The organism is Amycolatopsis sp. NPDC001319 (genome assembly GCF_042896185.1).
GTDB lineage: Bacteria > Actinomycetota > Actinomycetes > Mycobacteriales > Pseudonocardiaceae > Amycolatopsis.
On record NZ_JBIAWY010000001.1, the window covers coordinates 54,532 to 109,956 of the forward strand.

A 55,425-nucleotide genomic window follows, 5' to 3' on the forward strand; every position below is an offset into this window, starting at 1 on the left:
ACCATCGACTCCCGCAGCGTCTCGAGCTGCGCTTCCTGCGCGGCGATGTGCGGGATGATGCGGTCGAGCTCGGCGCGCGTCCAGAGCAGGTCGCCCCGGGCGTGCTCGAGGCTCGACTCCGCCGCGTCGAGCCGGCGCCGGTGGTCGGCGGTCGCGTGCTCGAGGTCGTTCACGCGGTGGTTCAGGTCGCGGACCGTGTCGCGCATGCGCTCTTCGATGCGGAAGTCGATGAGCCGGGCGATCCGGTTGATGAAGCCGGAACGGAGTTTCTGGACTGCCATGGGGACGGTTCCTTCGGGATTCGGAAAAACTGGGTCAGCGCAGCAGAACGATGTCGCCGGACCGGGTCCACGAGTCCAGCAGCCTGCCCTCGGCCGCGATCTGGTGCTCGGGACCCACGATGCAGGAATCGCCGGCGGCGTGCTCCCACGACGTCTGGTTCGGGTTGTCGATGAACGAGAACCCGGTGAGGACCAGCTGCGCATCCGGGAACGACGTGCGCGCGATCCACGCCGCGAGCGTGCCGGTGGTCGACCACGTCGACTCCGTGCGCGTCGGCAGGCCGAGCGCGTCGGACAGCGGCAGCACGACCTCGCGGTTGGGCACCGGCACGAACCCCAGGTCGGCGGGCCACCAGCCCGGCAGCGCCTCCGGTTCCCAGTGCAGCCGGCCCGGCTCCACCAGCAGGTACAGCCTGCTGCGGTAGTCACGGAAAACGTGGCGAGTGGCCCGCACGGCGCGGTTTAAGACCACCGCGTGGACCTTGCGCCCGGTCACGTCCGGACCTTCCGGCTCGTCGACGACGAAACCGTTGACGCGGATCACGAGATCGCAGTCGTCCACGGCCTTGGCCCGAGCCGGGTCCGGGCCCAATGGCTGGTTGCCGACGACCGCGACCGATTTGGGGTCGGGACGATCGGCGTACGCCGCGAGGAGATCGACCATCAAGCTCGCCGCACCGAGAGCAGCAGTCATGGGGCAAGAAACTACCAGGACACACCGTGTGTCCGGTGCGGCCTCGACAGGTCGGGCGCCCGCGTGGGCCGGGGCGTCCCGAGGACGAGACCTCCGATCGGTACCCTCGTCCACGTGCATGCCACCAGCACGGTTCACGTAGCCGAACCCGAGGTCTCGATGCCGATGCCCCCTGCGTCGGACCGCAAGACGTTCTCCAGGGCGATCACCGACATCAAGGAGGGTCTCGCAGCCCGCGAGCTGTGGACCCACCTTGGCTGGCAGGACATCAAGCAGCGGTACCGCAGGTCCGTGATCGGTCCGTTCTGGATCACGATCAGCCAGGGCGTGATCGCGCTCGGGCTGGGCTTGCTGTATTCGCAGCTGTTCAACACGCCGATCCAGGTGTTCCTGCCGTACCTGTCGACGGGTTTCATCATCTGGGGCTTCATCCAGGGCTGCCTGAGTGAAGGCATGGAGACGTTCATCGCGAACGAGGGGATGATCAAGCAGCTCCCCGCGCCGCTGAGCGTCTACGTGCTCCGCACCGTCTGGCGCCAGACCCTGATGCTCGCGCACAACATGGTCGTGTACGTCGTACTGCTGATCATCTTCTTCGGTGCGCTGAACCAGCCGTACTCACTGGGTACCGAGCCGGGCTACCCCGAGGGAGCGTGCGCGCCGGATCTGTACTGCCACCCCGGCCTGAGCTGGAACATCTTCCTCGCCATCCCGGGCTTCGTGCTGCTCGGGCTCACCGCGTGCTGGGCCGCGCTGCTGCTGGGCATCATCTCGACGCGTTTCCGCGACATCCCGCAGGTGATCAACTCCCTGATCCAGCTGCTGTTCTACGGCACGCCGATCGTCTGGCCGGTCGACCAGCTCCTCGCGGGCGGCTCGCGCGACAGCGTTTCCTGGGCGCTGCCGTTCATCAAGGCCAACCCGCTCTACCACTACATGCAGGTGGTGCGCGCGCCGCTGATCGGGCAGACCGTGGGATGGACCAGCTGGGTCGTGGTGGGTGCCATCACGATCGTCGGCTGGGGACTCGCGCTCGTGGTCATGCGCAACTACCGCTCTCGCGTCTCGTATTGGGTGTGACACATGGTCAGCATTGACGTCCACAACGCGTTCGTCGACTTCCCGATCTTCGACGCCAAGACGCGGTCGATGAAGAAGCGCGTGCTCGGCAAGGTCGGCGGCAGGATCGGCACCGAGCAGAAGGTGCCGATCATCGAGGCGCTGCACGACGTGACGCTGCAGCTGCGCGAAGGCGACCGCGTGGGCCTGGTCGGCCACAACGGCGCCGGCAAGTCCACGCTGCTGCGCCTTCTGGCGGGCATCTACGAGCCCACCCGCGGCTCAGCCCGGATCGCCGGCAAGATCGCCCCGGTCTTCGACCTCGGCATCGGCATGGACCCGGAGATCTCCGGCGAGGAAAACATCATCATCCGCGGCCTCTTCCTCGGCATGACCGCCAAGGAGATGGAGAAGCGGGTCGACGACATCGCGGAGTTCACCGAGCTCGGCGACTACCTGCAGATGCCGCTGCGCACGTACTCGACGGGTATGCGCGTGCGGCTGGCGCTGGGTGTCGTCACCTCGATCGACCCCGAGATCCTGATCCTCGACGAGGGCATCGGCGCGGTCGACGCGGCGTTCCTCAACAAGGCCCGCGACCGCCTCAAGGACCTGGTGAAGCGCTCCGGCATCCTGGTTTTCGCGAGCCACTCCGACGAGTTCCTCTTCGAGCTGTGCGACTCCGCGATCTGGATGGACGAGGGCCACCTCAAGCAGCAGGGTTCGCTGCGCGAGGTCCTCACCGGCTACAAGGGCCGCGACCCGTTCGAGAACATGAGCCAGGAAGGCCTGGAGCGGCTCGGCATCGAGCCCGTGGGCACGAAGAACGGCGGGGAATGATGACCAGCGAGACCCAGCAGCTGCCCGAGGGCGCCGTCGTCGGCGTGGTGGTGACGCGCCACCGTCGTGAGCTGCTCGCGGACTCGCTGAAGATCATCGCGGCGCAGACGCGGCCGGTCGACCACCTCGTGGTGGTCGACAACGGCCCGGACCAGTCGGCGCGGGACGTCGTCGAGGCGTACCCGCTGCCGTACACGTACCTGCCGTCGCACCGGAACCTCGGTGGCGCCGGCGGGTTCGCGCTCGGCATGCTCCACGCGCTCGCCCTCGGTGCCGAGTGGGTCTGGCTCGCCGACGACGACGGCCGTCCCGCCGACGAGCACGTGCTGCAGATCCTGTTGGAGGAAGCCGAAAAGCGCGGCCTCGCGGAGATCTCGCCGGTGGTGGCGAACATCAACGCGCCGGCCAAGCTCGCGTTCCCGTTGCGGCGCGGACTGACGTGGAAGCGCTCGTCTGCGGAGCTGGGCACGGACTTCCTGCCGGGCATCGCGTCGCTCATGAACGGCGCGTTGTTCCGTTCGTCCACTTTGGACGTCACAGGCGTGCCGGACCTGCGCCTGTTCTTCCGCGGCGACGAGGTGGAGCTGCACCGCAGGCTCGTGCGCTCGGGCCTGCCGTTCGGCACGTCGCTGCGCACGACCTACCTGCACCCCGACGGCTCGGACGAGTTCAAGCCCATGCTGGGCGGGAAGTTCCACGCGCAGGACCCGGAGAACGAGGTCAAGCGCTACTACACCTACCGCAACCGTGGTTACCTGCTCTCGCAGCCGGGCATGCGCAAGATCGGTGCCCTGGAAGTGATCCGCTTCGGCTTGTACTTCGTGGGCGTGAAGCGCGACCCGAAGGCGTTCCTGCAGTGGCTGAAGCTGGTGCGCCAGGGCCGGGCGGAGAAGTTCTACCGGTACTGACGAACTCACGAAAACGGGCCCTCGACCAGTTCGAGGGCCCGTTTTTCGTAGGTCTACTCCCCGATCACGGGCGGAGCGGCACGAAGGTCGGCGCCGTACTCGTCGTCTTCGTCCACATGGGAGAAGAAGCGCGAGCCGTCCGCTTCGTCCTCTTCGTAGCGAGCGGCCCCGCCGCCCATCCCCATGCCCATGCCGGCCCGTGCGGGCGCGCCGCTGAGGCCACCCGCGGCAGCCGGTGCGGCGCCTTCTCCCGGGCCGAAGCTGCCGCCACGGCTGAACTTGGACTGGTACTCCTCGTCGGCGCCGAAGCCGCCGCCGGCGGCACCCATACCGCCGCCCATCGGCATCGCACCCATGGGCATGCCGCCGGCGCCCGAAGCGCCCGCGGCACCGGCCTGCTGCTGGCCCGCCGCGGGCTCGAAGCTCGACGCCGTGGTGGCCGTGTTGGGGGCGGGCGGCATGTGGCCGGAGCCCGTGATCTGGCTCGGCGCCGCCGAAACCTGGCCGCCGGAGTCGGAGCCACCGCCGCCGTGGTGGTCCGTGGAGGTCGCGGCGGGGAGGACGGCCGAAGCCGTGGACACGCTGCCCGCGCCGAACTTCGGCGGGTCCGCGAACACCGGCTGCTTCGACGCGGCCGCGTACAGCGAGTGGTCGTAGTCCGACATCGTCTGCGCGGCCTGCTCGTGCGCCGACTGGCTGGCCTGCTGCTTCTTCAGCGACTGGTCGACGGTGTCGCCGAGGTCGAACGGCCCGGCCGAGGTCCAGTGCGCCATCTCGTCGGTCCAGTCGAACGGGATCGGCTCGGTCATCGCGTTGCGCGCGTGCTGCGCGGCCGTGCCCTGGTCGTCGACGGTCTGCGCGGCGAGCTTCGCGTTCTGCGCCGTGGCGTCGGCCCACGAGCCGAGCGTGGCGAAGTAGGCCTGCGCGCTCTCGGCCGCGGTGCCCTCCCACGAGCCCTTGGACTTGTTCACGGCCTCGGTCAGCTGCGTCGCGAAGTCGTCGAAAGCCTTGGTGACCTCGGTGTAAGCCGCGGAGACGTCGGCGACCTGCTTCGGGTCGAGGTTCATGGTCACGAACTGCTGGAGCTGCTCGTGGGTGTGGCCGAGGTAGTCGGCGTCGGACGGCTCGAGCCCCGGCTGCGGCGCGGTCATGCGAGGTCCCCCGTCTTGTGGGCGGCGTGCGCGTCGACGGCGCTGTCCTCACCGGTGCGGTAGACGCCGCCGGCACGGGCGAGGGCCTCGTCGGCCTGCGTCAGCACGTCACGGAACTGCCCCAGGACCGACCGGACGGACCCGGTGTCCTGCGAGGCGGCCTTGAGGTCGTGGGCCGCGACCGCGTGCCCGTACGGGTGGCTCCCGAGCTGCGGGGCCTGGTCCAGCGCGGCCGTGGAACCGGTCAGCCGGTCCACGCGCGTCACCATGTCGGACAGCGCCTGGCGCAGCCCCTCGAGCGCTTCACCGGAGATGCTGAAGCTGCCCGACTTCGCGGCGTTCACGAGTTTCGTCGTCTCGGCCGCGGCAGCAGCGACGGCCTTCGGGTCCAGGCCGGCGACCTGTCCCGGCTCCACCAAGGTCATGACCCGAAGTCTACTGACGACACCGGCCGCGGTCAGGCGTTTGCGGAATACGCCTCCAGCTGCGTGAACAGCTGCTGGGCGAGGCGGTTGTTGTCGGCGGGCGCGTAGGTGAGCCAGCGCTGCCCGTCGTCGGCGACGCGGGTGCTGAGCAGGTAGCGGCCCAGCTCCGTGTCGAACCAGACGAGCGGCGGCTGCGCGCCGATCGTGAACTGCCCGACCCGAAGCCGGGGCTTCTCGAAGATCCGCTCGACGGACCTGAGCTGCGGGTTTCGCGGGGCGCTCGACGCGGCGAACGGGTCGTACCCGTCGCGACGGGGCTGCTTCGCCGGGCGCGTGATCGTCACGGACTGGCCGGGCGCGGCGGCGCCGGGCGGCAGAAGGTCGACCAGCGCCGGCACGAGACCGGTCGGGCGGATCTGCTCGAAGACGAACATGCCGTCGTCCTGCTTCACCAGCACGGCCTGGTCGCCGGTGGACGCGACGCGGGCGAAGAGCTGCCCCGCGCCCTGTTGCCGACCGTCGAGCTGCGCCGTCGCGGTGACGGCGAGCCGGCCGCGGGCGAACGTGGTGAGCGCCAGCTCCAGGTCGTCGTCGAGGTAACCGCGGTGCACCAGCCCCCGGTTGTCGAGGTCGCGCAGCACGGCGTCGCGCACGCCCGCGCGTTCCTGGCCGGTGATGCCGATGTGCGCCACCGAAAACGGGGCCGGCGTGCGGCCGAGACCCTGCCGCTCCAGCAGCAGGTCCACCGCCGCGGGTGACAACGTGAACGAGTACGGCATCGTCCGTCCCTAGGTCGGGTTTCCGCCACGAAACGCTAGCCGACGCCGCGCGGGCGCCGCACCCGGACCGGTGAAGTGCTCTGCTGTGCGCGAACCCGCTTGCCGCCGGTGATCGCGCGCTGGTGGCATGGAGTCATGGCTGATCCGAAACCCGCGCTCGTCCTGCACCTCTCCTCCGGTGGCGAACCGCTGATCTTCCCCATCACCACCGACGAATCCGCCGGCGTGGAGGAGAAGATCCCCGACCTGCTCAAGCACGGCGGGGTCCACTCCGTGCGGACGCGCGACGGCAACACCGTGTCGGTGAACTTCGTCCATGTGGCCGCCGCGTACGTCGACGATCTGAGCCGGAAGGGGAAGTTCGGGCTCTCGGTCTAGCCCGCCGTTCTGGGGGAGGTGCCACATCCAGGTCAGGGTCGAAACGGCCCTGACCTGTGCTTTTTCCACGTGAGCGCACTTGAGTGCCACCCTTGGCACAAATCTGAGCCACTTTGGCATTGCGGTGGTGCCACCCGTGTGCCATAGTTGTGCCATGGACTTGACCACGTACGTCAGCAACCTCGGGCGAGAGTTCGCCACGCTGGCCGAAGCCGGCGGCGAGGAATCGCGTGAGCTGGTCGAGCGGCTGACCGGGTCGCTCGAGTCGGCGATCCGGATGACGCTGCTGGACGCGCTGTCGGCCGCCGCCGACGAGATCACCCGCGACCTGGCTCCGGGATCCGTGGAGCTGCGCTTGCGTGGCCGCGATCCGCAGTTCGTCGTGACCACGCCGCCGGCCGAGCCGCTCGAGCTCGCGGCCGAAGACACGACCGCGGCCGCCACTGGGGAGAGCGAACTGCTCATCTCCGAAGACGGTCCCGCCGCACGCATCAACGTGCGCCTGCCCGAACAGCTCAAGGCCGCCGTCGAGGAGGCCGCGGGCAAGGAGGGGCGCTCCGTCAACGCCTGGCTGGTCCGGGCGGCCGCCACGGCCTTGCAGCGCACCGACCGCGACCAGCGCGTCGAGCCGCCGAGCAGCGGCAAGCGGACGAAGCAGAGCTTCACCGGCTGGGTCCGCTAACACCTTTCCGCATCACTTCACCTCACGTCCCTGACCTGCGGGGACGGTTCACCGACACAAGTTCTGGAGACAGCCATGCCCAAATTCGAAACCCCCGACCCGATCTCCGTCACCGTCGACCTCAGCGTCGGCGACGTGCAGATCTCCGCGAGCGACCGGCTCGACACCGTCGTCCACGTCCGCCCGAGCGACGAGAACGACGAGTCCGACGTGAAGGCCGCGCAGCAGGTCCGCGTCGACTACAGCAACGGCACGCTCACGGTCACCGGCCCGAAGCGCACGTTCGACTTCTCCCGCAAGACCCGCGCGGTCGACGTGACCATCGAGCTGCCCACCGGGTCCGCGGTGAACGCCGAACTGCAGGCGGGCGACTTCCGCAGCGCCGGCGTCCTCGGCGAGAGCCGGTTCAAGACCTCCGCCGGCAACGCGCGGATCGACCGCACCGGCCCGCTGCACCTGTCCACTTCGGCCGGTCACGTGACCGTCGACGGCGTGGCGGGCAACGCCGAGATCTCCACCGGCACCGGCAAGATCCGGATCGGCGAGATCGAGGGCACCGCGGTGGTCAAGAACTCCAACGGCGAGACCACGATCGGCTCCGTCGGCGGCGACGCGCGGGTGCGCTCGGCCAACGGCGACATCACCGTCGAGCGCGCGGGCGCCGGCGTCGACGCGAAGACGTCGGCCGGGCTCATCCGCCTCGGCGAGATCGTGCGCGGCGCGGTGACGCTCGAAACCTCCATGGGGGACCTGGAAATCGGGGTCGCCGAGGGCACCGCGGCCTGGCTTTCCGTGACGACCGGCTTCGGCCACGTGCGCAACCTGATGGAAAACGCCACCCGCCCCGAGGAAGCCGACGAGACCGTCGAGGTGCGCGGCCGCACCTCCTACGGCGACGTGATCATCCGCCGCGCCTGACTTTTTCTTTCCAGCGAAGGGGAAACCATGACCAGCAACCACGCCATCTCCGCCACGGGGCTGCGCAAGTCCTACGGCGACCACGTCGTGCTCGACGGCCTCGACCTCACTGTTCCGGAAGGCACCGTGTTCTCGTTGCTCGGCGCGAACGGCGCCGGCAAGACCACCGCCGTGAAGATCCTGTCCACGCTGATCAACGCCGACGCGGGCGACGTGCGGGTGGCCGGGCACGACCTCGTCCGCGAACCCGACGCGGTGCGCGCCGCGATCGGTGTCACCGGCCAGTTCTCCGCTGTGGACAACCTGCTCACGGGTGAGGAGAACCTGCTGCTGATGGCGGATCTCAACCACCTCGGCCGGGCCGACCGGCGCCGCCGCACCGCGCAGCTGCTGGAGCAGTTCGACCTCACCGAGGCGGGCAAGAAGCCGGCGTCGACGTACTCCGGCGGCATGCGGCGGCGGCTCGACCTGGCGATGACGCTGGTCGGCAGCCCGCGGCTGATCTTCCTGGACGAGCCGACCACCGGTCTGGACCCGCGCAGCCGTCGCAACATGTGGCAGATCGTCCGCGGCTTGGTGGCGGACGGCGTCACGATCTTCCTGACGACGCAGTACCTCGACGAGGCCGACGAGCTGGCCGACCGCATCGCGGTGCTCGACCATGGCCGGATCGTCGCCGAGGGCACCGCGGACGAGCTCAAGCGCCGCATCCCCGGCGGGCACGTCCGGCTGCGCTTCGCCGACCCGCGCGGCCTCGACGCGGCCGTGATCACGCTCGACGACGCGTCGCGCGACAACGACTCGCTCACCCTGCGCGTGCCCAGCGACGGCAGCCTGCGCTCGCTCAAGGCCCTCATCGGCCGGCTCGACGACCAGGCCATCGAGGTCGACGAGCTGTCCGTGCACACCCCCGATCTCGACGACGTTTTCCTCGCCCTCACCGGCAACCCCGCGAACGAGAAGGTGACGACCCGATGACTACCCTCACGGCCCCCGGCCTGAAGTTCCAGCCGCTGCGCGACTCGGCGACGATGCTGCGCCGCAACCTCAAGCACATGCTGCGCTACCCGTCGATGACGCTGATGCTCGTCGGGATGCCCGTGGTCTTCCTGCTGCTGTTCGTCTACGTCTTCGGCGGCACCATGGGCGCCGGAATCGGCGGCGGCCGCGAGACCTACGTGAACTACGTGGCGCCGGCGATCATCCTGATGACCGTGACGGCCACCGTCCAGGGCACGGCGATCTCGGTCGCGATGGACATGACCGAAGGCGTGATCGCCCGGTTCCGGACCATGCACATCGCCCGCGTCTCGGTGCTGACCGGACACGTGCTCGGCAGCGTGATCCAGGCGGCGTTCACCCTCGCCATCGTGATCGGCGTGGCCTTGCTCGTCGGCTTCCGCCCCACCGCCGGCCTCGGCGGCTGGCTGGCGACGGGCGGATTCCTGCTGGTGGTGACGTTTGCGCTCGTGTGGCTCTCGGTCGCGCTCGGCCAGGTCAGCAAGAGCGTCGAGACGGCCAGCAACCTGCCGATGCCGCTGATCCTGCTGCCCTTCCTCGGAAGCGGCTTCGTCCCCACCGACTCCATGCCCGCCGGCCTGCGCTGGTTCGCCGAGTACCAGCCGTTCACGCCGATCATCGAGACCCTGCGCGGCCTGCTGATGGACAAGCCGGTCGGCGACAACGCGTGGTTCGCACTGGGGTGGTGCGCGGTGATCGCGCTGGGCGGTTACTTGTGGTCGAAGCGGTTGTTCAACCGCGAATACGCCCACTGAGCCGGAAGGGACCCGAGATGACGCACCTGTCCGAACTGCCGACCGACCGTCCCGCCGGCTGTCCCTTCGACCCGCCCGCGGAGCTGGGCCCGATCCGCGAGCGGCACCCGGTGGTCCGCCTGACCTACCCCGACGGCCACGAGGGCTGGCTCGTCACCGGCTACGCGCAGGTCCGTGCGGTGCTGGCCGACCAGCGCTTCAGCTCCCGCTACGAACTGGCGCACTACCCGATGCCCGGTCTGGAGGGCATCGAGGTGCCACCCGCGACGCCTGGCGACCTGACCGGCGTCGACGACCCGGAGCACTCCCGCTACCGCAAGCTCCTGACCGGCCGGTTCACCGTCCGGCGGATGCGGCAGCTGACCGAACGCGTCGAGCAGGTCACCGCCGAGCACCTGGACGCGATGGCCCGGCAGGGGCCCGTGGTGGACCTGGTCCAGGCCTTCGCCCACCCTGTGCCCGCTGTGATGATCTGCGAGCTGCTGGGGGTGCCCTACGCCGACCGCGAGTCGTTCCAGGGCCACGCCGCCGCGGTGTCCGATGTGGACGCCGCTCCCGAAGAACGCTTCGCCGCGTACGGCAAGCTGCAGGAGTACGTCGCCCGGCTGGTCCCGGCCAAACGCGCCGAGCCGACCGACGACATCCTCAGCGAGCTGACCACCAGCGACCTCACCGACGAGGAGCTGGCCGGCCTCGCCACCTTCCTGCTGGGTGCCGGCCTCGACACGACCGCCAACATGCTGGCGCTGGGCACCTTCGCCCTGCTCCAGCACCCCGAGCAGCTCGCCGCGCTGCGCGCCGACCCGGACCTCGCCGACAAGGCCGTCGAGGAGCTGCTGCGGTACCTGAGCATCACGCACACCGGCGTGCGGGCGGCGCTGGAGGACGTCGAGCTCGACGGGCAGCTGATCAAGGCGGGCGAGTCGGTCACGCTGTCCGTGCAGGCCGGCAACCGCGACCCGCGGCGGTTCGCCGACCCCGACGCGCTCGACCTCAGCCGGGGCGGCCCCGGGCACCTGACGTTCGGCCACGGCATCCACCAGTGCCTCGGCCAGCAGCTGGCCCGCGTCGAGCTCCGCGTCGCATTGCCGGCGCTGGCCAGGCGCTTCCCGTCGCTGCGGCTGGCCGTCGCACCCGAGGACGTGCGGCTGCGGCCGGGGCACCAGAACATCTACGGCGTGCAGCGGCTGCCGGTCACCTGGGACCAGGGCTAGCGCCGGGCCAGGGCCAGCAGGCCGTCGCGGATTTCCGGGCGGCTGGCGGCCACCAGGAGGAACGTGGCCTCGCGCACCAGCCGGCCCGCGTGCTCGCCGGTGAGCACGGAGCGGCTGCCCGTGGCGGCCACGAGGGCGCCCGCGCTGCGGTAGGCCAGCTCGGCGCCGGCTGCGCGGGCGGCGGGGAGCGAGGCGGGGTCGGTGAGGCCCGAGTCCAGGCGGATGCGGATCTGCGACTGGTCGGCGCGCAGGGCGGCCGCCGTCTCGGTCCGGCCCAGGTCGGAGAGCAGGCGGGCACAGCGTTCGGACAGGCCGAGCGGGGCGCAGCCGTTGAGCCGCGACGCGAAGGTGTTCCCCGCGACGAAGTCGGCGTGCGAGACCTCGGCGAGCACGCGTTCGGCGGGTACGTAGTAGTCGTCCAGTCCGATTCGGACGGTCGAGGTCCCTTGTGCGGCAATCAGGCGTAGCGGACTGGCGTGAAGTCCGTGGCCCGCCACCGGCGCCACCACGGTCGTGACGACCGTGTCCTCGGGGGTCCGGCCCGAGAGCATCAGCAGATCGATCCCGCCCCACCCGCTCACGAACGGGGCCTCCCCGTCGAAGCGGAAGCCGTCGCTGACCCGCCGGGCCCGGGTTCGCGGCGGCGTCGGGATCACGCCGGCGTACGCGACGCCCGCCCGGACGGTGCCCTTGACCAGGTCGGCGAGGTACTGCGACCGCAGTGCGTCGTTGGCCGAACCGGACAGGGCGGCGACGAGGCCGTGGTGCTGGACCCAGGTGAACGTGGTGCTCAGGCACCCGCCGGCCAGCGTCTCGATCACGGCGACGAGCTCGGCCAGGCCCGCGCCGGGGCCGCCGACCTCGGGGGGCGCGGCGAGGCCGTAGAGCCCGGCCTCGGCCAGCGCGTCGAAGTGCGACCGCGGCACCTCGCCGCGCAGGTCGACCTGTGCGGCGGCGGGGAACAGCACGTCATCGGCGAGGGCCCGCGCTCGGGCGACGAGGTTCGACACAGAAATTAGGGTAACCTAACTTCGACGAAACGCCAGATACGACGAAGGCCACCACAGATCAGTGGTGGCCTTCGTCGTGAAAAGAATCAGAGCTCGTACAGCCGCTTCCAGTTCTCCCGCGACGTCAGCTCCGGCATCGCGCGCTTGTACTGCTCCTGCACGCCCGCGCCTTCCTTGCGCAGCCGCTGGATCACGCGAGCGCCACGGCGGGCGAGGTCGAACATCTTCACCTTGTCGTACGTGCGCACGCGCACGCCTTCCTGCGAAGCGTCCGTGACCACGGCCGTGTCGAACAGCGCGATGTGCCACCAGTGCGCCTCGTCGATCGGCACCGCGCCGAGGCCGAAGCGGCTGCGGCCGAGCACGCGGTCGACCACGCGCTTGATCAGCACCAGGCGCTGCATGCTGGGCCGCGGCGCGCTGTTGATGATGCCGATGTCGTTGGACGCGATGCCCGGGACGTCGGTGGCCTTGTGGCGCTTGGTCTCCGGGTACGCCTCGCGGATCCGGCGGATCTCCTTCATCGCCGCGACACCGCCGTCACGCAGGACCTCCGGCCCCTCGAGGAAGTCCTCGACAGCCTTGATCAGCGTGGCCGACAGGCCGTACTGCATGCCCAGCAGGTAGCGCACCAGCTGCGCGAGCAGCACGCGCGAAAGCAGGTTCAGGTTGAACGGCGAGTGCAGCGCGGCGGTGATGATCGAGTTGCGCAGGTTGAAGTACCGGTGCCACTCGTCCCAGTCCTTCCAGTGGAAGTCCGCGTGCCACACGCCGGCGCCCGGCAGGGTCACCGTCGGGAAGCCGTACTCGCGGGCGCGGTAGGAGTACTCCGCGTCGTCCCACTGGAAGAAGAACGGCATCGGGTAACCGATGGCCTTCACGACCTCGTAGGGGATCAGGCACGACCACCAGCCGTTGTACCCGGCGTCGAGGCGGCGCTCCTGGCGGTTGGGCTTGAGGGTCTCCTCGTCGACGCCCAGCAGGTCGGCCGTGGACAGCGAGTGCGTGACCGGCTGGCCCGGCTCCAGCGTGTTCAGGCGCGCGTACTCGGCGCCGACGTGCAGCTGGTTCGGGTGCAGCAGGTTGAGCATCTGGCCGCCGACGATGATCGGGTTGGCCGAGCGGTTGGAGAACGCCGTCATGCGCACGACGAGGTCCGGCTCCAGGAGCACGTCGTCGTCCATGAACAGCACGTTGGCGTGCTCGGTGGCGGTGTGGCCGGCCACCTCGTACAGGCCGCGGGTGAAGCCGCCGGCGCCGCCGAGGTTGGGCTGCTTGATGTAGTGCAGCTTGTCGCCGAGGTCCTTCGCGACCTGCTCGAAGCCGTCCCGCGACTCGACGAGGTCGGTGCCCTGGTCGGCGACGTAGATGGCATCGAGCGTGTGCAGCGACGACACGTCGGCGGCGAGCGCCTGCAGGTTCTTGAGGCAGTCGTCCGCGCGGTTCATCGTGCAGATGGTCACCGCGGTCGGGCGGATCTTCTCCGGTGCGTCGACCGTCCAGCGGACCTGCTCGACGCGCAGCGTCTGGCCGCCCTCGGTCTCGAGGTCGAGCCACAGCGCGCCGCCGTCGTAGAACTTGTCGAGGCTCGCGGCCATCGTGACCTTGCGGGCCTTGGCGCCGGAGACCTGCTCGGCGTTGACCACGCGGGCGTCGCCCTGGAGGTCGGACGCGCCGACCGAGAGCAGGCCGTCGCCGCTGACCACGGCTTCCACGGTGACCGAGGTGACCGTGGTCCAGCGCTGCCAGTAGCTGGCCGGGAAGCGGCCGAAGTAGGTGTTGCCGGTGACCTTCGACGACGGTTCGACGGTGAGCGCGTCGCGGTCACGCACCGCGGAGCCCCATTCGAGCTCGGCGTAGAGGTCCTTGCTGACGATCGGCGCCGGGCCGGCGTACAGCCCGCGCTGGGCCGTCAGCCTCCCTTCGGGCGCGTGCTCCGCGAACCGGGTCTCGCCTTCAGGGGCCGCCTCCGCGACCGGGGCTGCTTTACCGGGCATCGAACTCAGTTCTCCTTTACCGGCCGCTCACGAAACACGACCCACTTGAGCATGACGAAATTGATCACGGTCGCCGTCGCCTGTGACACGACCCAGCCGAACGTGGCCTTCCACGTCGACTCCGGGAGCAGGTGCAGCATCCACTGGTTCACGCCGACCGCCACGAGGAACGTGACGGCGTACAGCAGGATGAAGCTGCCGATCTGCGTGCCGCCATCGCGACGGCCGCCGGCGAACGTGAACCGGCGATTCAGGAAGAACGCCGTGGTCGTGCCCACGACGAAGCTGATCGCGCGAGCGATGTCGACCCACGGCACCGCGTCCATGCCGACGGCCCTGAGCAGCGAGTACGTACCCAGGTCCAGCAGCGCGCAGAACCCGCCGATCAGCCCGAAGCGGATGAGCTGGCCGAGCAGACCGGGGCCCGTCGGTGTTGTCACCGTCGTCTCACTCTGCGGTTCAGTAGCCACCACTGGAATACCTTCTCGGCTCGATGCGTCGTCGTCTCGGGAAGCCCTGTCCGTGTCGACTTTGACGCGCGGACGCTTGTGCCTTGATGCGCAAAGTGTAGAAGCGGTCACTTGCACGCCACGTTCCGGGCGGTGTTCGGCGTGGCTATACGCTGGTCGGGTGACCCAGACACCCGACACACAGCGACGCACGCTCACCGGCTGGGGCCGCACCGCCGGGACCGTCGCCGACGTCCTGAGCACGCCTGATGTCGAGACCATCGCCGCCGCCGTCGCGTCGGCCGGCCCCCGCGGGGTCATCGCGCGCGGCCTCGGCCGCTCCTACGGCGACCCGGCGCAGAACGCCGGCGGGCTCGTGGTCGACATGACCGTGCTCGACCGCATCCACTCGATCGACCCCGGCTCCGGGCTGGTCGACCTCGACGCCGGCGTGAGCCTCGACAAGCTGATGCGCGAGGCGCTCCCCCACGGCCTGTGGGTGCCGGTGCTGCCGGGCACGCGCCAGGTGACGATCGGCGGCGCGATCGCCAACGACATCCACGGCAAGAACCACCACTCGGCCGGCAGCTTCGGCAACCACGTGGTGTCGATGGATCTGCTCACGGCCGACGGCAAGGTCCGCACGCTCACTCCGGAGGGCGACGAGGCGGAGCTGTTCTGGGCGACCGTGGCCGGCATCGGCCTCACCGGCATCATCACGCGCGCCACGATCCGGATGAAAAAGACGGAGTCGGCGTATTTCTACGTGGACGCCGACCGCACGTCGAGCCTCGACGAGACGCTCGCGCTGTTCACCGACGGTTCGGACCTCAACTACGACTACTCGATGTCGGTCCCGGACCTGATCTCGTCCGACTCACGCCTGGGCCGGGCCACGTTCTCGCGCGGCTCGCTCGCCACGCTGGACCAGCTGCCCGCGAAGCTGCGCAGCGAGCCGCTGAAGTTCGACGCGCCGAAGCTCGCGACACTGCCCGACGTGTTCCCCAACGGCCTGGGCAACAAGCTCACCTTCGGCCTGATCAACGAGCTGTGGCAGAAGACCGTGCCCAAGAAGGGCGTGCGCGGCAAGGTCCAGAACCTGACGCAGTTCTACCACCCGCTGGACATGATCTCGGAGTGGAACCGCGCGTACGGCTCCAAGGGCTTCCTGCAGTACCAGTTCTCGGTGCCGTTCGGCGCTGAAGACCAGCTCAAGGCCATCTGCCGCCGGATCGCGACGTCGGGGCACTACTCGTTCCTCAACGTGTTCAAGCGCATGGGCGACGCCAACCCGGCGCCGATGTCGTGGCCCTCGCCCGGCTGGATGCTGAGCGTGGACTTCCCGATCAAGGCCGGCCTGAGCCGGTTCTGCCTCGAGCTCGACGACGAGGTGCTCGCCGCGGGCGGCCGCCTGTACACCGCGAAGGACTCGCGGACCACGGCGGAGACGTTCGCGAAGATGTACCCGCGGCTCGAAGAGTGGCGCAAGGTCCGCGCCGCCGTTGACCCCGAAGGCGTTTTCGCCTCTGACATGAGCCGGAGGCTCGCACTGTGATCGACGCCGTTGGCAACCCCCAGTCCCTGCTGCTGCTCGGCGGCACGTCCGACATCGCGCTGGCCATCGCGGAGAAGTACCTCGCGGAGAAGCCGCTGCGGGTCGTGCTGGCCGCGCGTCCGTCGCCCCGGCTCGACGCCGCGGCGCAGCGCCTGAAGGACCGCGGCGCCGAGGTGTCCACTATGGACTTCGACGCGAAGGACACTGCCGCGCACCCGGCCGTGCTCGACCGCGCGTTCGCCGGCGGCGACATCGACGTGGCCGTGGTCGCGTTCGGCCTGCTCGGCGACCCCGAGGAGGTCTGGCAGGACCACGCCAAGGCCGTGGAGCTGGCGACGGTGAACTACGCGGCCGCCGTGTCGGTGGGTGTGGCGCTGTCGGAGAAGCTCAAGGCGCAGGGCCACGGCACGATCATCGCGCTGTCGTCGGTGGCCGGTGAGCGCGTGCGGCGCTCGAACTTCGTCTACGGCTCCACCAAGGCCGGGTTCGACGGCTTCTACCTGGGCCTCGGCGAGGCGCTCGCCGACCACGGCGTGCAGGTCACCGTCGTCCGCCCAGGGCACGTGAAGACGAAGATGACGGCCGGGCTGAAGGACGCCCCGCTGGCGCAGACGGCCGAGCAGGTGGCCGACATCGCCGTGACCGCCGCGCGCACCGGCAAGGACCTGGTGTGGGCGCCGGCGCAGTTCCGGCTGGTCATGTCGGTGCTGCGGCACGTGCCGCGCCCGATTTTCCGGAAACTGCCGATCTGACCGGGAACTCCCGAGGCGGGACCTTCGTCGCATATGGTGGACGAAGGTCTTTCACCTTTCTGGGGGTTCCACCATGCCGGACCAGGCAGCGCGGCTCGACGCCGTGCTCCAGCGGTTCCAGGAGCAGGCGGCCCGCGCCGCCGAACTCAAGGACCAGATCGCGAACCTGCGCGGGCACGCCCGCAACGCCGACGGCTCGGTGACGGTCACCGTCGCCCCGTCGGGTGCCGTGCTCGGACTGCAGCTGAGCCCGCAGGCCATGCGCCGCTCGCACACCGCGTTGCAGCAGGAGATCCTCGGCGCCATCCGCTCGGCGACACAGCAGGCCGCGGCGGCGCTGAACCAGACCGTGGAGCCGGTGCTGGGTGAGCGGGCCGGGCAGTTCCGAGAGGCGTTCAACGCGCACGTCGAGCCGCTCGGGCCGAGTGCGCCGCCGCCGGCGCGCTCGCTGGCCGCGCCGGGGCAGCCCGCGTCACCGCCGCAAATGCCGCAACCGCCGCAGAACACTCGGAACCGGACGAACCCGCGAGCCGTCGAAGACGACGACTTCGGGGGTCCCATTCTTCGGCGGGAGTGATCGTGACCAGTGGGTTCAAGATCGAGCCGGCGGCGCTGAACGCGCACGCGAGCGGCTCGAAGGAAGCGGCCGGGCACTTCGGCAGCCTCGCCCAGCTGCTGCAGCAGGCGCGGGTGAGCGACGACTGCTTCGGCCCGCTCGGCGAGCTGATGGCGTACAAGTACTTCGACTCACTGCAGGAGTGCCAGGACCTCGCCGACCAGGCGAAAACGTTCCTGGACGCCATCGCGGACAAGACCACGCTGGCCGCGCAGGCCTACCAGGGCCACGAGGACGCGACCACCGACGCCGTGACCGGGCTCGGCAAGGAGCTTGCCGACGGCGGCAGCGGCGCGGGGTCGCTGTCGGACGTGAACCACGCGGGCGACGCGGGCCGCAAGAGCTACTTGGAGCAGAACGGCGGCTACGGCAGCTCGTGGCTGTCCACGTCGACCGAGGTGTCGCAGGCGAGCAGCCCGCCGGACGTCGCGATCGCGGCCGTGCACACGCGCATGGAGCAGATCCAGCTGGTGACGAGTCCCGGGCAGTCGTTGCTGGACAACGGGCTCGGGTTCCTCATCGGCATCGTGATCAGCCCGCTCGTGGAGTTCGTGCTGGAGCCGGCGATCGGCGACCCCGAGCAGATGCGCAGCACCGCGCAGGGCTGGGCGCAGGTGGCGCAGTGGCTCGACGGCGTCGGGGAGCACGAGCGCAAGCGCGCGGACCTCACGAAGGAGCCGTGGGAAGGCTCCGGCGGCGACGCGTTCCGCAAGCAGATGGGCGAGTTCTCCGAGGGTGCTTCGGCGTTCGCGGACGAGGTGCGCGGGCTGCAGCAGATCCTGGAGCTGGCCGCGGACCTGTTCGACGCGTTCGTGGAGATCGTGATCGACATCCTGCAAGAGCTGGTGATGGGCCTGATCATCGAGTGGCTCGCGGCGCTGGCGGCGTCGTGGATCACGGCAGGCGCGTCGGTGGGGGCCGCGGGGGCGGCGACCACGGGCGAGGTCGCGGTGACCGGCGGGCGGCTCGGGATGAAGGTGAAGCAGCTGCTGGGCAAGCTGAAGCCGCTCATCGAGGAGCTGGAGAAGATCCTGCAGAAGCTGCGCACGGGGCCGTTGAAGAAGGTCGTGGAACGCGTGGAAGGCCTGCGCAACGGCAACTTCCTCGAAAAGCGCGTGGCCGACATGATCGACAAGAACCCGATCGCGAAGATCCTCACCAAGGCCGACGCGGCCACCGGGGCTTCGCGGACGGGCAACCGGTTCGCCAACGCGCTGGGCGTCGGAGGCAACGGCGCCGATGCGTTGACCACCAACCTCACGGAGACAGGCCTGCGGCTGGCGGGGATGAGCGGGACGTCGAGCGTGGGCAAGGCGGCGTGGCGGGGCAGCGCGGGGAACATCGCCGAGCAGGGCATCGAGCAGGGCGTGAAGTACGGTTACAACCAGTCTCAGACCGACGGTGAAGACGAGCGCCGCGAGGCGACCGACCGAGGATTCTCACTCGAAGAATGAATCTCGCCGATCCCCTGGGTGCCGCCACGCAGGCGCGGCCACACCTGCGTGCTGACGAGCGGTTGTTGTGGGCTGCCTTCGGTGGTGTCACCGGGTACGACGTCCGTGGTCTCGACGAGTTCGGCAATCCCGCGAAGAGCCTCATGCGCAAGGTCGGCTCGGGGCTGGCGGATTTCGCCGGCGGCGTGGTCGACGCGGCGTTGTCCGGTGACGAGGACAGCGGCAGCGGGGGGACCGGCCCCAACCCGAAACCCGCCGTGGTCGTTTTCGGTGACCGGTCCGGGCTGCTCGCCGAGCAACTGGTGCGGGGCGCGCGGCCCGCGTTGTGGGTGCTGACCACCTCGCGACTGCTGCTGCTACGGGTCGTCGTACCGGAAGAGCCGGCCGTAGAACCGGAGAAGTCGTTGCTGGGCAAGGCGATGGGCTTCGGGCGGGGGATGGCGAAGTTCGGCAAGGACGTGGCGGAGATCGTCACGGACCGGCGCAAGACGTACGGCGAGAACCGCGAGGGCGAGCCGGTGGCTCCCCGGGAGTTCGAGGAGGCGGCGGCGCTGCCGCGTGAGCAGATCGCCGGGTTCGCCGTGGCCCGGAGTGGGTTGCGGATGTCCCTTGTGGACGGTTCCGGCTTCGAGCTGCGGTTCGGCGCCGAGGAGCCCGAGGCGTTCGAGTGGCTGCTGGCCCGCACGAACGGGGTCGCGTGATGCGTGCGGTCGAGCTGAAGCAGGCCGGCGAGGTCGACGAGATCATCGAGCGCGACTACGCGAAGGTGTGGTTGCGGCGTAAGGAAAAGCTGCTGCTGGGCTGCCCGCCCGCGCACGGCCACGTCGTCGCGTGGGTCGGCGGCGCGCGGCACCTGCCGTACGCGCCGGCGCGCGAGCCGGTGAAGGTCACGACGGCGCCGGGCCGCTGGCCGACGCCCGCCGGGCTGCCCGACGAGGACTGGACCGACGACCCGTCGCTGGCCTACCGCGTCGAAGCTGCAACGCCCGCAGCCCTTGCCGTGCGGATCGCCGACCACCTCGCGTTCTCCGCCGGCGCCGCGCGTCTGACCTGGACCGATCGGCGGCTCGCGCTCGTGTACCCCACGAAGTTCGTGGCCGAACCGGACACGAAGGACTTCTTCGTGACGGCCGAGGAGTTCCCGGTCGACGTCGTGGCGCGGCTCGACGCCGTGACGCCCGGCCGCAGCTTCCCCCCCGAGCCGGGGATCCGGTTCACCTTCGCCGACGGCTCCACGCTGACCCAGCGTGACCTGCTGGCACCGATGAAGGTGCGAAGGGCCCTCTCGCGCCGCTGACGGGCATCAACCGATCGGTGGATGCCGGGTGGCCGGACCGACGATGGTTCCGCGCTGCGTTCCCCCGAACACTCGGACGTATGGGTAAAGACTTCCGTTCGTCCGCGTTCGCCCTGGTCATCGACATCGGCGCACCTGTCGGGGGCTACTACCTGCTGCGCGCGTTCGGCGTGGTGCCCGTGTGGGCGCTGCTGCTGAGCGGCCTGCCGCCGGCGTTGCGCGTGCTCTACACGGCCGTCACGCGGCGGCGCGTGGACGGGATGGGCTTGTTCGTGCTGGCGATCGTCGCCGTGAGCGTGGTGACGACGCTGCTCACCGGCGACGCGCGGCTGCTGCTGGTGCGCAACGCGTGGTTCAGCTCGCTCGCCGGTGTCTGGCTGCTGGCGAGCCTGGTCATCGGCCGCCGGCCGGTCACCTACGAGGCCGCCCGCGCGCTCCTTCCGGGCAAGGGCACGCAGCTCGACGACGCGTGGGAGCAGCGACCGTCGTTCCGGCGCCTGTGGCGGGTGCTCACCGTGGTCTGGGGCGTCGGCGGCCTCGTGCACAGCGGCGTGAGCGTCGCCATGGCGTACACGCTGCCCGTCGACGACGTCCCCGCGCTGGACACGGTGGTGTCGATCGTGTTCTTCGTGCTCCTGCAGGTCGTGACCCAGGTGCTGCTCGTGCGCGAGGGCTCGATGCGCACCGTGGTCGGGCGCCCCGCGGCCGTGCGCTGAGGAGTCCCGCCGTGCTGCACTGAACAAGATCGCGTTCCGCTTCAACACTCCGGCTCCGGCACGCGTATCCCCTCGCGGCACAACGGAACGGGGTGGGCGGTGCGGCTGAAACGGTCGGCGGACACCGAGGCGATGCGCAGCGAAGGCGACGTGCAGGCCGCGTACACGCGCTACGGCGGCGAGCTGTTCGGCTTCGCCCTCAACGCGCTGGCCGACCGGCACCTGGCCGAGGACGTGGTGCAGGAGACGTTCGTGCGGGCGTGGCGCGCCGGCCGCCGCTTCGACCCGGCGCGTGGCAGCCTGCGGACCTGGCTCTTCGGCATCCTGCGCAACCTCGTCGTCGACGCCACACGCCGCCGTGCGACCCGGCCGGCGCCGGCACCCGCCCTCGGCGAACCGGACCGGGCCGACGACCCGTTCGACCGGCTGCTCGTGAGCATCCAGCTCGACGAGGCCATGCGCCGGCTCAGCGACGAGCACCGCGACGTGGTCCACGCCGTCCACGTGGAGGGCCGCACCTGCGCGGACTACGCGGCCGAGCTGGGGATCTCCGCGTCGACCGCGCGCAGCCGGCTCTACTACGGCATCCGCGCGCTGCGGCTGATCCTGGACGAGAGCGGAGGGCTCGTGCGATGACCGACGACTGCGTGCGGGTCCGCGGCGAGGTCGCCGAGGCCCTGATGCTGGGCCGCTCCCTGCCCGAGCCTCTCGCGCGCCACGTGGCGACGTGTGCCGGCTGCGCCCGTGACACCGCCGAGCTCCGCGAGGTCGCGGCCACGTTCGCCTACACCGAGGGCGGGCCGCGGGTGCCCACGCCGCCGGAGCTGGGGCCGCGCATCGGCGCCCGCGTGCGCGCGGCGGACGGGGCGCGCCGCACGCGACGGCTCGTGCTCGCCGCCGCGGCGGTCGTGGTGGCGGCGGTCGTCACGGGGACCGTGGTGCTGTCGTCCGGCGAGCCACCGCAGCCGGTCGCGCTGGAGCGCGACGGCCTGATGGTTCCACACCCGTGGGGCACCGAGGTGCCGATCACGCTCAGCGGCCTGCGCGACGGCGAGACCTACCAGCTGGTCACGGTCGGGTCGGGTGGGCGGAGCCTGCCCGCGGGCAGCGTCCGCGCCGACGGGACCGGGCCCGTGCGCACTCGCATGGTCACGGCGATGAGCCGCGACACCATCGTCGCGCTGCTCGTGCGCGACGACGCCGGCCGCAGCGTCGCGCAGCTCGCGGTCGCTCCTCGGTAGAAGTCCCTACGGAAAGGCAAACCATGCCCTGGAAACGCCGGATCTCCTTCGCGCTCGCGATCGTCGCCGCGGCGGGTGGGGCCGTGGCGGTGGCGAGCAGTGCCGCGTCGGCGACCGACGACGGGTTCAGTGCCGTTCCGCCGCCCGCGCCGGTCCCCGTCACCTCGCACGACCGCGTCTACACCGCCGACCAGACGTCGAACACGGTGACCGTGATCGACCCCTCGGCGAACAAGGTCCTGGGGACGATCGCGCTCGGCGCGCAGCGGCTGTCGAACACGCTGAACCCGCAGTACCTCGACGACGAGAACGTGCACGGCCTCGCCTACTCCCCGAACCGGCAGCGCCTCGGCGTGGTGAGCATCGGCAGCAACACCGTGGACATCATCGACACCACCACGAACAAGGTGCTCAGCCACACCGACGTCGGGCGCGCTTCGCACGAGGGCTCGTTCACGCGCGACGGCCGCGAGTTCTGGGTCGCCGATCGCGGCCGCGACACGGTGACGATCGTCGACGCCTTGCACGGCGGGGTGATCGAGAACCTGCCGGTGGGCACTGGACCGTCCAAAGTGGTCATGAGCCCCGACGGGCGCACCGCCTACGTGAACCACATCGCGCTGCCCGAGATCACCGTGGTCGACGTGGCCTCGCGGCGCATCACCGGGCACATCACGGGCCTGGGCGACGTGTTCTCGTCCGACCTGGCGATCTCCCCGGACGGCCGCGAGCTGTGGGTGCCGCACAAGCGCGCCGGCAAGACCAGCGTGGTCGACCTGGTGCACCACCGCGTGCAGGCCGTGCTGACCACCGGGCCGGACACCAACCACCCGAACTTCGCGGGCGACTTCGCGTACCTCACCGTGGGTGGCCTCGACGAGACGCTCGTGTACCGCCGCTCCCCCGGCACTCCCAAGCTGGTCGCGACCGTCCACGACACCGGTCACGCTCCGCACGGGATCTGGCCCAGTGGTGACGGTTCGCGCATGTACGTGGGCATGGAGAAGTCCGACAGCGTGGACGTGATCGACACGCGCACGCAGCGGGTGGTCAGCTCGTTCGGTGTCGGGCAGGAACCGCAGGCCCTGGTGTACGTGCCGAACGCGGCACCGGGCGGCGGCGCGCCGAACCTCGGCACACAGGGCTTGGGCCAGCAGGGCCACGACGTCGCCGCGACACTTCCGGACGGTTCGGACGGCACCACGCTCGACCCGGCCACGGGTCGCCGGCTGGAGGTCACCGTGCGGCCGATCGCCGGCCTCGACAGCATCGGCCTGCAGGCCCGCGGGCTGGCCCCGAACACGACCTACACGGCGTCCAGTGTGGATAGTCACGGCGCACGGACGACGCTGGTCAGCTTCCGCACCGACGCGATGGGCAACGCGCCACAAGTGCTGGCCTTCGCTGTGTTCACCGGCCGGAGCGTGGCGCTGAGCACCGGCGCGACGGGCGCGGTGCAGGCGGCGATGGACGACACCGGCGGGTGTTGCTGCTGCTAGCGCGCCGGCGCCAGGTAGAGGTGCTGGGTGCCGGCGCGCGGTGAGTCGATGGTCCAGGTCGCCAGGGCCGTCGGGGGCGGCGCGTGCGTCGTCGTTTCGAGCACGAGGTCCGGCGGCGTGGGTGCGACGCCGTGGTCGAAGTGGTGGAAGTTGGCTTCGATGAGGGCGCGGCCGAGCTCGTTGCTGCGCAGCTTCGTCTCGGTGATGGCCGGGTCGACGGCACCGCGGTCGGAGAACTCGCCGACGAGGTGGCAGTCGCACGCGTACGCGAGCGCGCCCGCTTCGCCGGGACTCTCCACGGCGCGGCCCTTCGCCAGCGTGGCGAGCTGCGTGCCGATCTCGCGGTACTCGTCCGTCGCGGCGAGGTTGCCGGTGATGGGCGCGAAGCGCCGGGGCACGCCGGGAGCCACGTAGACGCCGACGGCGGCGGCTAGTACCAGCCCGGCTGCCGCCATCACCGGGATGCGGTGGGGCGTCAGGCAAATCCACGCGGCGAGGAACACCGTCGCCCCGACAATCGCGGGTGCGTACGACCAGGGGTTGGGCGACGCGACGACCACCGCGTGCACAATGCCGGCGCCCGCGAGCACGGCGAACGGCCGGGTGGCTTCGTCGCGGCGTACCAGCGCCACGATCACCGCGAGCGGCACCGGCAGGAACGCGATCAGCGCGGCCGCGGGAAAGTCGAGCCACGGCACCGTCGGCTGCTGGAACACCACGGTGTCCGGCACCGCCGACCCCAGCACGAACCAGCTGAACGCGAACCACGGCACCGCCGCGACGAAGGCGGCGAACGTCGTCTGCCAGATGCCCTCCCAAAACCTCGGCCGCACCACGAACACCACGAGCGCGACCAGCACCAGGTCGACGCGCACCAGCACGAGCGCGCCGGCGGCGAACCCGAGCGCAGCCGGCCGCCGCTCCACCGCGAACACCAACACCCACACGGCACCGGCCGCCGCGGGTACCACTTCGAGGCCCACCGCCGACACGAGCAGCGGATTCACCAGCAACCCCGCGAAGGCGAGGGGCACGAAACGGCGAGGGATCCCGGTGCGTTCGGCCAGCCGCTTGAGCCCCATCGCCAGCACCACCTGGCACACCACGAACACCACACCGGCCCCCACCAGCGCGTCCCGGACGACAACCGTCACGGCGGCGATGGCGAACACGTGCAGGGGTGAGGTGGCCGTGTTGGCCGTACCTTGCTCGACGAGGCCCCAATGGCCGTGCAGGGCCAGGTTGCGGGCGTAAGACAGCGTGACGTAGGCGTCGTCGACCAAATGCCGGCCGGCCAGCAGGAACACCACGGCCGACACGCCCGCGACACCGAACGGCAGCCACCTGTCGATGGCCGGCCGGACAACGGTGTCGCTTCGCATCACGCGACACCGTACACAACGGCCGTGATCTTCCTGTTACCTACTCCGAAGACTTGTGCCCCGTCAGCCGCGCACGAACCAGCCCGGGGCCGAGCGATCAGATCCCGTAACCAGTCCCGGTTCCGCTGCTGGTCCCCGTCCCACCGGGACCACCAGGACCACCGGGACCGCCCTGGCCGAACCCAGGTCCGCCACGGAATTCGCGATACCCGCCGCCACCACCGTCACGGAAGTGCGACATCCCCGGCCGCCCGTCGTGCTGAGTCGCGGCCATGACACCGCCCACGACGCCGCCACCGACGAGCAGCCCCAGCACACCGACACCGACCAGCTGGGTCACGCGATTGCCGACGAAGCGGCGGAACCCGCCCGGCTGACGAACCGGCTGCGGCCCGCCCCACACCCCAGGCGGAGGACCGTACGGTTGCTGCGGCATTCCAGGCTGCTGCACGCCGGGCTGTGGCTGCCCCGGCGGGACCTGCTGGGCACCCGGCTGCTGCACACCCGGCTGCGGAGCCTCGGCCTGCGGCTGCCCCGGTTGTCCCGGCGCAGCTTGCTGCGCCCCCGGCGCCTGCTGCTGTCCCGGCGGGACCTGCTGCTGGTTCTCCGCAGCACCCCGCGCGTCTTCCCCAGAACCACCAACACCAGGCTGCGAGCTCTCGACGGTCGCGTCCTGCGGCGAACCGCCTTCGCCGGACTGCTCCGGCGGGACCTGGTCACTCATCTTCGGCTCCTCCGGCTGAAGTGGGAACGGGCGGCCTGCCCGCTCCCACCTCCGAGGATGACCGGTATTTCTGTGCGCAGCCTGATACTCAGCTGTCTAAATTCCAGCGCGATTCACAGGTAGAACGACAGGAACAACGTCACGACCCAAGTCAGCCCGAGCACCTGCAGCACCCGGTCCCGCAACGCGATCTCGTCCGGCGCCCCGGCGTTGCCGCCGTCGACGTCCACCGCGTACCGCAGCACGGCGATCACGAACGGCACCATCGACACGACCGCCCACAGCGAGTCGTGTTCCGCCTGCCGGATCTCGAACGCCCACAGGCAGTACGACATGATCAGAATCGCCGCCGACGTCGCCCACACGAAGCGCAGGTAGCTCGCCGAGTACTTCTTCAGCGACGACCGGATCTTCGCGCCCGTGCGTTCGAACAGCATGATCTCCGCGTAGCGCTTGCCCGCCACCATGAACAGCGAGCCGAACGCCGTGACCAGCAGGAACCACTGCGACATGGCGATCCCGCCGGCGACACCACCGGCGATCGAGCGCATCAGGAAGCCGGAGCCGACGATCGCGAGGTCCACCACCGGCTGGTGCTTCAGCCCGAAGCAGTACCCGAGCTGCACAGCCTCGTACACGCCGAGCACCACGGCCAGCTCCCAGCTCGCGGTGAACGACACCGCGAGACCGGCCAGGAAGAACACCACCGCGGCCGCGTAGGCCACCGGAACCGGCACGATCCCGGCCGCGATGGGCCGGTTGCGCTTGGTCGGGTGGGCGCGGTCGGCTTCGACGTCGACGGCGTCGTTGATGAGGTAGACCGACGAGGCCGTCAACGAGAAGGCGACGAACGCGATCAGCGCGTCGATGACCAGCTCGGTGCGGTTGGTCGCCTTCGAGAACGCGAAGAACGGTGCGGCGAACACCAGCACGTTCTTCACCCACTGCTTCGGGCGCGCGGTCTTGATCACGCCCAGCAGCAGCGCCACGGGGTTCGTGCCGGCCGAAGCGGCAGCCGGGATCGCCGGCTCCGAAACGGCAGCGGAGGATGCGGCCGCGTCGGCGGCAGCCTCCTCGGTCTCGACCTTCACGGCTTCGTCCGTCTTCGCGGATTCAGCCGGGTCGGTCGAGTTCTCGGCACGCTCGTCGGTCGTTTCGCTCATCGTCTCTTCAGCTTCCGTCGGATCAGACCACCGACGAGGCCTCCCAGGGCCGCACCGGCCAGTACGTCGGTCGGATAGTGGACGCCGAGCAACAGCCGCGAGGCCAGCATCGGCGGTACGAGGGCGGGGACCAGGTTACGCCCGGTGAGTCCCGAGTAGAGCACCGCCGCCGCCGTCGTGGACGTCGCGTGCGAAGACGGGAAGCTCAGCTTGCTCGGCGTGCCGACCAGGACCTCGACGCTCGGGTGGTCCGGACGACGTCGCCTGACCACGCGTTTCACCGCGATCGAGGCGGCGTGCGCACCGACGACGCCGGCGGACGCGACGAGCCAGTCCTTGCGCCGCGGCTTGTCCACCGCGGCGCCGATCAGGCCGAGCGCGAACCAGCCCGCGCTGTGCTCACCGAACAGCGACATCCCGCGCGCGACCTGCACCGTGCCCGGCTTCTTCAGGAAGCGCTGGGCCTGGGACAACACGGCGACCTCACCGGTCGCCGGGCCCGCGGGCGCAGTCACGGGAGTGCCGGCGTCAACCGGCGCCGCGGTCTGCTCAAGCATCGATCGACCCGTCGAGCGGCGCACCGTCGGTGAGGTGCGGCGCGATCTTGTTGTCGAACATCGACAGCGCCGAGCCGATCGCCATGTGCATGTCGAGGTACTTGTACGTGCCGAGACGGCCGCCGAACAGCACGTTCTTCTCGCGCGCCTCGGCCTTGGCCAGTTCGCGGTAGCTCTCGAGCTTCTCGCGGTTCTCCGGCGTGTTGATCGGGTAGTACGGCTCGTCGTCTTCCGTCGCGAAGCGCGAGAACTCCCGGAAGATGACCGTCTTGTCCTTCGGGTAGTTCCGCTCCGGGTGGAAGTGGCGGAACTCGATGATGCGGGTGTAGGGCACTTCCTGGTCGTTGTAGTTCACGACCGGGGCGCCCTGGAAGTCACCCGTCGGGGCGACCTCGGACTCGAAGTCGACGGTGCGCCAGGTGAACCGGCCCGCCGAGTAGTCGAAGTAGCGGTCCAGCGGCCCGGTGTAGACGGTCGGGGTGCCCGCGGGGATCTGGTCGCGCACGTCGAAGTAGTCGACGTTCAGCCGGATCTCGATGTTCTCGTGTTCGGCCATCTTCTCGAGCCACGCGGTGTACCCGTTGACGGGCAGGCCCTCGTAGGTGTCGTTGAAATACCGGTTGTCGAACGTGTAGCGGACCGGCAGGCGCGTGATGATGTTCGCGCCCAGGTTCTTGGGGTCGTTCTCCCACTGCTTCGCGGTGTACCCGCGGATGAACGCCTCGTACAGCGGACGGCCGACCAGCGAGATGGCCTTTTCCTCGAGGTTCTCGGCGGCGTCGGTCTGGAACTCCGACGCCTGCTTGGCGATGAGCTCGCGGGCCTCGTCCGGGGTGTGCGACTTGCCGAAGAACTGGTTGATCAGGCCCAGGTTCATCGGGAACGAGTAGACCTGGTCCTTGACCTTGGCGAACACCCGGTGCTGGTAGCCGGTGAACTCGGTGAAGCGGTTGACGTACTCCCACACGCGCTTGTTCGAGGTGTGGAACAGGTGCGCACCGTACTTGTGCACCTCGATGCCGGTCTCGGGCTCGGCCTCGGAGTAGGCGTTGCCGCCGAGGTGGCTCCGGCGCTCGAGCACCAGAACCTTCTTGCCGAGCTCGGCCGCGGCCCGCTCGGCGACGGTCAGCCCGAAGAAACCGGACCCGACGACGACGAGGTCGTAGCCGGCGAACTCGTGTTCAGTAATCTTGGCGGGGTTCGTGTGCTCGCTCACGGGCGCCCAGGGTACGCAGTCCTGACACCGTGGCCCGAACCGACCTCGGCATACCGCCGGCCGTACCGCACCGACACACGTGAGAAGCATGCCTGCACCGGACACCTTGGGGAGCTACTTGGTAGCGGTCGTCACCTACCTGGCCGTGCTGGCGATACCCGGCGGCCTGGTGGGCTGGGCCGCCGGCGTGCGCGGCTGGGCACTGGCCGGCCTCGCGCCGCTGCTCAGCTACGCCGTGACGGGTCTGGCCGGCCCGTGGCTCGCCGACGCCGGGCTCCCGTACAACGTACTTTCCGCCGCCCTGTGCAGCGTGGGCCTGGCGGCTCTCGCGTACGGCGTCCGGCGGCTGCTGATGGCCCGCGGCCGGCTCCGGCCCGGTGCGGAGGAGCCGCCGATCGAGTGGAGCAACCGCGCGCACTGGGCCGTGGCCGGGTGCCTGGTCGTGGCCGTGGGCCTGTCGATCGCCGTGGTGCTCTCGGCGCGCGGTGGCACGACGGCCGTCTTCCAGCGCTGGGACACCGTGTTCCACGCGAACGGCATCCGCTACATCGCCGACACCGGCGACGGCTCGCTCACCGGCATGTCCACCATCAACTGGTACCCCGACGGCTCGTTCTACCCGAACGCGTATCACCTGGTCGGCGCGCTGGTTTACCAGATCTCGGGCACGAGCGTGCCGGTGACGCTCAACGGCATCACCATGCCGGTCGCGGGCCTGTTCGCGCTGTCGATGGTGGCGCTCATCCGCCAGCTCGGCGGCCGTGCGGTCTACGCGGGGTGCACGGCGCTGGTCGCGGCGGCCGCCACGACGGGCGCGTACGAGTCCGTGTCGAGCGGGCTGCTGCCGTACGCACTGGGCATCGTGCTCACGCCGCTGGCCGTGGTGGCGCTGCAGCGGTTCTTGGTGCGCCCCGGCGTCGACACGGGCCTGATCGTGGCACTGGTGGCCGACGGGCTGCTGGCGGCGCACTCGAGCGCGCTGTTCGGCGCGGTGCTGTTCGCGTTGCCGCTTGTGGTGCAGCGCTGGTACCGGTCGCTGCGGCGCAAGCGGGTGGACGGCGTGGCCGATGGTGTGCCGGCGTGGCGCGTGATCCTGGGCGACGTGCTGCGGATGCTGCCGGTGCTGGTGGTCAGCGGCGTGCTGGCGGCGCCGCAGATCCTGGGCGCGATCGGGTTCACCTCCGGCGCGTACCCGTACTACTCGTGGAACTCGAACCTGCCGATCCCGCTGGCGCTGAAGCTGCTCGTGACGTTCCAGCAGGTGCTCAGCCGGCCCCAGATCTGGCTGACGGTGCTGCTCGCACTGGGCACGCTCACGTTTTTCACACTGCGGCGGATGCGCTGGGTGCTGCTCTCGGCGATCGGGCTTTCGGGGTTCTTCGTGCTGGTCACCTGCTACGGCTACCTGCCGTGGGTGGTGTCGCTTTCACGGCCGTGGTGGAACGACCGCTACCGGCTGATGGCGCTGGCCGCGATCCCGCTGTGCCTGCTCGCGGGCCACGGCATGGCGGAGCTGCAGCGGTGGATCGCGCGCCTGGCCCGCAGCGGCTCGTGGGTGCGCTCGCGGCCCCAGGTGCTGGCGCGGCTCGGGCTGGTGGCGGCCGTGGTCGTGGTGGCCGCGATGGCCGTGCTGACCGGCGGGTTCTACCGCAACGCGAACGCGACGGCCGTCTCGTACCTGTACTACAACGGGCCCGAGGGCGAGGTGACACCGCCGGTCAGCGCCGACGAGATCACCGCCATGGAACACCTCGGCACCATGGGGATCCCCGCGCAGGAGAAGGTGCTCAACGACCGCATGGACGGCACCGCGTGGATGTACGCGATCGCCGGCGTGCACCCCGTGGCCGGCCACTACGACGGCGGCGGTCGCGTGTCGCCCGACGCCGTGTACCTGGCCCTGCACTTCCGCGACTACGACACGGACCCGCGCGTGCGCGACGCCGTGCGGCGGCTCGACGTGCACCACGTGCTGGTGGGCAGCGGCACGATCCGGAAGGACACGCCCATCGCGCCCGGGCTGCAGGGCCTGGACGGGCGCGATTTCCTGCGGGTCGACTACCGGAATCCCGGTGCGGTGATCTACACGATCGTGAAGTGAGTTTTGTGGCGGTTTTTTGGAGCCTCGTGACCGCGGCTGCCCCGGCCGCGGTCACGAGGACCTCCCATTCCCCAGCACCCCCGGGGTGCTCACAGGTGAGAAGAGCGGCCCGGTGAAGGGCCGTCTCCCCCTCTTCTCACCTGCTTGACGCCCGGGTCGGGAAATCGGTTTCCCGGCGGGGGTGAAGTCACCTGATCGGCCTAGTTGTCCTTGAGCGTGGGCAGCACGTTCTCCACGACCTGCTCCAGTACGGACTCGTGGCCCTCGTACGGGCCGCTCGATCGCGGCCAGTGCGCGATGACGTCGGTGAAGCCCAGCTCGCGCGAGCGGTCGACGGCTTCGCGGAACGCGTCGACGCTGCTCAGCGAGAACACCGGCGCCGCGTCGAGGCTCAGGTAGCGGTGCACGGAGTCGCGTTCGCGGCCGGCGGCGTCGAGCCGCTCGTCGAACACGCGGCCGAGCTCGGCGATGCCCTGCCACCACTCGTCGGTGGTCGCGCCGCCGCGGCCGGTGGTGGCCCAGCCGGCGCCGAAGCGGGCGGCCAGCGTCATCGTGCGCGGCCCGTTGGCCGCGACGACGAACGGCAGCCTCGGGCGCTGCACGGTGCCGGGGAGGTTGCGGGCGCCGTGGGCCTGGTAGTACTCGCCCTCGAAGTCGAAGCGGTCGGTCATCAGCAGGCCGTCGAGCGATTCGACGAACTCCGTGAAGCGGTCCGCGCGCTGCTTCGGCGTGTACTCGGGCGCGCCGAGCACCTGCACGTCGTAGTTCTTCGCGTCCACGCCCGCGCCGACGCCCAGCACGAAGCGGCCGTCGGACACGTCGTCGAGGGTGATCAGCTCACGCGCGAACGGCACCGGGTGCCGCGCCACGGGCGAGGCGACGAACGTGCCCAGCCGGATGGTGGACGTGACCATGGCGGCGGCCGTGAGCGTGGGCACCGCGGAGAACCACGGGCCGTCGACCAGGGATCTCCAGCCCAGGTGGTCGTAGGTCCACGCGTGGTCGAAGCCGTACTCCTCGGCGGCCCGCCACTTGGGCTCGGCCGCCCACCAACGATCTTCCGGAAGGATCACGATGCCTGCTCGCACGAGGGTGGACGGTATCGGCATCCACCGACATTCGCTCGAACGGGCGGTGCCCGTGCCCGGTTCGGGGACAATGGGGCCGTGGAGAAACCCCGCTTGATCGCGTCCGACGTCGACGGCACCCTGCTCGGCCCCACCGAGGTCGTTTCCGCTCGAACCATCGAGGTCGTGCAGCGCGTGCGCGCCGATGGCGTCCCGTTCGTCCTGTGCACCGGCCGGCCGCCGCGCTGGATCCCGCCGATCGCAGAACCGCTGGGGCTGACGGGGTACGCGGTGTGCGCCAATGGCGCGGTGCTGCTGGACATCGCCACTTCGTCGGTGGTGGCCGTGCACGGGTTGCTTTCGCCGGTGCTGCTGAACGATCTGGCTTCCGCGCTGGACAAGGCCTTGCCGGGCTGCCGGCTCGCGGCGGAGCGCATCAGCACGGACGTCCGCAGCTTCGTGATCGAGCCCGAGTACCGCAACCCGTGGGGTGACGGCGAGGGCCGGACCGCGCCGCGCGCCGAGGTCTTGGGGCATGCGGCGATCAAGCTGCTCATCAGCCACCGGGGCCTCGGTTCGGAGGAGATGGCCGCGGCGGCGCGGGCGGTGCTGGACGGGGCCGTGGACATCACGTACTCGTCGTCGGGCGGGTTGATCGAACTGTCGGCACACGGCGTCACGAAGGCGACTGGGCTCGCGGATGTCGCCGAGCGGTTTTCGGTGCCGGCCGAGCGGGTGATCGCTTTCGGCGACATGCCGAACGACGTGGAGATGCTCCAGTGGGCCGGCCACGGGGTGGCCATGGCGAACGGCCACCGCGCGGTACTGGAAGTGGCGGACGAGGTGACTGGGCCAGCCGCGGAGGACGGGGTGGCGCAGGTTTTGGAGCGGTGGTTTTAGGCGGGCTTGCCAGTGGGGTTGGCATCTTGCCGCTGGCTTCGGCACTTACCGTTGGTGGCGGCTTCTTGCCACCCGGCGACCTGACTTGCCAACCGACAGGCCGACTTGCCAACTTGCCGACGCACTTGCCATCCTTCGCGCCGGCTTGCCATTCAGCGCTCGCACTTGCCATCAGCCAGCGAGCTTGCCCTTCGCTTGCTGGGGATGCCGGCCTGCCGAAAGGGCCGTAGCTTGCCATTCGCGGATGCGGGTTGCCATTCATCGGTCTGGCTTGCCGCAAGTTGGTGAAGCGTGCCGGGCCGAGTGGACGCTTGCCATTCGTTGGGCAAAGGTCCACCTCAAGTGGCAAGTTGCCGGGCATCAGGATCGCCAATCGAGCGGCGGATTGCTTTTGGATCGGCGACTTGCCAGCCGACGGGCCGACTTGCCAATCACTGGCGCGCTTGCCGCGGCACGGAGCTAGCCACCCGGCCCGACTTGCCACTCACCTGCGCACTCGCCGCGGCACGAAGCCAGCCAACCGAGCCCGCCTTGCCATTTCAGCGGCAACTTGCCGATTGGGCGACCGCTTGCCAATCGACATGGCGACTTTGCCAGCCGAAGTGGCAACTCAGTCCCGGGTGGCGGGGCGGGTGTCCAGGGCGGCGGCGGCTTCCGGGGTGGGGGCAGTGCCGCCGAGGTGGGCGGGGAGCCACCAGCGTTCGGAGGGGGCCGGGGATTCCGGGTACTCCGCCTGGGCGCGGTCGAGGAGTTCCGACAGGCGGGAGCGGAGTTCGGCGGTGCCCGTCTCGCAGTCGTCGCCAAGACCTGGGTGCAGCGGGGCGCCCAGCAGGATCGAGATCGGCACGTGGCGCCGCGTGAGGTTTTTGGGGTGCCCCTTGGTCCACAGGCGCTGCGTGCCCCACAGCGCCATCGGCACGATGGGCACCCCCGCCTCCGCGGCCATCCGTACGGCGCCCGTCTTCAAGGCTTTCACTGTGAAAGAACGGCTGATCGTCGCTTCAGGAAACACGCCCACCACCTCCCCCGCGCGCAGCCGGGCGACGGCCTCGTCGTACGAGGCCTGGCCGGCTGAGCGGTCGACGGGAATGTGGTGCATCCCCCGCATCAACGGTCCCGCGACGCGGTTCGCGAAGATCTCGTGCTTGGCCATGAACCGCACCAGGCGCTTGGCCGGCCGGGCGCCCAGGCCGCAGTAGATGAAATCCAGGTAGCTGACGTGCGTGCACGCGATCACCGCCCCGCCGCGCGCCGGTACGTGGTGCGCGCCGTCGATGCGGATGCGGTTGTCCAGCACCCGGAACATCGTCCGCGCGGCGACCAGCACGGGCGGGTACACGAAGTCAGCCATACCGCGAGGCTACGGGACCGTAGGTTTCTCCCGGCTACTCAAAGTGATCGTCGGCACGAAACCCGTCATTCGGGAACTTTCGCCACCGCCGGGCAGCAGCCGAGGACCACCGCCACCAGCAGGCAGAACAACGCCACGACCTGGTGCTTCACATTCTCGATCCCATCACCCAGCGCAGCCAGGACGAACTGGCCCACCGAAGTCGTCAGCAGGAGCGCGAGGACCACGCCCAGCGCGGCCCGCCGGTGTCGCCACGCGCGCCAGCCGATCAAGAGCCACAGCGGCAGCAAGGCGAACGAGCCCAGCGGTGCCAGCAGCCCGCTCAACCCGGACCACACAGGCACCCGGTACTCCTGCGCCCCCGCCGGCAGGCCGGCCGAAGCGTCGAAGGAGGCCAGGTACGGAGGGCGCGCCGTGAGCAAGTCGCCGGCCGCGCGGTGGAGGATGCCCAGGGTGCGGTCCGGGTGGGCGGCGAACCACTTCACGACGTTGCGCCGGCTCAAGCGGTCGCGGTACTGCGCGTACTGCGGATCCAGCGTCACGGGATGCGGGTGCCACCAGCCGTTGCCCGCGTACTGGCCGAACGATGCCGGCAGGCCGAGCGACGCCAGGTCGGCGGCGGTGTCGTGGTGGCCGTCGATGATGTTCAGGAACACCGTGTTCACCACGTTGATCTCGCGCGAGTCGTCACCGGGGCGCGCGGACGCCGTGCCGTCGGGAGCGACGGCCGGGGTGACCTCGGACTGGGCCCACCAAGTCCCGCCGGCCAGCGCGAGAACCACGAGAATCCCCGGCAGCCAACGAGAACGCGTCACCAGCAGCACCGCGATGACCAGCAACGGCAAGATCATCAACGTCTGCACCTTGGCGTTCACCGCCATCAACCCGCCGACGACGGTCACCACCGCGCCGGCCGCGAGCCACCGCCGCCCCATCAGCAGCAGGCCGCCGACGGCGAGCAAAATGCCGAGAAACGCCGTCCCCTCGCCCAAAGTCGACGAGAAATAGCCGAAGAACGCCGAATCCGCCACCACCAGCAACAGCCCCACGGCCACCGGCAACCGCACGCGCAAGCCGTACGGCAACCCGACCACCACCAGGGCCACCGCGGCCGCGGCGAGAACCGAGGAAATCACGCCGAGCACCACGAGGCTCAGCTCCGAGTGCGAACCGAACGCCACCGCCAGGCGGGCGAGCCAGCTCTGGCTCAGCTGATACGTCGGATCGCAGCCGCCGGGTGTCGCCGCGTACACCAGGTGGACGTACTTTTCCGGCTTGCTGATCCACTTGATCCCGGCACCGCACAGCACACGGAAGCCGTCGCCGTTGTCGGACATGGACACCGGGCGCGGCACGAGGAACCGCACCAGCAACACGGCCAAGGACACGCCGAAGACCCCGAGCCCGAGGGCCGTGGACCGGCGCGTCACCGTCATCCCGGGCACGATACGTACTGGAAGTCCGGCGCTCGATCGAGGTAGTCGATGAGCAGGCTCGCTTCGTCGGCGCGCGGGTACACGGAGATCCAGAACGGGGTGCCGATGCGGCGGAACGTCGCGACGCGGTACCAGGCCCGGGTGTCGTCGGCGCAGTGCTGGCTCTTGGCGTAACCGGATTCCTCGGGCACGGCGAGCGTCGCGCGCATCAGGTCGGTGCCCACCAGCAGCCGCGAGCCCGCGCGGCTCGCGATGGCGCCCGGCGCGGCGGCGCTCACCACGGAGCCCGGCGGCAGGTACGAAGCCAGCCAGTCGCCGACTTCGGCGAGCTGCGCGCTGTCCGTGTGCCACGCCCGCACGCTCTTGAGCACGTCCGGGCTCACCACCGAAACGAGTACCGCGAATCCGGTCAGCACGGCCGCCACCACCGGCACCAGCAGCGACACCGTGCGCGGCTTCGGCGACGGGTTCGCGGCCGTCAGCACGCCGTACGCGCCCACCGAAGCCACCGCCAGCAGCGGCGGAACGGGCACCAGCAACCGCCACGACGGGCCGGTGTCACCGTCGAGCACGACCACGAAAACCGTGAAGCACAAAGCCAACGCGAACAGCAGCCACAGCGCCGAGCGTGGTTCTTCCGCATGTTCAGGCGTGCGGAACGCGAGCAACCCCACCACAGCGGCGCCGGCGAGCACCAGAAAACCCAGGTGCGCCAAGGAAAATCCCGCGAGGTAGTGCCAGTCGGGGCCGAGCACGCGCACGGCGGAGTCGGGCAGGAAATGGTGGTAGTACGTGGCGCGCCAGGCCGTCCAGGGCACGAGGAACACCAGCGCGCCCAGCACGTACCCGGCCGGCGTCCACCAGTTGTGCCGGCCGCGCGCGGCGGCCAGCGCCAGCCACACCCCGGCGATGACGGCGAGCACCAAGCCTTCCGGTCGCGTCATCACCGCGGCCGCCACGAGCACACCCGCCACCACGGACCGGCGGGCGACCAGCGCATTGGCCACGGCCAGCACCAGCAGCACGAACATCGGCAGTTCGGTGCCCGACGGCCCGTACACGGCGAGGCCGCTCGCGCCGGCCGTCAGCACGGCGGCGGCGACCCCGATCGCGGGCTGCACCTGGGCGCCTTCCGGCAGCGCCAGGCGCACGATGCGATTGGTGAGGAAGTACGCGAGGAGAACACATCCCAACGTCGCGGCGACACCCAGCACAACGGCCGCCGTCGCGATATCCGCACCGAATGCCGCGCGCGGCAACGCGATCACCACGAGCCACAGGAAATTCGCGTAACCCTCGTTCCGGTCACCGGGATTGAACACGGGCCCGTTGCCGTCGGCGATGTTCTGGGCATAACGGAAGGTGACGAGCGCGTCTTCGGTCACGGTGGCGAACAACAGCTGGTGCAGCAGCGAAAACGCGAGCACGAGCACCACCACGAACGCCCGCCACCCGGCGTCGGTGGCGATCCGGCGCCAGGTCAAGACGACCAGCGCGCCCAGCACCAGCCAGCCCCCCACGACCGCGTAGACCACGCGACCCCCCGCCTCCAGCCCCCGGCCGGTCCCCACCGGCCGCCACCCCGCTGCCCACCTGCGGCCACGGTGAATCCCCGCGGTGAAACCCCGCTTTCGGGTGAGCGATTGACCGGAATTCACCGCGTTGTCGGGCGGTTCCGGTCGTCACTTCACACAGTCCAGTCAATCGCTTCACTACGCTTCCCGGACATAAGCCGTTCGGGTGTATATCGGGCCCGCTAATCTGTGACTCCGATTCCGATCCGCCACCCGGGGGTACCGAGCGGATCCGTCACAGCCGAGGAAGTCTGTTGCCGAGCGAACCCACGCTGTTGTCCGATGTGGCGAGTCTTGCCGTCCTGCTGCTCGTGCTCGGCGTGCCGGGGGTGCTGACCGGCCTCGCTGCGGGGCTGCGCGGCTGGGTGCTGGTCGGGCTGACGCCGCTGCTGAGCTACGCGATCGCCGGCCTCGCGGGGCCGTGGACCGCGGCGATGGGGCTGCCGTTCAACACGCTCACGTTCTGCTTGACCACTGTGGTTTTCGTGGCTGTCGCGTTCGGACTGAGGCGGCTGACGGTGCGGCGGTGGCCGCCGGTGGCGGAACCGCGGGTGTGGTCCGCGCGCGGGCAGTGGGGCGTGATCGCGTGCCTGCTGCTGGCGACCGGGCTCGGGTTCTACGCCGCGGTGCGCGGCATGGGTCACCTCGGCGCGATCGCGCAGGGCGGTGACGCGCCGTACGCGGCCAACGGCGTGCGCTACATCGCCACCACCGGCGACGGCAGCCTCTTCGGCATGGGCACGCTCAACTGGTACGGCGACGGCAAGCCGCCCTTCTACCCCAACGCCTACCACCTGCTCGCAGCCCTCCAGTACACGCTCAGCGGCGGATCGATCCCGCAGACGCTCGACGTGAACACCGTGCTGCTGCCGGGACTTCTGGCCCTGTCGCTGGTCGTGCTGGTACGCGAATTCCGCGGCCGCGCGGTGCTGGCCGGCGCGGCGGCGCTCGCGTCGGCGGCGCCGGTGATGAGCACGTACGAGTCGATGAGCCGCGGGCCGCTGTACCCGTTCCTGCTGGGACTGGCCCTCACGCCGCTCGCGGCGGTGGTGCTTCGGCGCTACCTCGATCGCGTCGCGCCGGACACGGGTTTCCTGCTGCTCGTGTCGGCCGTCGGGCTGTTGTGCATCCACTCGTCGACGTTGTTCGGCGCGGTTCTGTTCGCCGGCCCGCTGCTGCTCCAGCGCTGGGTTTCGCCGGGCGAGCGCTGGCGGCGATTCGGCCACGACCTGCTCGCGCTGCTGCCGATCGCGGTGTTGTCCGTGCTGGTGGCGTGGCTGCAGCTGTTCGGCGCCCTCGGCCTGGCCAACGGCGGCGTGCCCTACCTCGGCTGGCCGAGCGAGTGGCGCGCGACCAACGCGATCGGCGCGCTGCTCGGGTTCCAGCACTGGGAGCCGCACCCGCAGCTGTGGCTCTCGGCCGCGCTGCTGCTGGGCTTCATCTTCTTCCGCCGCCTCGGTGACCTGCGCTGGGTCGGGGTGACCGCGCTGATCAGCGGCCTCGCGTACGCGGCCGTCTCGTCGTCGAACGCGCCGCTGGTGATGGCGCTGGCCCGGCCGTGGTGGGACGACCCGTACCGGTTCATCTCCATGGCGATCGTGCCGTTGGCGTTCATCGCGGGCCACGGTGTCGCGTCGCTGCAGGCCTGGATCAGCGAGCACCTGCCCCCGCGCGTACCCGCGGTGATTCTGGCGGTTCTGGTGCTGCTGGGCTTCGTGGGCGTCACGAAGGGCCTGTACGCGACGACCAACGGCGATCGCCTCGCGTCCGGCTACCGCTCGCCCGACCCCCACAACCAGAACATCACGCCGGACGAGGAAGCCGCGATGGTCGAGCTCGGCCACCTCGTGCCGGCGGGTCAATGGGTCATGAACGACCGGCTCGACGGCTCGGTCTGGACCTACGCGCTCTCGGGTGTCCGCACGGTCGCCGCCCACGACGACGGCACCGCGCCTCCGTCGGACGCCTTGCTGCTGGCCCGGCACTTCAAGGAGTACGAGACGAACCCGCAGGTCCGCGCCGCCGTGGCCCGGCTGAACATCCACTGGGTGTTCCTGGGCAGGCCCGCGGCGCCGCCGGACCCGCCGTACACGTCGCCTGGCCTCGTGGGAATCGCCGAGCTGCCGTTCCTGCAGCAGGTGTACCGGAACTCGGACGCGGTGATCTACCGGATCAAGAGCTGACGCCTCAGCCGGCGACGACCTTCAGGCGGCGGCTCGACAGCCAGGCGGCACCCGCGGTGCCGCCCGCCGTGAGGAGGTCCGCGACGGTGAACATGACCCGCGAGGCCACGGCGAAGGCGGTGGCCTGGCCGACCGTGAGGCCGCTGGCCGTGAGGACGGCGACCTGGGCCACCTCGCGGACGCCGATGCCGCTGGGCAGGATGAAGGCGAAGGTCCCCACGGTCATCGCGACGGCCATCGCGCCGACGCACAGCACGAGACCGTTGAAGCCCGGCGCGCCGACGGAGTTGGCCAGCAGCCACAGGTGGACGCCCTGCAGGACCCAGGCCAGCGTCGAAGCGCCGAAGGTCTTGAGCACAACACCCCAGGTCAGGGGGCGTTCGAGGGGCGGGCGGCGGAGCACGCGAAGCACCAGCGAGGTGCCCCAGGTCAGCACGCGCGGGTGCAGCAGCGCCAACCCGACGGGAATCAGCACGAACAGCCACATCGCGCGCGGGCTGTTGCTGAACACCGCCGGCGCGGCCAGCAGCGACACGACCAGCGCCGACACGACGCCGACGCCCAGCTGGATCAGCGAGCCGGTGAAAATCCGGGCGCGGGCGAGCCCGGCTTTCCTGCCGAGCTCCATCTGCAGCAGGTACGCCCACACCGAACCCGGCACGTACTTGCCGAGGGAGCCGACCAGGCAGATCTGCGCGCCGCGGATGTAGCCGAAGGGTTTGCCGAGGTCGTCGACCAGGACCTGCCAGCCCCAGGTCGACACCATGATCGCCAGTACCAGCGCGACGAGGCTGAGCACCGACGACTGCCAGGCCACATCGGACAGCGTGTGCCAGAACTCGGTCCAGTTGTCCGTGAGCGCCTTGGCCGCGAAGACCACCACGAGCACGATCGCGAGCCACCGCACCACGTCGAGGATCTTGGCCTTGGTCGACTTCGCCGCCTTCTTCGGCTGCGAAGGAGCCGGCGAGTCCTCCTCAGGCGTTCGAACGGTCGTCACTGACCAGTCTCCTCACAGCGCAACACTGACTCGTCACCGCTGGTCAGGCCTGTACCGTGACCAGACGGCTGAACTCGGCAAGGAGATCGTAACCGTCCCAGACGCCCGCGAACGTCAAGGCCGAGCCGAACGGCACCACCCGATCGACCCCGCGTCCGGCCAGCTCCGTCACGAACTCCACCAGCTCGTCGCGGGTGAAACCGAACTGGGCCACGGTCTGGTCCTTGCGCAGAACCAGTGGCACGAGTTCACCCAACGAGGCGAGGTGCGCGTTGGCGAAAGTGCCCGCGCCGAGCCACTCGCGCGGCATCACGGTGGCGTCGGTGAGCTCCAGCGTCGCCAGGGAGTTGCCGTCGAACGAGATCGCGGACACGAGCCCGTCGACGGCCGCGCCGTAGGCCGACACGCGCTTCTGCACGGCCATCGCCGGCTCGGTCACGTGCTGCTTGGCCTCGAGCACCGACGCCAGCAGCGTCCGGAACTCCTCGCCCGCGGCCTTCGCGCCGGCCGCGTCGCCGACCCAGAACACCGCCCGCGGCGACGAGCACGCGGCCTGGTCGAACCAGTACGAGTCGTTGTAGAAGCCCTCGGCCGCGCCCCGCCGCTGCTCGGGCGTGGCCTCCTGCCAGCCGCGCACCGACGCGACGGCGAACGACGAGCGGTCCGGGAACGTGAGGTCACGCGCGTGCGGCGCCAGCGGGTACTTGCGCAGCGCGGCGACGGAACCGTCGCCACCCCAGACCACGCGCAGGTCGGCGGCCAGCGACAACGCGCCGCTGACCTCGTCGCTGCGGTCGTAGGTGACCATGCGCTGGGTCGCGCGGATGATCGCCGCCGACTCCGGGGAGACGTCGTCGAGCGCCGCGTTCAGCGCTTCCAGCACGGCCTCGGCCGCCCCGGCCGAGCGCGACGACACACGCACGACGTTCGAGTTCCCCGCGAGCGCCGAAAGGGCCCACGAGTACACGAAGATCGTGTCCACATTGGCCGGCGGCACGTGGAACACGAGCCCGCGCGGGAACCGCAGCGAGTCGCCCGCGGTTTCCAAAGTGGACAGTGCCTTCGCGAGTTCTCCCTTGCGCAGGAAGAAACCCAGCGAGGCCAGCTCCGGGTAACGGCGGGCAAGGGCGGGCGCGAGAAGCTTGCGCGCGAACTTCGTGACGAACTCGACCACGCGCGGGTCACCGACGGTCAGCCGGCCGCCCTCAGGCTCGAGACGCACCTCGTCCAGCAGCGCACCGACCTCGACCGGCTCCGCGATCGGGAACCGCTGCTCCAGCGAAGTCATGCGGCAGCCCCCGAGAACGTGTCCGAACAACCCCGTGCCTCGGCCTTCGGGAGCCGTCCCAGTACGGAGAAGTGCTTGCCGGGCCAGTCGCCGTCGTCGATGCCGTTGTACACACCGAGGTCCTCGGTCAGCAGCACGTGCCCGGGGTAGGACCGCGGCAGCGTCGAGACGACCTCGATCACGCCCGGCTTGCCCACCGGCTGCTCCCGCCACGTCTCCGGGTCTCGGATCACGACGTCGGCGAAATCCGGGCAGTACAGGGAGTTCCCCGACGGTCCTTCGAGGAACACGGTGCCGATCTGCTCGATCATCCCGTAGTAGTTGTGGATCCGAGTCAGGCCGGTGTCCTCTTTGAACCGACGGCGGAACTCGGTGTTGTCCACGGCGCGGTCGATGAGCTTCTTCCAGCCACCGGAGTGGATGAGGATGCCGTTCGACAGGTCCAGCCCGTGGTCGCGCGCCACCTCGTAGAGGTAGAGCCACACCATGAACGTGAACCCGAAGATCAGGAACGGCTTGTCCCCGTACTCGGCGAGGAACTTCTTCACCGCCTCGACGTCGGGCTGGTCGTTCTCGTCGAGCACGTACGTGTGCTTGCGGCCGAAGTTGGCCATGCCCAGCACTCCGGCGCCGCGCGCGGAGAACGAGCGGCGGTTCTTGATGATGCCGATGGTGTCGACCATCAGCATCGGCAGCCGCTCGCCACCCAGGACCTCCTGCAGCGTCGCGCCGAGCTGCTTGGTCTGCGCGCCCGCCGCGTCCTTGTCCAGGTAGATGCGCGACGCGCCGGCTCCGGTGGTGCCCGAAGACGTGAGCGTCTTGAACACCTCATCGTCCGGAATGGACTTGAGGTCGTGGGTCTTGAACATGCGCACCGGCAGCCACGGCAGATCCGCGATCGTGGCGAACGGCGCGTTGGGCGCGATTCCGAGCGACGTCAGGATCCGGTCGTAGCCCTCGGAGCGCGCGCGGTGGTGCGCGGTCAGCTCCGCGAGCTCGGGAAGCAGCAGCGCCTCCCGCTCGGCCTGCGAGCGCGTGAACACACTCATACCCGTCCTTCCAACGACCGGTAGTCGATCTTCCCGCTGGCCAGCAGCGGCACCGTGTCGATCGGCCGCACGTCGAACCCGCTGGTGTGCAGGTGCAGCCGCTCCGACAACGCGCGCGACGCGTCCTTGCAGATCGCCTTCGCGCCGTCGCCTTCGGGCAGCTCGGCCCACAACACGACCTTGTCACCGGCCGGCACGGCCGCCACCACGTCGATGCCCACCGCGGCCTGGCGCACGGCCTGCTCCAGGTCGTCGAGGCTCACGCGGTTGCCGAACACCTTGCCGATGCGCTTGAGCCGCCCGGTGATGAACAGGTACCCCTCTTCGTCGAGGTACCCGAGGTCGCCGGTGGCGAGCAGCCCGCCGCACTCGTCGTCCGCGGCCAGCCCGGCCTCGTCGTCGGCGTACCCCATCATCACGTTGGGGCCACGGTAGACGACCTCACCGACGATCTTGGGGTGTGTGGTCTCGACCCCGTCGTCGCGGCGCACCGAGAACGCGCCGCCGGGCAGCGCCGGACCGGCGGAGCCGATCTTGTCGGCGAGGCGCTCGGCGGGCACGGTGGTCATGCGCGGCGAGGCCTCGGTCTGGCCGTACATCACGTACATCCGGCCGCCGACCGCGCGCATCTTGTCGTTGAACTCCACCACCAGCTCGTCGCGCAGCTTGCCGCCGGCCTGCGTCAGCGTGCGCAGCGTCGGGTACTTCGCGGGGTCGAACTTGAGGCGCCGCAACATTTCGTAGTGGTACGGCACGCCGGACAGCGACGTGATGCCGTACTCGTTCACCGCGTCCCAGAATCCGCGGCCGAGCACGCCGGACGCTTCGATCACCACGGTCGCGCCACGCACGAGGTGCGAATTCAGCACCGAAAGGCCGTAGCTGTAGTGCAGCGGCAGGCAGGTGGGGGCGATCTCGTCGGCGTCGACGTGCAGCACCTCGGCGATGGCCTCGGCGTTGGCGAGCAAACCGTTGCGCGACAGGCGCACGAGCTTGGGGTTGCCGGTGGAACCACTCGTCGGCAGCAGCACGGCGAGGTCGGGGTGCGGTTTCACGCCGTCGGCCGACTCGCGCAGCCAGTTCTCGCCGGACACCGTGTAGCCCTCGGGCGCCGGGGCGTCCGGCGCGGCCAGCACGGCGGCGGGCCGGAAGCGCGTGATCAGGCCCGCGAGCACGTCGGCGTCGAGCGCCGGGTCGATCAGCGCCACCGCGCGGTGGGCCTCGACGGCGCCGAGGTACCGCAGCACGCTCGCCAGGTCGACGGACATCCGCGCGAACAGCACACCCACCGGCAGCTCACCGAGCGCGGCCGCGACGCGCGCGACCTCCGCGTCCAGCTCGTCGCCCGCCAGCGTGCGGCCCCCGGCCGCGTCGACCAGCCGGGCACCCGCACCCCACAGCGTCACAGCACCAAGCCTCCGTCGATCCCCAGCACCTGCCCGGTGATGAAGGACGCCTCGTCGCTGACCAGGAAGCGGATCGCCTTCGCGACCTCTTCCGGCTTGCCGAGCCGGCCCAGCGCCGTGTCCTCGATGCGTCCGGCGATGACCTTCTCGCCGAGGTGGGACGTCATGTCGGTCTCGATGACCCCGGGCGCGACGGCGTTGACCCGGATGTTGTGCCGGCCCAGCTCCTTCGCGGCGGACCGCGCGATGTTGCCCACGGCGGCCTTCGAAGCGGCGTACGCGGTCTGGCCCGCGCTGCCGTTCTCGCCGACGATCGAGGCCAGCACGACGATCGCACCGGACTTGCGCCGGCTCATCACCCGCGACGCGGCCTGCACGGTGTTGATCGTGCCGCCGACGTTCGTGCGCAGCATGCGGTCGACCAGGTCCTCGCTGATCATGCCGAGCAGCGCGTCTTCGAGGATCCCGGCGTTGGCGACCACGACGTCGAGCGCGCCGTGCTCCTTCGCCACCCCGCGCACCAGCGACGAGACCGCCTTGGCGTCGGTGACGTCGAGCGCCAGGCCGGCGGCGGCGCCGGCCTCGGCGGCGATCTCCTTCGCCCGGGCCTCGTCGCGGCCGGTCAGCACCACCGTCGCGCCGGCGTCGACGAGCGCGCGCACGGTGGCCAGCCCGATCCCCCGCGTGCCGCCCGTGACGAGCGCGACGCGACCGGTCAGGTCAGTCATTCTTCGACCGCAGGTCGGTGACCATGTCCACGGCGACCTTGAAGCTCGACATGTCGATGACCTGGTCGGTGTCGAACTCGATGTCGAACTCGTCCTCGATGGCCGCGACGAGCGCCATGTGGCCGACGGAGTCCCACGCCTCGATGTCGCGGTACTTCAGGTTCTCGACGTCGAGTTCGGCACTGTCGCCGTCGAGGTCCAGCGCCTCGACGAAGACCTCGCGAAGCTTGGGGGCGATTTCCGACATCTTCACAGCTCCTAGTGTTCGTCGCGCGGGCGAGCGTCCCACGCCTTGACCAAGGTAGAGAGGTCGTCGGGCAGGCCGGCGGCCGGGAGGTCGCCCTTGCCCTTCACCCACGGCGAGAGGGCTTCGACGGCGGCCTCGTCCAGGCCACGCCGGGACAGGCCCACGACGTTGACGCCCGTCGCGCGCGCCGGGTTGCCCACCGTGATCGTGAACGCACCCACTTCGCGGCGGACCGCCGAACCCATGCCGACCATCGCCCCGGGGCCGATGCTGCCGCCCTGGTGCACCACCGTGCTCATGCCGATGTTCGCGAACGACCACACGTGCGTGTGGCCGCCGAGCAGCACGTTGCACGCGAGCGTGACCTGGTCGTCGACCAGCACGTCGTGGCCGATGTGACTGCCGCGCAGCACGTAGCACTCGTCGCCGAGGGTCGTGGCGCGCCAGGTGCCCTGCTGGATGCTCGTGTACTCGCGCACGCGGTTGCGGCTGCCGACGACCACGCCGTGGCCGTCGAGCGCGGGATCACCGGCCGGCGCCGTCTCCCACGCGACGGGGTGCGGGCCACCGCGGTCCTCACCCGGCGTGCCGATGGTCACGTGCGGACCGATCCAGTTGCCGTCGCCGATCCTGGTCGGCCCGACGATCACCGTGTACGGTCCGATGACGTTGTCGTCGCCGAGCTCGACACCTTCGCCGATCACCGCGGTGGGGTGGATCCGGTTGGCCACTGGTCGTCCGTTCCGTTTCGTGGCCGCTGTCGGGTCCGAGCGGCCTGGGGTCTGGGGCAGGCGGCGGCGCCCGGTAACGTGTGGCCCGCGTTCACGCAGGGCGGCCGGGCGCAGAACCGGCGGCTCTCCGGCCTCGCGGCCTGAGCGCACTGCACTGTACCGGACGCATCGAAATCGCCTGCCGAGAGAGACTGCCGATGATCCCCATTACCGTGGTCGACGTCCGTGACGCGGAAGACCTCGTCGTCGAGGTGCTGCGATCCGGCGCCATCGCACAGGGGCCGATGGTCAAGCGCTTCGAGGACGCCTTCGCGCACGTCGCGGGCACGAAGCACGCCATCGCCGTGAACAACGGCACCACCGCGCTGGTCGCCTCACTGCAGGCGCTGGACCTGGCACCGGGTGACGAGGTGATCACCTCTCCGTTCACGTTCGTCGCGACGCTGAACGCGATCCTGGAGGCCGGCGCCACAGTCCGGTTCGCCGATATCCGGCGCGACGACTTCGCGATCGACCCCGACGCCGTGGGCGCGGCCATCACCGACCGCACCAAGGTCCTGATGCCGGTGCACCTGTACGGCCAGACGGCGGACATGGGCAAGCTCGCCCCGCTCGCCGCGGAACGCGAGCTGCGGATCATCGAGGACTCGGCCCAGGCGGTCGGCGCGTCGTTCGAGGGCCGCGCCGCCGGCTCGTACGGCATCGGCTGCTTCTCGCTATACGCGACGAAGAACGTGACCACCGCCGAGGGCGGCGTGATCACCACGGACGACGACGTGCTGGCCGACAAGCTGCGCGTGCTGCGCAACCAGGGCATGCGCGCCCGCTACCAGTACGAGATGGCCGGCCACAACTACCGGATGACGGACCTGCACGCGGCCGTGGGCATCCCGCAGCTGGAGAAGCTCGACCAGCTCACCGCGGCCCGCCAGGCCAACGCGAAGCGGCTGTCGGAGGGGCTGGCGGGCACGCCGGGCCTCGACATCCCGCAGGTCCTGCCCGGCCGCGAGCACGTGTGGCACCAGTACACCGTGCTGGTGGGCCCGCACGCGATGCTCTCGCGCGACGAGCTGGCCGCCGCGCTCACCGAGCGCGGCATCGGCAACGGGATCTACTACCCCAAGATCGTGTTCGACTACGACTGCTACCGCGGCCACCCGCTGATCCCGGGCGCCGACGTGAGCGACTTCCCGGTCGCCTCGGCCGTTGCAGCGCAGGCGCTTTCGCTGCCGGTGCACCCGCACCTGACCGACGGGCAGCTCGACAAGATCATCGAGACGGTTCGCGAGGTGCTCGGCGCATGACCCACCGCATCGCCCTCATCGGCACGGGCAACATGGGTTCGCTGCACGCGCGCGTGCTGGCGGCCAACGAGCGCGTGGACCTCGTCCGCGTGATCGACCCGCGCGAGGAAGCCGGCCGCACCGTCGCCGAGCGCTACGAAACCCAGTGGACGCCCGAGATCGGGTCACTGTCCGATGTGGACGCCGTGGTGCTCGCGTCGGCCACGGAGGCGCACTACGACCTCGCGCAGGAGATCCTCGGCCAGGGCAAGCCGATGCTCGTCGAGAAGCCCGTGTGCAACAGCCTCGAGCTGTCACAGGACATCGTGGCGCTCTCGGAGCAGAAGGACGTGCCGCTGATGTGCGGCCTGCTCGAGCGCTACAACCCGGCCGTGATGACGGCCCGTGCGCTGGTCAACGAGCCGGTGCACCTGATGGCGCGCCGTCACGGCCCGTACGCGCCGCGCATCAAGACCGGCGTCGCGTGGGACCTGCTGGTGCACGACGTCGACCTGGCGATCCAGTTCTTCGGCGGCGCCACTCCGGCGCGCGTCACGTCGGGCGCGGGTTACTTCCACCCGAACTCGGTGGAGGGCGCGGAGGACACCATCGAGACGGTGCTGTCGTTCCCGACCGGCCTGGCCACGGTGTCCGCGTCGCGGCTGGGCCAGCGCAAGGTGCGGTCACTGGTCGTGTCCGAACTGGACCGGCTGATCGAGATCGACCTGCTGCGCCGCGACGTCACGATCTACCGGCACGTGTCGCACGACTCCGTGACGCCGGACGGCCTCGGCTACCGGCAGCAGACCGTGATCGAGATCCCCGAGCTGGTCACCGCACGCGAGCCGCTGGCCACGCAGCTGGAGCGCTTCCTCGACCTGCTCGAAGGCAAGATCGACGCCGACGTGGAGCGTGACCTGATCCTGCCGTCGCACCACGTGGTGGCGCAGGTGCTGACGCAGGCCGCGGCTTAGCAGTCATTTGGTGAGGCGGGTGCCGTCCTTGCCGTACGCGACCAGCGGGGTCAGTACGGCGGGGTCGGGCACTTCGCGCTGGTCGAACCAGAACACGACCACGTTGGGGTCGACGCTCCACGAAGCGGTCTTCGCCAGCACCGGCTTGCCGTGCACGGTGCTGACGATCTTCACCGCGGGGCCGGAGAAGTAGCCGTACACGGGCACCCAGGTGCCGCCGGCTTCCATGCCGCCCGCGGTGGCGTGGAAGCCGAACGAGCGGTCGGCGCCGCGGATCTCGTTGCTGGCGTAGAGCGACCGGTAGCCACCGTTGGTCTGGACCGCGGCCATGATGCCGAAGTGGACGTCGGTCAGGGCCGCGTTGTCGTCGATCTTGGTCGCGTAGAAGACGAGCTCGCCACTGGCGGTCTTGATGCCGGTGTGGATGACGTCGCCGTAGGGCTGGATCGCTGACGTCGGCGGCTGGTCGGTCGCCGAGCTCGGCGGTGGCGCGGTGGTCGGCCGAGCACCGTCAGACGCGAGCGGGCCGCTGGTCGTCGGAGCCGGCGGCGCGGCGACGGGCACCTTCGCCGGCTCGGCCGGCGTCCGCAGGGCGACGGCCCCGAACACGATCCCGACGACGGCCGCCACCGCGGCGGCCGCTCCCGCACCCGTGGCGATCCTGCGGCGACGACGGATGCGCCGGCCCTCGGTGATGATCCGGCCCAGGTCGGGCGCGGCGAACGGCTGGTCGGGCTGTTCGCGCAAGGCGGCGCGCAGCTTGTCGAGGTCGTTCACCGCCCACTCCCTCCGATCAGCACGTCTTCCGGCCCGGCGTCCACCCGCAGCTTCGCGAGCGCCCGCGAGTTCGTGCTCTTGACGGTACCCACCGACACGCCCAGTTCATCGGCGACCGCCTGTTCCGGCAGGTCGAAGAAGTGCCGGAGCACCACCACGGCCCGCTCGCGACCCGTCAGCCGTGCCAGCGCGGACGTCAGCCACTCCCGCTGCGTCACCGCCTGCGCGACGTCCTGGCCCGTCGGCCGCTCCGGCACCTCCTCCGAGGCGTATTCCCGCAGCGGGCGGCGCCAGCCGTCGATCACGTGGTTGACCAGCACCGTCCGGGCATACGCGTACGCGTCCTTGCGGCGCACCCGCGCCCACGCGGCGTACGTGCGGGTGAACGCGGTCTGCGCGGCATCTTCGGCCTGGTGGCGATCCCCGGTCAGCAGGAACGCGGCATGCGTGAGCCGGCTCGACGAGGCCCGCACGAACTCGACGAACTCGTCGTCACTGCGCGCCACCCGCGTACCCCCGATCTCCACGTCTACGGGACGGCTGGGTGCACGCGAGGTTGCCGCCGCCAGAGCTTTTGCACGTGACCCGCGATGAGCGCGTCCAGGTCCAGCACGACGGGTACACCCGCGACATCGAGCTCGACTTTGCCGGAGTGCTCGCTGCTTGGTGACCTGGTCGGTGCGCTTGGTGCCCTCGGACAGTGATCAAAACTACCGTCCGCGTTCACCGGTCACCTCAACGCTACCCGCTGAAGTCGCCCGCCGGGGAGCCCCAGCCGCCGGCGTCGTCCGACAGTGCGCGGCGGCGGGCGTTCTCCGCCCGGACGCGGTCCACTTCGGACTGGATGTACTCCTCGTCGTAGCGCTGGAAGACGCGCGCGGGGTTGCCGGCCACGAGGGTGCGCGGTGGGACGTCCTTGGCGACCACCGAGTTGGGCTGCACGGTGGCGAAGTCGCCGATCGTCACGCCCGCCATGATGACGACGAGGCCGCCGATGAAGCAGCCCTTGCCGATCTTCACGGGTTTGCGCTCGATGAGGTCGCTGCCGGAGTGGTTCTGCAGCGTCATGTTCGCGAGCCAGCTCGAGTGCGTGAAGATGAGCGTGTTGAGGCCGATGCTGGTGTGCTCGCCGATCTCCAGGCCGCCGCTGGCGTCGAGGGTCGCGCCTTCGCCGATCCAGCAGTGCTCGCCCATGGTGAGGTTCTCGGGGCTCACGATCTTCACGCGCTCGCGCACGCGGCACGACTCGGGCAGCCCGAAGAAACGAGCCCGTTCGGCATCGTTCATGTACTGCGCGACGAGGTCGTTCAGGATCATCGGCCGCAGGCGGTTGCTGCGGTCGTCATCGAAGAACATCGTGGTCCGCCACCAGTTTCGTGAAGACGCGCAGGTGCTCCTCGGCCACGACGTCGAGGCCGAAGTTGGCCTGGACCATGGCGCTTTCGCGCTGCGCGATCCGCGAGCGGAGCTCCGGGTCGTCCAGCAGCGACAGCACGGTCTCCGCCACCGCCTCGGCGTCGTCCGGGCGCACCAGCAGGATGTTCTCGCCGTTGCGCAGCTCGATGCCCGGGTAGTTGTCCTCCGTGACCGACGCGATGGTGGCCGTGCCGGACAGCATCGCTTCGAGCGACGCGGTGCCGCAGCCGCCGTTGAGGTCGTGGGTCACGATGTCGGCCGCCGCGAAGTACGCCGGCACGTCTTCCTTCGGCACCGCACCTGTCACGACCAGGGCTTCGGCCACGCCGAGCTCTTCGGCGCGCTTGAGGAACGCGTCGTGGTAGACGCGCCCGACGATCACCACGCGCACACCCGGGTGCCGTTCGAGGACCGCGGGCAGGGCCTCGATCAGCGGCAGCCGGTTGCGCAGCGGGATCACGTGGCCGAGCGACACGATCACCGGCCCGTCACCCAGCTCCAGCTCGGCGCGCACGTCCTTCGTCACCGGCTTGGCGAAGTTGCCCGTGTCCACGGCGATCGGGAAGTACTCGGAGTTCGCGTCGCTCGTGCCGTAGCGCTCGACGCAGTAGTCCACGCCGAGCTTGTCGAGGATGACGTAGCGCGGCCGGATGTACTTCAGCACCGGCTTGACCAGCACCGCGTCGAGCATCCGGAACACGCGCGAGTACAGCTTGTTGTCGCTGATCAGGAGCGTGTGGATGGTCAGCAGCACCGGCAGCTTGTGCCGCCGCGCGTAGAACCCGGCCAGCCAGGACAGGTCGAAGAACTGGCCGTGCAGGTGCACCGCGTCGGGCTTGAACTCGTCGAGCAGCTTCCGCAGCCGCCGCCAGTTGCCCGGCTTCAACGACGCGAAGCTCATGTCGAAGTCGATCGACAGGCCGAGCTGCGGCATCTTTGCCGCGGGCAGCCGCACGATGCGGTAGCCGTCGCGCTGCTCGTCGGCCGGCGCGTCGCCGTAGGCCGCCGTGATCGCAAGGACCTCGTGGCCGGCCGCCGCGTACTCGCCCGCCAGCGACGCCGACATGTGGGCGCTGCCGCCCACGCGGGGCGGGAAGAAGTTGTTCACCACCGCGATGCGCATCGCACGTCCTCGGGCCGGGCCCGCGGTGGCATTCACTCGGAATCCCTGACCAAAGCCCGCATGCCCTCTTCGACGGTGATGGTCGGCTCCCAGCCGAGCATTTCGCGCGCCCGCGTGATGTCCGCGGCGCGGCGGGACACGAGCACGTCGCGCTCGTTGAACTGCGGCTGCACGTCGACGCCCACGGCCTCGATGAGGATCTTCGCCAGCGTGGCGATGGAGGTGTCGACGCCGGTGCCGATGTTGATCGGCAGGTTCGACCGCTCCGACTCCAGCGCGGCGACGACCGAGCGGGCCAGGTCGCTCACGTGCACGAAGTCCATCGACTGGTCGCCGCGGCCATCGATGATCGGCGGCTGGCCGGCGCGCAGGCGCTGGATGAAGTGGTTGATCACCGACGTGTAGTAGGCCTCGATCTTCTGGCCCGGGCCGTACACGTTGAAAAAGCGCAGCGCGTTCCAGGACAGGCCCTTGGTGCGCTCGTAGAAGCCCAGCAGGTCCTCGCCGGCGCGCTTGGAGATGCAGTACGGCGTGAGCGGGCGCAGCTCGTCGTCCTCGTGCATCGGCAGGCGCTTGGGCTCGCCGTAGACCGAGGCGGTGGACGCGAAGACCAGACGCTCGACACCCTCGTCGGCGGCCGCGGCGAAGACGTTGTGGTTGCCGGTCATGTTGATGTCGATCGACTCGTGCGGGTCGGCGATCGACTTGTTGATCGAGACCGTGGCGAAGTGGATCACGCGCGAGCAGCCGCGGATGGCCTCGCGCACCGCGCCGCCGTACCGCACGTCCTTCTCGACCAGCTCGACCTTGCCGGTGGCCACGAAGTCGTTCACGCGAGCCCGGTCACCGCGGGTCATGTTGTCGAAGATGCGGACGGTGTACCCGCCGTCCAGCAGCAGCGGGATGACGTGCGCGGCGATGAACCCACCGCCGCCGGTGAAGAACACCTTCTTCTCGGACATGGTCGCGGTCTCTCCTCGGTCGGCGGTGTCTTCGGCGGTCACGGTCTTCGGGCTTCAGCTGAGGGCGTTGACGGCTTCGCGCACGGTCGTCACCACGCGATCCACCTCGGCTTCGGTCAGCTCCGCGTGCATCGGGATCGCCAGCTGCCGGCGGAACGCGTCAGCCGAGACAGGCAGCGGCTGCTGCTCGCCGTATACCGGCTGAAGGTGTGAAGCGTACGTCCCGAAGTTGCACTGCACGCCCTGCTCACGGATGCGCAGCGCCAGCGCGTCGCGGCTGACCTCGGGCGCGACGGTGAGCAGGTAGGCCTGCCACGGGTGCTCTCGGTCGGGCAGCTCGGCGGGCGCGGTCAGCGCGTCGACGTCGGCGAACGCCTCGTGGTAGCGCTTCGCCACGGACCGGCGGGCAGCGAGCAGGTCGGGCAGCCGGTCGAGCTGCACGCCCATGATGGCGGCCTGGATGTCCGACAGGCGGAAATTCCAGCCCAGCTCGTGGAACTCGGGGACCGGCAGCGTGCCCGAGCCCTCGCGGCTGATGGCCGGCTCGATGCCGTAGGTGTGCATCTTGCGCGCGTGGGCGATGAGGTCTTCGCGGTTCGACACGAGCGCGCCGCCCTCGCCCGCGGTGATGCCCTTGCGGCCGTGGAAGGAGAACGCGGCGAGGTCGGCGAGGCTGCCGGCCGGGCGCGTCTTGTAGGTGGCGCCGGCCGAGCAGGCGGCGTCCTCGAACAGCCACAGGCCGTGTTTGTCGGCGATGGCCCGGTACTCGTCGAAGTCGCCCGGCAGACCGGCGACGTCCACGGCGAGGATGCCGACCGTGCGCGGCGTGATCAGGGCTTCGATCGCGGCCGGGTCGGCGCTGAAAATGTCGGGCCGGATGTCGGCGAACACGGGCTTGCCGCCGGCCTGCAGCACGGCGTGGCCGGTGGCGGGGAACGTGTAGTCGCCGACGATGACCTCGTCGCCCGGCTGCACGCCCAGCACCTTGAGGCCGAGGAACAGCGCGGCGCCGCAGCTGCTGGTGGTCAGGGCGTGCGTGGTGCCCGTGACCTGCGCGAACCGCTCCTCGAAGCGGCGGCACGCGGGACCGGCGCCGGCGAGCCAGCCCGAGCGGAACACCTCGGCGACCGCCGCCAGCTCCTCCTCGCCGACCGTCGGCCGTCCGAGCAGCACCTGTTGGTCGGCCGGTTGTCCAGACATCCCCACTCCAGTTTGTTCCTCGCGCCACCACGCGTTGCGCAAGCTCGCCCCGAAGTGTAGAGACGCGCTCCGCCGAGCCGGGCGTGGGGACGAAACCTGCCGGTAACGGGCGCGCGAGCGCCTAGTCTTGCCGCATGCGGATCGGGGTTCTGGGGGCGGTCACGGCGTGGGACGCCGCGGGCGAGCCGGTCGTCGTCGGGGGTCCCCGGGTGCGGGCGCTGCTGGCGCAGCTCGCGCTGGAGGCGGGCCGGTTCGTGCCGGCGGAGCGGCTCATCGACGGCCTCTACGGCGAAGAACCGCCGGACGGCGCGGCCAACGCGCTGCAGTCCCAGGTGTCACGGCTGCGCAGCGCGTTGAAGACGGTGGCGCCGGTGGAGTTCACGGGCGCGGGCTACCGGCTCGTGGTGGAACCCGACGAGGTCGACGTCCACCGGTTCGAGCGGTTGGCCGGCGACGGGCGGCGCGAGCTGGCGGCAGCCGACGCCACGCGCGCGAGCGACCTGCTCGGTGAAGCGTTGGCGTTGTGGCGCGGGCCGGCGTTCGCCGACGTGACCGAAGCGCCCTTCGCGGCAACGCAGACAACGCGTCTTGAAGAGCTGCGAGCGGACGCGGCGAGCGACCGCGTCGACGCCGAGATCACGCTGGGCCGCGCGGCGGAGGTGCTCGACGAGCTGCGGGCGGCCGTCGTCGCCGCGCCGCTGCGCGAGCGTTCGCGCACCCAGCTCGTGCGGGCGCTGCACGCGGCGGGCCGTTCGGCCGAGGCGCTGGCGGCGTTCGAGGACGCGCGCCGCACCCTGGCCGACGAGCTCGGCGCCGACCCCGGACCCGAGCTGGCCGAGGCGCACCTGGCCGCGTTGCGCAGCGAGCCGCCAGCCGCGTCTTCGCCGTTGCCCGCGCAGCTGACCAGCTTCGTGGGCCGCGACGGCGAGCTGCGGCAGGTCGGCGAGCTGCTGCGGCACGCGCGGCTGGTGACGTTGCTGGGGCCGGGCGGCACCGGGAAGACACGGCTGGCCGTGGAGGTCGCGGCGGCGCACGCCGGGTCGGCGGCGTTCGTGGAGCTGGCGCCGCACGTCGCGGACGACGTGGGACAGGCCGTGCTGAGTGCGCTGGGCCTGCGCGAAGGTGCGTCGCCGCTGCGGGGTTCGGGCGGGCAGGACCCGGTGGACCGGCTGGTGTCGGCGTTGCGCGACCAATCGACGTTGCTGGTGCTGGACAACTGCGAGCACGTGGTCGACGCGGCCGCGCGGCTGCTCGCGCGCCTGCTGCCCGCGTGCCCCGGCCTGCGCGTGCTCGCGACGAGCCGGGAGCCACTCGGCATCACCGGTGAGCAGCTGGCACCCGTACCGCGGCTCGCGGTGCCGCCGCCGGGCACGCCCGCGGCCGAGGCGCTGGGGTTCCCGGCCGTACGGCTGTTCGCCGATCGAGCCGCCGCGAGCGACCCGGCTTTCCGCGTGGACGAGGACACGATCGGCGACGTCCAGCACATCTGCGCGGCGCTCGACGGCCTGCCGCTCGCACTGGAGCTGGCGGCGGCGCGGGTGCGGACGCTGCCCGTCGGCGAGATCGCCGCCCGGCTGGACAACCGCTTCCACCTGCTCGCGCGGGGCAGCCGCACGGCCGAGACGCGGCACCGTTCGCTGCGCGGCGTCGTCGAGTGGAGCTGGGAGCTGCTGGACGACGACGAACGCCGGCTCGCGCGCCGGCTCACCGTGTTCTCCGGCGGGGCGACGCTGGCGGCGGCCGAGCTCGTCTGCGATGTGCCGGACACCGTCGACCTGTTGCCGGGACTGGCGGACAAGTCACTGGTCGAGACCACGGGCGACTGCTATCGCATGCTGGAGACGATCCGCGCGTTCTGCGCGGAGAAGCTCGCGGGCGCGGGCGAAACGGCGCGGTT

55 protein-coding genes (2 of these 55 cut by a window edge) are annotated in these 55,425 nt (G+C 70.4%); 25 read left to right on the forward strand and 30 right to left on the reverse strand.

The annotated features are described in order from the left end of the window. Together ACFY1H_RS00295 and ACFY1H_RS00300 are read right to left on the reverse strand one after the other, a co-directional pair. Window positions 1-281, reverse strand: partial view of a hypothetical protein gene (locus ACFY1H_RS00295; RefSeq protein ID WP_366577260.1) — the 5' portion only. The gene continues 166 nt to the left of window position 1, outside the view; only the first 281 of its 447 coding nucleotides appear in the window; the start codon lies at window positions 279-281; its stop codon lies off the left edge, out of view. 34 nt (window positions 282-315) lie between these two features. Beyond that, a complete protein-coding gene (locus tag ACFY1H_RS00300) occupies window positions 316-945 on the reverse strand; it encodes a hypothetical protein (RefSeq protein ID WP_386944811.1) in 630 nt (209 codons plus the stop codon). 144 nt (window positions 946-1,089) lie between these two features. Here ACFY1H_RS00300 and ACFY1H_RS00305 point away from each other — a divergent pair, with 144 nt between their 5' ends. From ACFY1H_RS00305 to ACFY1H_RS00315, 3 genes are read left to right on the forward strand one after another with little or no spacing between them, the layout of a single operon-like run. After that, entirely contained in the window at window positions 1,090-2,055 is a 966-nt protein-coding gene (locus tag ACFY1H_RS00305) for an ABC transporter permease (RefSeq protein WP_366577258.1), read from the forward strand. A 3-nt stretch (window positions 2,056-2,058) separates the two neighbouring features. Then, on the forward strand, window positions 2,059-2,874 hold the full coding sequence (locus ACFY1H_RS00310; protein WP_366577256.1) for an ABC transporter ATP-binding protein: 816 nt from the start codon (window positions 2,059-2,061) through the stop codon (window positions 2,872-2,874). After that, window positions 2,874-3,782 carry a glycosyltransferase family 2 protein gene (locus tag ACFY1H_RS00315; protein WP_366577254.1) on the forward strand — a complete coding sequence of 303 codons (909 nt, stop codon included), beginning with the start codon at window positions 2,874-2,876 and terminating at the stop codon, window positions 3,780-3,782. The genes ACFY1H_RS00310 and ACFY1H_RS00315 overlap by 1 nt, the downstream gene beginning before the upstream one ends. A 53-nt stretch (window positions 3,783-3,835) precedes the next feature. Here ACFY1H_RS00315 and ACFY1H_RS00320 read toward each other — a convergent pair whose 3' ends face one another. Genes ACFY1H_RS00320 through ACFY1H_RS00330 form a run of 3 tightly spaced genes read right to left on the reverse strand, consistent with a single transcriptional unit; the run spans window position 3,836 to window position 6,137 of the window. Beyond that, complete coding sequence (locus tag ACFY1H_RS00320) at window positions 3,836-4,933, reverse strand: hypothetical protein (RefSeq protein ID WP_366577252.1); 1,098 nt, start codon at window positions 4,931-4,933, stop codon at window positions 3,836-3,838. After that, entirely contained in the window at window positions 4,930-5,358 is a 429-nt protein-coding gene (locus tag ACFY1H_RS00325; protein WP_366577250.1) for a hypothetical protein, read from the reverse strand. The genes ACFY1H_RS00320 and ACFY1H_RS00325 overlap by 4 nt, the downstream gene beginning before the upstream one ends. Window positions 5,359-5,390: 32 nt before the next feature. Further along, on the reverse strand, window positions 5,391-6,137 hold the full coding sequence (locus ACFY1H_RS00330; RefSeq protein ID WP_366577248.1) for an ESX secretion-associated protein EspG: 747 nt from the start codon (window positions 6,135-6,137) through the stop codon (window positions 5,391-5,393). Window positions 6,138-6,272: 135 nt separating this feature from the next. Here ACFY1H_RS00330 and ACFY1H_RS00335 point away from each other — a divergent pair, with 135 nt between their 5' ends. The 6 genes from ACFY1H_RS00335 (at window position 6,273) to ACFY1H_RS00360 (ending at window position 11,104) form a co-directional block, all read left to right on the forward strand. Then, window positions 6,273-6,515, forward strand: coding sequence for a hypothetical protein (locus ACFY1H_RS00335; protein WP_366577246.1), 243 nt, complete (start codon window positions 6,273-6,275; stop codon window positions 6,513-6,515). 154 nt (window positions 6,516-6,669) lie between these two features. Further along, a complete protein-coding gene (locus tag ACFY1H_RS00340) occupies window positions 6,670-7,197 on the forward strand; it encodes a ribbon-helix-helix protein, CopG family (RefSeq protein ID WP_366577244.1) in 528 nt (175 codons plus the stop codon). Between the two features lie 75 nt (window positions 7,198-7,272). After that, the gene (locus tag ACFY1H_RS00345) at window positions 7,273-8,115 is read left to right on the forward strand and encodes a DUF4097 domain-containing protein (RefSeq protein ID WP_386943579.1); all 843 of its coding nucleotides are present in this window, start codon (window positions 7,273-7,275) and stop codon (window positions 8,113-8,115) included. Between the two features lie 27 nt (window positions 8,116-8,142). Beyond that, on the forward strand, window positions 8,143-9,093 hold the full coding sequence (locus tag ACFY1H_RS00350; RefSeq protein ID WP_366577239.1) for an ATP-binding cassette domain-containing protein: 951 nt from the start codon (window positions 8,143-8,145) through the stop codon (window positions 9,091-9,093). Continuing rightward, window positions 9,090-9,890: an ABC transporter permease gene (locus ACFY1H_RS00355; RefSeq protein ID WP_386943581.1), complete on the forward strand. Its 801-nt coding sequence runs from the start codon at window positions 9,090-9,092 to the stop codon at window positions 9,888-9,890. The genes ACFY1H_RS00350 and ACFY1H_RS00355 overlap by 4 nt, the downstream gene beginning before the upstream one ends. A 17-nt stretch (window positions 9,891-9,907) precedes the next feature. Continuing rightward, a complete protein-coding gene (locus ACFY1H_RS00360; protein WP_386943583.1) occupies window positions 9,908-11,104 on the forward strand; it encodes a cytochrome P450 in 1,197 nt (398 codons plus the stop codon). Here ACFY1H_RS00360 and ACFY1H_RS00365 read toward each other — a convergent pair. The 3 genes from ACFY1H_RS00365 to ACFY1H_RS00375 form a co-directional block, all read right to left on the reverse strand. Beyond that, window positions 11,101-12,114, reverse strand: a complete 1,014-nt coding sequence (locus ACFY1H_RS00365; RefSeq protein WP_386943585.1) for an acyl-CoA dehydrogenase family protein — start codon at window positions 12,112-12,114, stop codon at window positions 11,101-11,103. The two genes, ACFY1H_RS00360 and ACFY1H_RS00365, sit on opposite strands and share 4 nt — an antisense overlap. Before the next feature lie 86 nt (window positions 12,115-12,200). Continuing rightward, window positions 12,201-14,111 carry a glycosyltransferase gene (locus ACFY1H_RS00370; RefSeq protein ID WP_366577231.1) on the reverse strand — a complete coding sequence of 637 codons (1,911 nt, stop codon included), beginning with the start codon at window positions 14,109-14,111 and terminating at the stop codon, window positions 12,201-12,203. Between the two features lie 5 nt (window positions 14,112-14,116). Continuing rightward, the gene (locus ACFY1H_RS00375; protein ID WP_366577229.1) at window positions 14,117-14,584 is read right to left on the reverse strand and encodes a GtrA family protein; all 468 of its coding nucleotides are present in this window, start codon (window positions 14,582-14,584) and stop codon (window positions 14,117-14,119) included. 157 nt (window positions 14,585-14,741) lie between these two features. On the opposite strand from ACFY1H_RS00375, the gene ACFY1H_RS00380 reads away from it, so the two are divergent. The 10 genes from ACFY1H_RS00380 (at window position 14,742) to ACFY1H_RS00425 (ending at window position 23,690) form a co-directional block, all read left to right on the forward strand. After that, window positions 14,742-16,115 (forward strand): FAD-binding oxidoreductase, encoded by a 1,374-nt coding sequence (locus tag ACFY1H_RS00380; RefSeq protein WP_366577227.1) that lies wholly within the window; start codon window positions 14,742-14,744, stop codon window positions 16,113-16,115. Next, on the forward strand, window positions 16,112-16,867 hold the full coding sequence (locus ACFY1H_RS00385; protein ID WP_386943588.1) for a decaprenylphospho-beta-D-erythro-pentofuranosid-2-ulose 2-reductase: 756 nt from the start codon (window positions 16,112-16,114) through the stop codon (window positions 16,865-16,867). The genes ACFY1H_RS00380 and ACFY1H_RS00385 overlap by 4 nt, the downstream gene beginning before the upstream one ends. Window positions 16,868-16,940: 73 nt before the next feature. Beyond that, window positions 16,941-17,444, forward strand: coding sequence for a YbaB/EbfC family nucleoid-associated protein (locus tag ACFY1H_RS00390; protein ID WP_386943590.1), 504 nt, complete (start codon window positions 16,941-16,943; stop codon window positions 17,442-17,444). 2 nt (window positions 17,445-17,446) lie between these two features. Continuing rightward, the gene (locus ACFY1H_RS00395) at window positions 17,447-18,937 is read left to right on the forward strand and encodes a WXG100 family type VII secretion target (RefSeq protein ID WP_386943592.1); all 1,491 of its coding nucleotides are present in this window, start codon (window positions 17,447-17,449) and stop codon (window positions 18,935-18,937) included. Beyond that, window positions 18,934-19,638, forward strand: a complete 705-nt coding sequence (locus ACFY1H_RS00400; RefSeq protein WP_366577219.1) for a hypothetical protein — start codon at window positions 18,934-18,936, stop codon at window positions 19,636-19,638. The genes ACFY1H_RS00395 and ACFY1H_RS00400 overlap by 4 nt, the downstream gene beginning before the upstream one ends. Then, window positions 19,638-20,234, forward strand: a complete 597-nt coding sequence (locus ACFY1H_RS00405; RefSeq protein WP_386943594.1) for a hypothetical protein — start codon at window positions 19,638-19,640, stop codon at window positions 20,232-20,234. Before ACFY1H_RS00400 ends, ACFY1H_RS00405 begins: the two co-directional genes overlap by 1 nt. 80 nt (window positions 20,235-20,314) lie before the next feature. Further along, window positions 20,315-20,950 carry a VC0807 family protein gene (locus ACFY1H_RS00410; protein ID WP_386943596.1) on the forward strand — a complete coding sequence of 212 codons (636 nt, stop codon included), beginning with the start codon at window positions 20,315-20,317 and terminating at the stop codon, window positions 20,948-20,950. 99 nt (window positions 20,951-21,049) lie between these two features. Beyond that, a complete protein-coding gene (locus ACFY1H_RS00415; RefSeq protein WP_366577213.1) occupies window positions 21,050-21,586 on the forward strand; it encodes a sigma-70 family RNA polymerase sigma factor in 537 nt (178 codons plus the stop codon). Next, window positions 21,583-22,191: a hypothetical protein gene (locus tag ACFY1H_RS00420; RefSeq protein ID WP_386943597.1), complete on the forward strand. Its 609-nt coding sequence runs from the start codon at window positions 21,583-21,585 to the stop codon at window positions 22,189-22,191. The genes ACFY1H_RS00415 and ACFY1H_RS00420 overlap by 4 nt, the downstream gene beginning before the upstream one ends. Before the next feature lie 23 nt (window positions 22,192-22,214). Continuing rightward, window positions 22,215-23,690, forward strand: coding sequence for a beta-propeller fold lactonase family protein (locus tag ACFY1H_RS00425; protein WP_366577209.1), 1,476 nt, complete (start codon window positions 22,215-22,217; stop codon window positions 23,688-23,690). On the opposite strand, the gene ACFY1H_RS00430 is transcribed toward ACFY1H_RS00425, so the two are convergent. The 5 genes from ACFY1H_RS00430 to glf all read right to left on the reverse strand — a co-directional run bounded on the left by ACFY1H_RS00430 (window position 23,687) and on the right by glf (window position 28,732). Further along, entirely contained in the window at window positions 23,687-25,072 is a 1,386-nt protein-coding gene (locus ACFY1H_RS00430) for a hypothetical protein (RefSeq protein ID WP_366577207.1), read from the reverse strand. The genes ACFY1H_RS00425 and ACFY1H_RS00430 overlap by 4 nt on opposite strands. 97 nt (window positions 25,073-25,169) lie before the next feature. Further along, entirely contained in the window at window positions 25,170-25,796 is a 627-nt protein-coding gene (locus ACFY1H_RS00435; protein WP_386943599.1) for a hypothetical protein, read from the reverse strand. A 113-nt stretch (window positions 25,797-25,909) separates the two neighbouring features. Next, window positions 25,910-26,959 (reverse strand): decaprenyl-phosphate phosphoribosyltransferase, encoded by a 1,050-nt coding sequence (locus ACFY1H_RS00440; RefSeq protein ID WP_366577203.1) that lies wholly within the window; start codon window positions 26,957-26,959, stop codon window positions 25,910-25,912. Beyond that, window positions 26,956-27,516, reverse strand: coding sequence for a phosphatase PAP2 family protein (locus ACFY1H_RS00445; RefSeq protein ID WP_386943601.1), 561 nt, complete (start codon window positions 27,514-27,516; stop codon window positions 26,956-26,958). Before ACFY1H_RS00445 ends, ACFY1H_RS00440 begins: the two co-directional genes overlap by 4 nt. Further along, window positions 27,509-28,732: a UDP-galactopyranose mutase gene (glf, locus tag ACFY1H_RS00450; protein WP_366577199.1), complete on the reverse strand. Its 1,224-nt coding sequence runs from the start codon at window positions 28,730-28,732 to the stop codon at window positions 27,509-27,511. The genes ACFY1H_RS00445 and glf overlap by 8 nt, the downstream gene beginning before the upstream one ends. Window positions 28,733-28,820: 88 nt before the next feature. On the opposite strand from glf, the gene ACFY1H_RS00455 reads away from it, so the two are divergent. Then, the gene (locus tag ACFY1H_RS00455; protein ID WP_386943603.1) at window positions 28,821-30,833 is read left to right on the forward strand and encodes a DUF6541 family protein; all 2,013 of its coding nucleotides are present in this window, start codon (window positions 28,821-28,823) and stop codon (window positions 30,831-30,833) included. Window positions 30,834-31,033: 200 nt separating this feature from the next. Here the strand turns inward: ACFY1H_RS00455 and ACFY1H_RS00460 are convergent, their stop codons facing one another. Then, window positions 31,034-31,921: an LLM class flavin-dependent oxidoreductase gene (locus ACFY1H_RS00460; RefSeq protein ID WP_386943604.1), complete on the reverse strand. Its 888-nt coding sequence runs from the start codon at window positions 31,919-31,921 to the stop codon at window positions 31,034-31,036. Between the two features lie 93 nt (window positions 31,922-32,014). Here ACFY1H_RS00460 and ACFY1H_RS00465 point away from each other — a divergent pair, with 93 nt between their 5' ends. Then, entirely contained in the window at window positions 32,015-32,800 is a 786-nt protein-coding gene (locus tag ACFY1H_RS00465; RefSeq protein ID WP_366577891.1) for an HAD family hydrolase, read from the forward strand. A 610-nt stretch (window positions 32,801-33,410) separates the two neighbouring features. Here ACFY1H_RS00465 and ACFY1H_RS00470 read toward each other — a convergent pair. The 3 genes from ACFY1H_RS00470 to ACFY1H_RS00480 all read right to left on the reverse strand — a co-directional run bounded on the left by ACFY1H_RS00470 (window position 33,411) and on the right by ACFY1H_RS00480 (window position 37,122). Next, complete coding sequence (locus tag ACFY1H_RS00470; RefSeq protein WP_366577193.1) at window positions 33,411-34,151, reverse strand: lysophospholipid acyltransferase family protein; 741 nt, start codon at window positions 34,149-34,151, stop codon at window positions 33,411-33,413. Between the two features lie 65 nt (window positions 34,152-34,216). Further along, window positions 34,217-35,587: a hypothetical protein gene (locus ACFY1H_RS00475; protein ID WP_386943606.1), complete on the reverse strand. Its 1,371-nt coding sequence runs from the start codon at window positions 35,585-35,587 to the stop codon at window positions 34,217-34,219. Then, entirely contained in the window at window positions 35,584-37,122 is a 1,539-nt protein-coding gene (locus ACFY1H_RS00480) for a hypothetical protein (protein WP_386944813.1), read from the reverse strand. The genes ACFY1H_RS00475 and ACFY1H_RS00480 overlap by 4 nt, the downstream gene beginning before the upstream one ends. Window positions 37,123-37,415: 293 nt before the next feature. On the opposite strand from ACFY1H_RS00480, the gene ACFY1H_RS00485 reads away from it, so the two are divergent. After that, window positions 37,416-39,344: a DUF6541 family protein gene (locus ACFY1H_RS00485; protein WP_386943608.1), complete on the forward strand. Its 1,929-nt coding sequence runs from the start codon at window positions 37,416-37,418 to the stop codon at window positions 39,342-39,344. 4 nt (window positions 39,345-39,348) lie between these two features. On the opposite strand, the gene ACFY1H_RS00490 is transcribed toward ACFY1H_RS00485, so the two are convergent. Genes ACFY1H_RS00490 through ACFY1H_RS00520 form a run of 7 tightly spaced genes read right to left on the reverse strand, consistent with a single transcriptional unit; the run spans window position 39,349 to window position 45,793 of the window. Beyond that, window positions 39,349-40,344 carry a lysylphosphatidylglycerol synthase transmembrane domain-containing protein gene (locus tag ACFY1H_RS00490; protein WP_386943610.1) on the reverse strand — a complete coding sequence of 332 codons (996 nt, stop codon included), beginning with the start codon at window positions 40,342-40,344 and terminating at the stop codon, window positions 39,349-39,351. 43 nt (window positions 40,345-40,387) lie between these two features. Continuing rightward, window positions 40,388-41,632 carry an acyl-CoA reductase gene (locus ACFY1H_RS00495; RefSeq protein WP_386943612.1) on the reverse strand — a complete coding sequence of 415 codons (1,245 nt, stop codon included), beginning with the start codon at window positions 41,630-41,632 and terminating at the stop codon, window positions 40,388-40,390. Further along, a complete protein-coding gene (locus ACFY1H_RS00500; RefSeq protein ID WP_386943613.1) occupies window positions 41,629-42,681 on the reverse strand; it encodes an acyl-protein synthetase in 1,053 nt (350 codons plus the stop codon). The genes ACFY1H_RS00495 and ACFY1H_RS00500 overlap by 4 nt, the downstream gene beginning before the upstream one ends. Next, window positions 42,678-44,087 (reverse strand): AMP-binding protein, encoded by a 1,410-nt coding sequence (locus ACFY1H_RS00505; protein WP_386943615.1) that lies wholly within the window; start codon window positions 44,085-44,087, stop codon window positions 42,678-42,680. The genes ACFY1H_RS00500 and ACFY1H_RS00505 overlap by 4 nt, the downstream gene beginning before the upstream one ends. Then, a complete protein-coding gene (locus ACFY1H_RS00510; RefSeq protein ID WP_386943616.1) occupies window positions 44,084-44,815 on the reverse strand; it encodes an SDR family NAD(P)-dependent oxidoreductase in 732 nt (243 codons plus the stop codon). The genes ACFY1H_RS00505 and ACFY1H_RS00510 overlap by 4 nt, the downstream gene beginning before the upstream one ends. Further along, window positions 44,808-45,062, reverse strand: coding sequence for an acyl carrier protein (locus ACFY1H_RS00515; protein WP_386943618.1), 255 nt, complete (start codon window positions 45,060-45,062; stop codon window positions 44,808-44,810). The genes ACFY1H_RS00510 and ACFY1H_RS00515 overlap by 8 nt, the downstream gene beginning before the upstream one ends. An 11-nt stretch (window positions 45,063-45,073) precedes the next feature. Next, a complete protein-coding gene (locus tag ACFY1H_RS00520) occupies window positions 45,074-45,793 on the reverse strand; it encodes a UDP-N-acetylglucosamine acyltransferase (protein WP_386943619.1) in 720 nt (239 codons plus the stop codon). A 197-nt stretch (window positions 45,794-45,990) separates the two neighbouring features. Between ACFY1H_RS00520 and ACFY1H_RS00525 the strand changes: the two genes are divergently transcribed. Together ACFY1H_RS00525 and ACFY1H_RS00530 are read left to right on the forward strand one after the other, a co-directional pair. After that, window positions 45,991-47,097 carry a DegT/DnrJ/EryC1/StrS family aminotransferase gene (locus tag ACFY1H_RS00525; protein ID WP_386943620.1) on the forward strand — a complete coding sequence of 369 codons (1,107 nt, stop codon included), beginning with the start codon at window positions 45,991-45,993 and terminating at the stop codon, window positions 47,095-47,097. Further along, entirely contained in the window at window positions 47,094-48,050 is a 957-nt protein-coding gene (locus tag ACFY1H_RS00530; RefSeq protein ID WP_386943622.1) for a Gfo/Idh/MocA family protein, read from the forward strand. Before ACFY1H_RS00525 ends, ACFY1H_RS00530 begins: the two co-directional genes overlap by 4 nt. A 3-nt stretch (window positions 48,051-48,053) precedes the next feature. Here the strand turns inward: ACFY1H_RS00530 and ACFY1H_RS00535 are convergent, their stop codons facing one another. The 6 genes from ACFY1H_RS00535 to ACFY1H_RS00560 form a co-directional block, all read right to left on the reverse strand. Further along, complete coding sequence (locus ACFY1H_RS00535; protein ID WP_386943624.1) at window positions 48,054-48,827, reverse strand: hypothetical protein; 774 nt, start codon at window positions 48,825-48,827, stop codon at window positions 48,054-48,056. Continuing rightward, window positions 48,824-49,333, reverse strand: a complete 510-nt coding sequence (locus ACFY1H_RS00540; protein ID WP_366577168.1) for a SigE family RNA polymerase sigma factor — start codon at window positions 49,331-49,333, stop codon at window positions 48,824-48,826. Before ACFY1H_RS00540 ends, ACFY1H_RS00535 begins: the two co-directional genes overlap by 4 nt. Before the next feature lie 235 nt (window positions 49,334-49,568). Beyond that, the gene (locus ACFY1H_RS00545; protein WP_366577166.1) at window positions 49,569-50,183 is read right to left on the reverse strand and encodes an acyltransferase; all 615 of its coding nucleotides are present in this window, start codon (window positions 50,181-50,183) and stop codon (window positions 49,569-49,571) included. Next, the gene (locus ACFY1H_RS00550) at window positions 50,170-51,366 is read right to left on the reverse strand and encodes a glycosyltransferase family 4 protein (protein ID WP_366577165.1); all 1,197 of its coding nucleotides are present in this window, start codon (window positions 51,364-51,366) and stop codon (window positions 50,170-50,172) included. The genes ACFY1H_RS00545 and ACFY1H_RS00550 overlap by 14 nt, the downstream gene beginning before the upstream one ends. 32 nt (window positions 51,367-51,398) lie before the next feature. Continuing rightward, a complete protein-coding gene (locus tag ACFY1H_RS00555) occupies window positions 51,399-52,328 on the reverse strand; it encodes an NAD-dependent epimerase/dehydratase family protein (protein WP_386943626.1) in 930 nt (309 codons plus the stop codon). A 54-nt stretch (window positions 52,329-52,382) separates the two neighbouring features. After that, the gene (locus tag ACFY1H_RS00560) at window positions 52,383-53,528 is read right to left on the reverse strand and encodes a DegT/DnrJ/EryC1/StrS family aminotransferase (protein ID WP_366577161.1); all 1,146 of its coding nucleotides are present in this window, start codon (window positions 53,526-53,528) and stop codon (window positions 52,383-52,385) included. A 134-nt stretch (window positions 53,529-53,662) separates the two neighbouring features. Here ACFY1H_RS00560 and ACFY1H_RS00565 point away from each other — a divergent pair, with 134 nt between their 5' ends. Further along, a protein-coding gene (locus ACFY1H_RS00565) for a BTAD domain-containing putative transcriptional regulator (protein ID WP_386943628.1) crosses the window boundary here: on the forward strand, window positions 53,663-55,425 show its 5' portion. It continues 1,351 nt past the right edge of the window; 1,763 of the gene's 3,114 nt are visible here — the first part of the coding sequence; the start codon lies at window positions 53,663-53,665; its stop codon lies off the right edge, out of view.

What these genes read in the sequence shown, in the direction of transcription:
- ACFY1H_RS00525 (WP_386943620.1), top strand. Translation starts at nt 45,991, where the DNA reads ATGATCCCCATTACCGTGGTCGACGTCCGTGACGCGGAAGACCTCGTC.
- ACFY1H_RS00360 (WP_386943583.1), top strand. Translation starts at nt 9,908, where the DNA reads ATGACGCACCTGTCCGAACTGCCGACCGACCGTCCCGCCGGCTGTCCC.
- ACFY1H_RS00390 (WP_386943590.1), top strand. Translation starts at nt 16,941, where the DNA reads ATGCCGGACCAGGCAGCGCGGCTCGACGCCGTGCTCCAGCGGTTCCAG.
- ACFY1H_RS00350 (WP_366577239.1), top strand. Translation starts at nt 8,143, where the DNA reads ATGACCAGCAACCACGCCATCTCCGCCACGGGGCTGCGCAAGTCCTAC.
- ACFY1H_RS00430 (WP_366577207.1), bottom strand. Translation starts at nt 25,072, where the DNA reads ATGCGAAGCGACACCGTTGTCCGGCCGGCCATCGACAGGTGGCTGCCG.
- ACFY1H_RS00400 (WP_366577219.1), top strand. Translation starts at nt 18,934, where the DNA reads ATGAATCTCGCCGATCCCCTGGGTGCCGCCACGCAGGCGCGGCCACAC.
- ACFY1H_RS00470 (WP_366577193.1), bottom strand. Translation starts at nt 34,151, where the DNA reads ATGGCTGACTTCGTGTACCCGCCCGTGCTGGTCGCCGCGCGGACGATG.
- ACFY1H_RS00300 (WP_386944811.1), bottom strand. Translation starts at nt 945, where the DNA reads ATGGTCGATCTCCTCGCGGCGTACGCCGATCGTCCCGACCCCAAATCG.
- ACFY1H_RS00405 (WP_386943594.1), top strand. Translation starts at nt 19,638, where the DNA reads ATGCGTGCGGTCGAGCTGAAGCAGGCCGGCGAGGTCGACGAGATCATC.
- ACFY1H_RS00425 (WP_366577209.1), top strand. Translation starts at nt 22,215, where the DNA reads ATGCCCTGGAAACGCCGGATCTCCTTCGCGCTCGCGATCGTCGCCGCG.
- ACFY1H_RS00545 (WP_366577166.1), bottom strand. Translation starts at nt 50,183, where the DNA reads ATGTTCTTCGATGACGACCGCAGCAACCGCCTGCGGCCGATGATCCTG.
- ACFY1H_RS00330 (WP_366577248.1), bottom strand. Translation starts at nt 6,137, where the DNA reads ATGCCGTACTCGTTCACGTTGTCACCCGCGGCGGTGGACCTGCTGCTG.
- ACFY1H_RS00445 (WP_386943601.1), bottom strand. Translation starts at nt 27,516, where the DNA reads ATGCTTGAGCAGACCGCGGCGCCGGTTGACGCCGGCACTCCCGTGACT.
- ACFY1H_RS00455 (WP_386943603.1), top strand. Translation starts at nt 28,821, where the DNA reads ATGCCTGCACCGGACACCTTGGGGAGCTACTTGGTAGCGGTCGTCACC.
- ACFY1H_RS00355 (WP_386943581.1), top strand. Translation starts at nt 9,090, where the DNA reads ATGACTACCCTCACGGCCCCCGGCCTGAAGTTCCAGCCGCTGCGCGAC.
- ACFY1H_RS00550 (WP_366577165.1), bottom strand. Translation starts at nt 51,366, where the DNA reads ATGCGCATCGCGGTGGTGAACAACTTCTTCCCGCCCCGCGTGGGCGGC.
- ACFY1H_RS00560 (WP_366577161.1), bottom strand. Translation starts at nt 53,528, where the DNA reads ATGTCTGGACAACCGGCCGACCAACAGGTGCTGCTCGGACGGCCGACG.
- ACFY1H_RS00510 (WP_386943616.1), bottom strand. Translation starts at nt 44,815, where the DNA reads ATGACTGACCTGACCGGTCGCGTCGCGCTCGTCACGGGCGGCACGCGG.
- ACFY1H_RS00420 (WP_386943597.1), top strand. Translation starts at nt 21,583, where the DNA reads ATGACCGACGACTGCGTGCGGGTCCGCGGCGAGGTCGCCGAGGCCCTG.
- ACFY1H_RS00370 (WP_366577231.1), bottom strand. Translation starts at nt 14,111, where the DNA reads ATGCCCGGTAAAGCAGCCCCGGTCGCGGAGGCGGCCCCTGAAGGCGAG.
- ACFY1H_RS00500 (WP_386943613.1), bottom strand. Translation starts at nt 42,681, where the DNA reads ATGAGTGTGTTCACGCGCTCGCAGGCCGAGCGGGAGGCGCTGCTGCTT.
- ACFY1H_RS00515 (WP_386943618.1), bottom strand. Translation starts at nt 45,062, where the DNA reads ATGTCGGAAATCGCCCCCAAGCTTCGCGAGGTCTTCGTCGAGGCGCTG.
- ACFY1H_RS00345 (WP_386943579.1), top strand. Translation starts at nt 7,273, where the DNA reads ATGCCCAAATTCGAAACCCCCGACCCGATCTCCGTCACCGTCGACCTC.
- ACFY1H_RS00435 (WP_386943599.1), bottom strand. Translation starts at nt 25,796, where the DNA reads ATGAGTGACCAGGTCCCGCCGGAGCAGTCCGGCGAAGGCGGTTCGCCG.
- ACFY1H_RS00530 (WP_386943622.1), top strand. Translation starts at nt 47,094, where the DNA reads ATGACCCACCGCATCGCCCTCATCGGCACGGGCAACATGGGTTCGCTG.
- ACFY1H_RS00410 (WP_386943596.1), top strand. Translation starts at nt 20,315, where the DNA reads ATGGGTAAAGACTTCCGTTCGTCCGCGTTCGCCCTGGTCATCGACATC.
- ACFY1H_RS00440 (WP_366577203.1), bottom strand. Translation starts at nt 26,959, where the DNA reads ATGAGCGAAACGACCGACGAGCGTGCCGAGAACTCGACCGACCCGGCT.
- ACFY1H_RS00310 (WP_366577256.1), top strand. Translation starts at nt 2,059, where the DNA reads ATGGTCAGCATTGACGTCCACAACGCGTTCGTCGACTTCCCGATCTTC.
- ACFY1H_RS00340 (WP_366577244.1), top strand. Translation starts at nt 6,670, where the DNA reads ATGGACTTGACCACGTACGTCAGCAACCTCGGGCGAGAGTTCGCCACG.
- ACFY1H_RS00555 (WP_386943626.1), bottom strand. Translation starts at nt 52,328, where the DNA reads ATGTCCGAGAAGAAGGTGTTCTTCACCGGCGGCGGTGGGTTCATCGCC.
- ACFY1H_RS00320 (WP_366577252.1), bottom strand. Translation starts at nt 4,933, where the DNA reads ATGACCGCGCCGCAGCCGGGGCTCGAGCCGTCCGACGCCGACTACCTC.
- ACFY1H_RS00475 (WP_386943606.1), bottom strand. Translation starts at nt 35,587, where the DNA reads ATGACGGTGACGCGCCGGTCCACGGCCCTCGGGCTCGGGGTCTTCGGC.
- ACFY1H_RS00315 (WP_366577254.1), top strand. Translation starts at nt 2,874, where the DNA reads ATGACCAGCGAGACCCAGCAGCTGCCCGAGGGCGCCGTCGTCGGCGTG.
- ACFY1H_RS00335 (WP_366577246.1), top strand. Translation starts at nt 6,273, where the DNA reads ATGGCTGATCCGAAACCCGCGCTCGTCCTGCACCTCTCCTCCGGTGGC.
- ACFY1H_RS00325 (WP_366577250.1), bottom strand. Translation starts at nt 5,358, where the DNA reads ATGACCTTGGTGGAGCCGGGACAGGTCGCCGGCCTGGACCCGAAGGCC.
- ACFY1H_RS00495 (WP_386943612.1), bottom strand. Translation starts at nt 41,632, where the DNA reads ATGACTTCGCTGGAGCAGCGGTTCCCGATCGCGGAGCCGGTCGAGGTC.